This window comes from Streptomyces sp. NPDC054872 (assembly GCF_053610705.1).
The window spans coordinates 1-54,926 of record NZ_JBSGYY010000053.1 but is presented as its reverse complement, the minus strand read 5'-3'; the positions used below and the strand labels follow the sequence as shown (position 1 = coordinate 54,926).

General features: G+C 71.1%; 56 protein-coding genes and 1 pseudogene (1 of these 57 running past the window's edge). 24 read left to right on the top strand and 33 right to left on the bottom strand.

Translation table 11 applies throughout. The features are described 5' to 3' along the window. The 3 genes from ACWGIH_RS39730 to ACWGIH_RS39720 form a co-directional block, all read right to left on the bottom strand. On the bottom strand, positions 1 to 210 hold the 5' portion of the coding sequence (locus ACWGIH_RS39730) for a chaplin (protein ID WP_453450616.1). Its footprint begins 36 nt before the window's first position; only the first 210 of its 246 coding nucleotides appear in the window; it begins with the start codon at positions 208 to 210; its stop codon lies beyond the left edge, outside the window. A 171-nt stretch (positions 211 to 381) separates the two neighbouring features. Beyond that, the gene (locus ACWGIH_RS39725; RefSeq protein ID WP_453450617.1) at positions 382 to 1,044 is read right to left on the bottom strand and encodes a response regulator; all 663 of its coding nucleotides are present in this window, start codon (positions 1,042 to 1,044) and stop codon (positions 382 to 384) included. Next, positions 1,037 to 2,218, bottom strand: coding sequence for a GAF domain-containing sensor histidine kinase (locus tag ACWGIH_RS39720; RefSeq protein ID WP_453450618.1), 1,182 nt, complete (start codon positions 2,216 to 2,218; stop codon positions 1,037 to 1,039). The genes ACWGIH_RS39725 and ACWGIH_RS39720 overlap by 8 nt, the downstream gene beginning before the upstream one ends. 192 nt (positions 2,219 to 2,410) lie before the next feature. On the opposite strand from ACWGIH_RS39720, the pseudogene ACWGIH_RS39715 reads away from it, so the two are divergent. From ACWGIH_RS39715 to ACWGIH_RS39705, 3 genes and pseudogenes are all read left to right on the top strand, one after another. Continuing rightward, positions 2,411 to 3,126 (top strand): annotated as a pseudogene (locus ACWGIH_RS39715) (SDR family NAD(P)-dependent oxidoreductase). Next, positions 3,123 to 4,205 (top strand): S-adenosylmethionine:tRNA ribosyltransferase-isomerase, encoded by a 1,083-nt coding sequence (locus ACWGIH_RS39710; RefSeq protein ID WP_453450619.1) that lies wholly within the window; start codon positions 3,123 to 3,125, stop codon positions 4,203 to 4,205. Before ACWGIH_RS39715 ends, ACWGIH_RS39710 begins: the two are co-directional and overlap by 4 nt. A 294-nt stretch (positions 4,206 to 4,499) precedes the next feature. Then, positions 4,500 to 5,219, top strand: a complete 720-nt coding sequence (locus tag ACWGIH_RS39705; protein ID WP_453450620.1) for a transglycosylase SLT domain-containing protein — start codon at positions 4,500 to 4,502, stop codon at positions 5,217 to 5,219. Positions 5,220 to 5,322: 103 nt separating this feature from the next. Here ACWGIH_RS39705 and ACWGIH_RS39700 read toward each other — a convergent pair whose 3' ends face one another. Next, on the bottom strand, positions 5,323 to 7,923 hold the full coding sequence (locus ACWGIH_RS39700; protein WP_453450621.1) for an FHA domain-containing protein: 2,601 nt from the start codon (positions 7,921 to 7,923) through the stop codon (positions 5,323 to 5,325). Between the two features lie 264 nt (positions 7,924 to 8,187). Between ACWGIH_RS39700 and ACWGIH_RS39695 the strand changes: the two genes are divergently transcribed. Then, the gene (locus tag ACWGIH_RS39695) at positions 8,188 to 9,897 is read left to right on the top strand and encodes a streptophobe family protein (protein ID WP_453450622.1); all 1,710 of its coding nucleotides are present in this window, start codon (positions 8,188 to 8,190) and stop codon (positions 9,895 to 9,897) included. A 237-nt stretch (positions 9,898 to 10,134) separates the two neighbouring features. After that, the gene (serB, locus tag ACWGIH_RS39690) at positions 10,135 to 11,349 is read left to right on the top strand and encodes a phosphoserine phosphatase SerB (RefSeq protein ID WP_453450623.1); all 1,215 of its coding nucleotides are present in this window, start codon (positions 10,135 to 10,137) and stop codon (positions 11,347 to 11,349) included. A gap of 88 nt (positions 11,350 to 11,437) precedes the next feature. Here serB and ACWGIH_RS39685 read toward each other — a convergent pair whose 3' ends face one another. The 4 genes from ACWGIH_RS39685 to ACWGIH_RS39670 all read right to left on the bottom strand — a co-directional run bounded on the left by ACWGIH_RS39685 (position 11,438) and on the right by ACWGIH_RS39670 (position 13,941). Further along, positions 11,438 to 11,956 carry a SixA phosphatase family protein gene (locus ACWGIH_RS39685; RefSeq protein ID WP_453450624.1) on the bottom strand — a complete coding sequence of 173 codons (519 nt, stop codon included), beginning with the start codon at positions 11,954 to 11,956 and terminating at the stop codon, positions 11,438 to 11,440. Between the two features lie 88 nt (positions 11,957 to 12,044). Next, complete coding sequence (locus ACWGIH_RS39680) at positions 12,045 to 12,269, bottom strand: hypothetical protein (RefSeq protein ID WP_453450625.1); 225 nt, start codon at positions 12,267 to 12,269, stop codon at positions 12,045 to 12,047. A 168-nt stretch (positions 12,270 to 12,437) separates the two neighbouring features. Next, a complete protein-coding gene (locus ACWGIH_RS39675) occupies positions 12,438 to 12,554 on the bottom strand; it encodes an SGM_5486 family transporter-associated protein (protein WP_453450626.1) in 117 nt (38 codons plus the stop codon). An 82-nt stretch (positions 12,555 to 12,636) separates the two neighbouring features. Beyond that, on the bottom strand, positions 12,637 to 13,941 hold the full coding sequence (locus tag ACWGIH_RS39670) for a CynX/NimT family MFS transporter (RefSeq protein WP_453450627.1): 1,305 nt from the start codon (positions 13,939 to 13,941) through the stop codon (positions 12,637 to 12,639). Between the two features lie 135 nt (positions 13,942 to 14,076). On the opposite strand from ACWGIH_RS39670, the gene ACWGIH_RS39665 reads away from it, so the two are divergent. Continuing rightward, on the top strand, positions 14,077 to 14,769 hold the full coding sequence (locus ACWGIH_RS39665) for a FadR/GntR family transcriptional regulator (protein ID WP_453450628.1): 693 nt from the start codon (positions 14,077 to 14,079) through the stop codon (positions 14,767 to 14,769). Positions 14,770 to 14,825: 56 nt separating this feature from the next. On the opposite strand, the gene ACWGIH_RS39660 is transcribed toward ACWGIH_RS39665, so the two are convergent. From ACWGIH_RS39660 to fabG, 3 genes are all read right to left on the bottom strand, one after another. Next, the gene (locus ACWGIH_RS39660) at positions 14,826 to 15,161 is read right to left on the bottom strand and encodes a hypothetical protein (RefSeq protein ID WP_453450629.1); all 336 of its coding nucleotides are present in this window, start codon (positions 15,159 to 15,161) and stop codon (positions 14,826 to 14,828) included. Positions 15,162 to 15,304: 143 nt separating this feature from the next. After that, on the bottom strand, positions 15,305 to 16,066 hold the full coding sequence (gene fabI, locus ACWGIH_RS39655) for an enoyl-ACP reductase FabI (RefSeq protein WP_363207922.1): 762 nt from the start codon (positions 16,064 to 16,066) through the stop codon (positions 15,305 to 15,307). Positions 16,067 to 16,071: 5 nt separating this feature from the next. Further along, positions 16,072 to 16,791, bottom strand: coding sequence for a 3-oxoacyl-[acyl-carrier-protein] reductase (gene fabG, locus ACWGIH_RS39650; RefSeq protein WP_453450630.1), 720 nt, complete (start codon positions 16,789 to 16,791; stop codon positions 16,072 to 16,074). A 185-nt stretch (positions 16,792 to 16,976) separates the two neighbouring features. Here fabG and ACWGIH_RS39645 point away from each other — a divergent pair, with 185 nt between their 5' ends. The 3 genes from ACWGIH_RS39645 to tyrS all read left to right on the top strand — a co-directional run bounded on the left by ACWGIH_RS39645 (position 16,977) and on the right by tyrS (position 21,252). Then, positions 16,977 to 18,500, top strand: a complete 1,524-nt coding sequence (locus ACWGIH_RS39645) for a TldD/PmbA family protein (protein ID WP_453450631.1) — start codon at positions 16,977 to 16,979, stop codon at positions 18,498 to 18,500. Next, positions 18,497 to 19,891 (top strand): metallopeptidase TldD-related protein, encoded by a 1,395-nt coding sequence (locus ACWGIH_RS39640; protein WP_453450632.1) that lies wholly within the window; start codon positions 18,497 to 18,499, stop codon positions 19,889 to 19,891. Before ACWGIH_RS39645 ends, ACWGIH_RS39640 begins: the two co-directional genes overlap by 4 nt. Before the next feature lie 83 nt (positions 19,892 to 19,974). Then, a complete protein-coding gene (tyrS, locus tag ACWGIH_RS39635) occupies positions 19,975 to 21,252 on the top strand; it encodes a tyrosine--tRNA ligase (RefSeq protein WP_453450633.1) in 1,278 nt (425 codons plus the stop codon). Positions 21,253 to 21,327: 75 nt separating this feature from the next. On the opposite strand, the gene ACWGIH_RS39630 is transcribed toward tyrS, so the two are convergent. Then, a complete protein-coding gene (locus tag ACWGIH_RS39630; RefSeq protein WP_453450634.1) occupies positions 21,328 to 21,603 on the bottom strand; it encodes a GlsB/YeaQ/YmgE family stress response membrane protein in 276 nt (91 codons plus the stop codon). A 215-nt stretch (positions 21,604 to 21,818) separates the two neighbouring features. On the opposite strand from ACWGIH_RS39630, the gene ACWGIH_RS39625 reads away from it, so the two are divergent. Together ACWGIH_RS39625 and ACWGIH_RS39620 are read left to right on the top strand one after the other, a co-directional pair. After that, positions 21,819 to 22,208: a DUF3099 domain-containing protein gene (locus ACWGIH_RS39625; protein WP_453450635.1), complete on the top strand. Its 390-nt coding sequence runs from the start codon at positions 21,819 to 21,821 to the stop codon at positions 22,206 to 22,208. A gap of 189 nt (positions 22,209 to 22,397) precedes the next feature. Then, a complete protein-coding gene (locus ACWGIH_RS39620) occupies positions 22,398 to 22,613 on the top strand; it encodes a hypothetical protein (protein WP_453450636.1) in 216 nt (71 codons plus the stop codon). A gap of 6 nt (positions 22,614 to 22,619) precedes the next feature. On the opposite strand, the gene moaA is transcribed toward ACWGIH_RS39620, so the two are convergent. The 3 genes from moaA to ACWGIH_RS39605 all read right to left on the bottom strand — a co-directional run bounded on the left by moaA (position 22,620) and on the right by ACWGIH_RS39605 (position 25,805). Then, positions 22,620 to 23,627, bottom strand: a complete 1,008-nt coding sequence (moaA, locus tag ACWGIH_RS39615; protein ID WP_453450637.1) for a GTP 3',8-cyclase MoaA — start codon at positions 23,625 to 23,627, stop codon at positions 22,620 to 22,622. A 178-nt stretch (positions 23,628 to 23,805) separates the two neighbouring features. Further along, positions 23,806 to 25,440, bottom strand: coding sequence for a solute symporter family protein (locus ACWGIH_RS39610; RefSeq protein ID WP_453450639.1), 1,635 nt, complete (start codon positions 25,438 to 25,440; stop codon positions 23,806 to 23,808). Further along, positions 25,437 to 25,805 carry a DUF485 domain-containing protein gene (locus ACWGIH_RS39605; protein WP_453450641.1) on the bottom strand — a complete coding sequence of 123 codons (369 nt, stop codon included), beginning with the start codon at positions 25,803 to 25,805 and terminating at the stop codon, positions 25,437 to 25,439. Before ACWGIH_RS39605 ends, ACWGIH_RS39610 begins: the two co-directional genes overlap by 4 nt. A gap of 328 nt (positions 25,806 to 26,133) precedes the next feature. Here ACWGIH_RS39605 and ACWGIH_RS39600 point away from each other — a divergent pair, with 328 nt between their 5' ends. The 3 genes from ACWGIH_RS39600 to ACWGIH_RS39590 all read left to right on the top strand — a co-directional run bounded on the left by ACWGIH_RS39600 (position 26,134) and on the right by ACWGIH_RS39590 (position 30,487). Then, positions 26,134 to 27,669 carry a S8 family peptidase gene (locus tag ACWGIH_RS39600; RefSeq protein ID WP_453450642.1) on the top strand — a complete coding sequence of 512 codons (1,536 nt, stop codon included), beginning with the start codon at positions 26,134 to 26,136 and terminating at the stop codon, positions 27,667 to 27,669. Between the two features lie 14 nt (positions 27,670 to 27,683). Next, on the top strand, positions 27,684 to 29,267 hold the full coding sequence (locus tag ACWGIH_RS39595; protein WP_453450643.1) for a S8 family peptidase: 1,584 nt from the start codon (positions 27,684 to 27,686) through the stop codon (positions 29,265 to 29,267). A gap of 164 nt (positions 29,268 to 29,431) precedes the next feature. Further along, positions 29,432 to 30,487 carry a CopD family protein gene (locus tag ACWGIH_RS39590; protein WP_453450644.1) on the top strand — a complete coding sequence of 352 codons (1,056 nt, stop codon included), beginning with the start codon at positions 29,432 to 29,434 and terminating at the stop codon, positions 30,485 to 30,487. Here ACWGIH_RS39590 and ACWGIH_RS39585 read toward each other — a convergent pair. The 6 genes from ACWGIH_RS39585 to ACWGIH_RS39560 all read right to left on the bottom strand — a co-directional run bounded on the left by ACWGIH_RS39585 (position 30,417) and on the right by ACWGIH_RS39560 (position 36,452). Continuing rightward, positions 30,417 to 31,175, bottom strand: a complete 759-nt coding sequence (locus ACWGIH_RS39585) for a lysoplasmalogenase (RefSeq protein ID WP_453450645.1) — start codon at positions 31,173 to 31,175, stop codon at positions 30,417 to 30,419. The genes ACWGIH_RS39590 and ACWGIH_RS39585 overlap by 71 nt on opposite strands. Further along, complete coding sequence (locus ACWGIH_RS39580) at positions 31,172 to 32,068, bottom strand: sterol desaturase family protein (protein ID WP_453450646.1); 897 nt, start codon at positions 32,066 to 32,068, stop codon at positions 31,172 to 31,174. The genes ACWGIH_RS39585 and ACWGIH_RS39580 overlap by 4 nt, the downstream gene beginning before the upstream one ends. Before the next feature lie 156 nt (positions 32,069 to 32,224). Next, a complete protein-coding gene (locus ACWGIH_RS39575) occupies positions 32,225 to 33,463 on the bottom strand; it encodes an amidohydrolase family protein (protein WP_453450669.1) in 1,239 nt (412 codons plus the stop codon). Positions 33,464 to 33,474: 11 nt separating this feature from the next. Then, on the bottom strand, positions 33,475 to 34,758 hold the full coding sequence (locus ACWGIH_RS39570) for an amidohydrolase family protein (protein ID WP_453450647.1): 1,284 nt from the start codon (positions 34,756 to 34,758) through the stop codon (positions 33,475 to 33,477). Positions 34,759 to 34,768: 10 nt separating this feature from the next. Further along, complete coding sequence (locus ACWGIH_RS39565) at positions 34,769 to 35,653, bottom strand: SDR family NAD(P)-dependent oxidoreductase (protein ID WP_453450648.1); 885 nt, start codon at positions 35,651 to 35,653, stop codon at positions 34,769 to 34,771. Position 35,654: 1 nt separating this feature from the next. Continuing rightward, the gene (locus ACWGIH_RS39560) at positions 35,655 to 36,452 is read right to left on the bottom strand and encodes an acetoacetate decarboxylase family protein (RefSeq protein WP_453450649.1); all 798 of its coding nucleotides are present in this window, start codon (positions 36,450 to 36,452) and stop codon (positions 35,655 to 35,657) included. A gap of 71 nt (positions 36,453 to 36,523) precedes the next feature. Between ACWGIH_RS39560 and ACWGIH_RS39555 the strand changes: the two genes are divergently transcribed. The 5 genes from ACWGIH_RS39555 (at position 36,524) to ACWGIH_RS39535 (ending at position 40,242) form a co-directional block, all read left to right on the top strand. Beyond that, a complete protein-coding gene (locus ACWGIH_RS39555) occupies positions 36,524 to 37,192 on the top strand; it encodes a TetR/AcrR family transcriptional regulator (protein WP_453450651.1) in 669 nt (222 codons plus the stop codon). Between the two features lie 31 nt (positions 37,193 to 37,223). Continuing rightward, complete coding sequence (locus ACWGIH_RS39550; RefSeq protein ID WP_453450652.1) at positions 37,224 to 38,240, top strand: DEDDh family exonuclease; 1,017 nt, start codon at positions 37,224 to 37,226, stop codon at positions 38,238 to 38,240. 90 nt (positions 38,241 to 38,330) lie between these two features. Continuing rightward, entirely contained in the window at positions 38,331 to 38,564 is a 234-nt protein-coding gene (locus ACWGIH_RS39545; protein WP_249590727.1) for a hypothetical protein, read from the top strand. Between the two features lie 84 nt (positions 38,565 to 38,648). Further along, positions 38,649 to 39,437, top strand: coding sequence for an SURF1 family cytochrome oxidase biogenesis protein (locus tag ACWGIH_RS39540; protein WP_453450670.1), 789 nt, complete (start codon positions 38,649 to 38,651; stop codon positions 39,435 to 39,437). Between the two features lie 49 nt (positions 39,438 to 39,486). Next, complete coding sequence (locus tag ACWGIH_RS39535) at positions 39,487 to 40,242, top strand: SDR family oxidoreductase (RefSeq protein WP_453450653.1); 756 nt, start codon at positions 39,487 to 39,489, stop codon at positions 40,240 to 40,242. 63 nt (positions 40,243 to 40,305) lie between these two features. On the opposite strand, the gene amaP is transcribed toward ACWGIH_RS39535, so the two are convergent. From amaP to ACWGIH_RS39510, 5 genes are read right to left on the bottom strand one after another with little or no spacing between them, the layout of a single operon-like run. Continuing rightward, on the bottom strand, positions 40,306 to 40,884 hold the full coding sequence (gene amaP, locus ACWGIH_RS39530) for an alkaline shock response membrane anchor protein AmaP (protein ID WP_453450654.1): 579 nt from the start codon (positions 40,882 to 40,884) through the stop codon (positions 40,306 to 40,308). Positions 40,885 to 40,889: 5 nt separating this feature from the next. Next, a complete protein-coding gene (locus ACWGIH_RS39525; RefSeq protein ID WP_453450655.1) occupies positions 40,890 to 41,576 on the bottom strand; it encodes a DUF6286 domain-containing protein in 687 nt (228 codons plus the stop codon). Further along, positions 41,573 to 41,917, bottom strand: coding sequence for a hypothetical protein (locus ACWGIH_RS39520; RefSeq protein WP_453450656.1), 345 nt, complete (start codon positions 41,915 to 41,917; stop codon positions 41,573 to 41,575). Before ACWGIH_RS39520 ends, ACWGIH_RS39525 begins: the two co-directional genes overlap by 4 nt. A gap of 3 nt (positions 41,918 to 41,920) precedes the next feature. Continuing rightward, positions 41,921 to 42,109 (bottom strand): hypothetical protein, encoded by a 189-nt coding sequence (locus ACWGIH_RS39515; protein ID WP_249590721.1) that lies wholly within the window; start codon positions 42,107 to 42,109, stop codon positions 41,921 to 41,923. Between the two features lie 54 nt (positions 42,110 to 42,163). Then, positions 42,164 to 42,661, bottom strand: a complete 498-nt coding sequence (locus ACWGIH_RS39510) for an Asp23/Gls24 family envelope stress response protein (protein WP_453450657.1) — start codon at positions 42,659 to 42,661, stop codon at positions 42,164 to 42,166. A 93-nt stretch (positions 42,662 to 42,754) separates the two neighbouring features. On the opposite strand from ACWGIH_RS39510, the gene ACWGIH_RS39505 reads away from it, so the two are divergent. Then, complete coding sequence (locus ACWGIH_RS39505) at positions 42,755 to 43,495, top strand: nucleopolyhedrovirus P10 family protein (protein ID WP_453450658.1); 741 nt, start codon at positions 42,755 to 42,757, stop codon at positions 43,493 to 43,495. 102 nt (positions 43,496 to 43,597) lie between these two features. Here the strand turns inward: ACWGIH_RS39505 and ACWGIH_RS39500 are convergent, their stop codons facing one another. From ACWGIH_RS39500 to ACWGIH_RS39485, 4 genes are all read right to left on the bottom strand, one after another. Beyond that, positions 43,598 to 44,410 (bottom strand): enoyl-CoA hydratase/isomerase family protein, encoded by an 813-nt coding sequence (locus tag ACWGIH_RS39500; protein ID WP_453450659.1) that lies wholly within the window; start codon positions 44,408 to 44,410, stop codon positions 43,598 to 43,600. 134 nt (positions 44,411 to 44,544) lie between these two features. Beyond that, the gene (locus ACWGIH_RS39495; protein WP_249590717.1) at positions 44,545 to 44,766 is read right to left on the bottom strand and encodes a helix-turn-helix domain-containing protein; all 222 of its coding nucleotides are present in this window, start codon (positions 44,764 to 44,766) and stop codon (positions 44,545 to 44,547) included. A gap of 382 nt (positions 44,767 to 45,148) precedes the next feature. Continuing rightward, entirely contained in the window at positions 45,149 to 46,747 is a 1,599-nt protein-coding gene (locus ACWGIH_RS39490; protein ID WP_453450660.1) for an ABC-F family ATP-binding cassette domain-containing protein, read from the bottom strand. Positions 46,748 to 46,839: 92 nt separating this feature from the next. Then, positions 46,840 to 47,625 (bottom strand): hypothetical protein, encoded by a 786-nt coding sequence (locus ACWGIH_RS39485; RefSeq protein WP_453450661.1) that lies wholly within the window; start codon positions 47,623 to 47,625, stop codon positions 46,840 to 46,842. A 266-nt stretch (positions 47,626 to 47,891) separates the two neighbouring features. Between ACWGIH_RS39485 and ypfJ the strand changes: the two genes are divergently transcribed. Next, positions 47,892 to 48,782: a KPN_02809 family neutral zinc metallopeptidase gene (gene ypfJ / locus ACWGIH_RS39480; protein ID WP_453450662.1), complete on the top strand. Its 891-nt coding sequence runs from the start codon at positions 47,892 to 47,894 to the stop codon at positions 48,780 to 48,782. Between the two features lie 16 nt (positions 48,783 to 48,798). On the opposite strand, the gene ACWGIH_RS39475 is transcribed toward ypfJ, so the two are convergent. The 3 genes from ACWGIH_RS39475 to ACWGIH_RS39465 form a co-directional block, all read right to left on the bottom strand. Further along, positions 48,799 to 50,244 (bottom strand): hypothetical protein, encoded by a 1,446-nt coding sequence (locus ACWGIH_RS39475; protein WP_453450663.1) that lies wholly within the window; start codon positions 50,242 to 50,244, stop codon positions 48,799 to 48,801. 88 nt (positions 50,245 to 50,332) lie between these two features. Next, complete coding sequence (locus ACWGIH_RS39470) at positions 50,333 to 51,469, bottom strand: alpha/beta hydrolase (protein WP_453450664.1); 1,137 nt, start codon at positions 51,467 to 51,469, stop codon at positions 50,333 to 50,335. Positions 51,470 to 51,575: 106 nt separating this feature from the next. Then, positions 51,576 to 52,253, bottom strand: a complete 678-nt coding sequence (locus ACWGIH_RS39465) for a class II aldolase/adducin family protein (RefSeq protein WP_453450665.1) — start codon at positions 52,251 to 52,253, stop codon at positions 51,576 to 51,578. Between the two features lie 116 nt (positions 52,254 to 52,369). Between ACWGIH_RS39465 and ACWGIH_RS39460 the strand changes: the two genes are divergently transcribed. The 3 genes from ACWGIH_RS39460 (at position 52,370) to ACWGIH_RS39450 (ending at position 54,842) form a co-directional block, all read left to right on the top strand. After that, the gene (locus tag ACWGIH_RS39460; RefSeq protein ID WP_453450666.1) at positions 52,370 to 53,128 is read left to right on the top strand and encodes a lysozyme; all 759 of its coding nucleotides are present in this window, start codon (positions 52,370 to 52,372) and stop codon (positions 53,126 to 53,128) included. Between the two features lie 190 nt (positions 53,129 to 53,318). After that, positions 53,319 to 54,593, top strand: coding sequence for an anion permease (locus tag ACWGIH_RS39455; protein ID WP_453450667.1), 1,275 nt, complete (start codon positions 53,319 to 53,321; stop codon positions 54,591 to 54,593). A 12-nt stretch (positions 54,594 to 54,605) separates the two neighbouring features. Further along, complete coding sequence (locus ACWGIH_RS39450; RefSeq protein ID WP_453450668.1) at positions 54,606 to 54,842, top strand: hypothetical protein; 237 nt, start codon at positions 54,606 to 54,608, stop codon at positions 54,840 to 54,842. Positions 54,843 to 54,926 lie beyond the last annotated feature (84 nt).

Below are 54,926 nucleotides of genomic sequence, written 5' to 3'. Positions count from 1 at the left end.
GAGGGCGCCGATGACCGACACGGTGTTGCCCACGGCGTTCACGGGGATGTGCACCGGCGCCTGGACGAGGTTGCCCGAGCCGACGCCCGGCGACTTCACGGCCTTGCCGCCCGCGTGCGCACCGTCCGTGGCGGAGGCGAGACCGGCACCGGCGACGACGAGGCCACCCGCCACCATCGTGACAGCAGCGGCCTTCTTCAGGTTCTTCACTTCTGGACCCTCCCTAGCGATCACTGCGGCCAGCCGCCGCAGCACGCACTGAAGAACGGCCGGGCGGCGCGCAGGTTGCGCCATACGGGGGACATCTACACGACGGTATGAATCTCAGCCCGGAACGCGACGGTCCACATCGCCGGTTGACGCGGTACGCAGAAACGTTGATCAGCCGGTCACACCATGTCGTACGGCCCACAGAGCGGCCTGGGTGCGGTCGGCGAGGTCCAGCTTCATCAGGATGTTCGAGACATGGGTCTTGACGGTCTTCTCGGAGAGGACGAGGGCGCGCGCGATCTCGCGGTTCGAGCGGCCGTCGGCGATGAGCCCGAGGACCTCGCGCTCCCGCTCGGTGAGCGAACCGCCCCTCCCCTGCCCGGTGTTGGCCTCCTCCTGGGACAGCAGCGCCCCCGCCACCTCGGGCTGCAGCAGCACATGACCCGCGTGCACGGACCGGATGGCGCCCGCCAGGGCGTCCGGGTCGACGTCCTTGTAGACGTACCCGGCGGCGCCCGCGCGCAGGGCCGGCACGACCGTGCGCTGCTCGGTGAAGCTGGTGACGATGAGCACGCGCGCGGGGTTGGCCAGTTCGCGGAGCTTGCGCAGCGCCTCGACACCGTCCATGCCCGGCATCTTGACGTCCATGAGGACGACGTCCGGCTTCAACTTCTCGGCCTGCTCGACCCCTTCGGCACCGTCCGACGCCTCGCCCACGACCTCGATGTCGTCCTGCACCTCGAGGAACGTACGCAGACCGCGGCGGACCACCTGGTGGTCGTCGACCAGCAGCACCCGGATCCCCGTCTTCGTCTTGAACACGGCGTCAGCCACCGGGAACCTCCATCTCGATCGTCGTGCCCTTGCCGGGCTCCGATTCCACGGTCAGCCGTCCACCGACCCCGCCGGCCCTGTCCCGCATGGAGACCAGGCCCAAGTGCCGCCCCGCACGCCGGATCACGCGCGGATCGAAGCCACTGCCGTCGTCCATGACGCGCAGCACGGCTCCGGCGCCACGTCGCACCAGGGTCACGCAGACGCGCTCCGCGCCGGAGTGCCGCAAGGCATTGTGCAGCGCCTCCTGGGCGACGCGCAGCATCGCTTCCTCCTGGGCCGCGGGCAGCGCGCGGACGGCGCGGCTCTCGAAGGTGACCGCGGCGGAGTGCGCGCGGTCCAGGACCTGGGTGTGCGTGCGCAAGGTGGCCACCAGGCCGTCCTCGTCCAGGGCGGCGGGGCGCAACTCCACGACGGCGGCGCGCAGTTCGTCCGCCGCCTCGGCCGCGAGCACGGCCACCTGCTGGAGTTCGCCCTTGGCGCGCGAGGGGTCGCGGTCCACCAGGGCGGCCGCTGCCTGGGCGGTCAGGCGCAGCGAGAAGAGCTTCTGGCTGACGGCGTCGTGCAGTTCGTGGGCCAGGCGCGAGCGCTCCTCGGCGATGGTCAGCTCGCGGCTGCGCTCGTAGAGACGGGCGTTGGTGAGGGCGATCGCGGCATGTTGCGCGAGGATCGAAAGGAGCTCTTCGTCATCGGCGGTGAACCCGCAGCGGCCGTCCGGCTTCGCGGGCCTTCGGGAGTCCGGGGGGCACCCCTCGGAAGGTTGCAGCTTGTTGGCGAGGAAGAGCGCGCCGAGGGTCTCGTCCCCGTACCGGATCGGAAGGCCCAGGAAGTCGGACATGTCCGGGTGGGCGGACGGCCAGCCCTCGAAGCGCGGGTCCTCGCGCACGTCGGCGAGGCGCTCGGGCTCGGCCTTGTGCAGCATCGCGGCGAGGATGCCGTGCTGGCGGGGCAGCGGGCCGATGGCGCGCCACTGCTCGTCGCTGACGCCGTCGACGACGAACTGGGCGAACCCTCCGTGGTCGTCCGGAACGCCGAGCGCCGCGTACTCGGCGTCGAGCAGTTCACGGGCCGAGGCGACGATCGTCTTCAGGACGTCGCGCACCTCCAGTTGGCTGCTCATGGCGAGAAGCGCGGAGCTCACCGCGTTCAGGCCGGACCGGGGACCTTGACTCATGGCCTCACCGTACCGGCGGGGTGTGACAGCGCGTATCGGACCTGTGATGGCCGCCGCCTAGGGCTGTCGGCGTAGGCCCAAGGGCCCTGAGTTGTTGCGGCCCGCGCACGAGGCGCCGGGAGCGGCCCCGTTCCTACCGTGGGGTCATCCGCTGGAGAAGCGGCCGCAGGGTGACCCGAGGGGACGGATGTCATGCCGGTAGCGATCATCACGGGGGCTTCGAAGGGGCTGGGGCGCGCGCTGGCGGCGGCGCTCGCCGAGCGGGGCTGGGGTCTGGTGCTCGACGCGAGAACGGCCGCCGTGCTCGACGAGGCAGCCCGCGATCTGGCGGGGCGCGGCGCGCGCGTGGAGGCCGTCGCCGGGGATGTCACGGACGCCGGGCACCGTGCGGATCTGGTGGCCGCGGCGCACGGGCTCGGCGGTCTCGACCTGCTGGTGAACAACGCGAGCGCGCTGGGCGCGGAACCTCTCGTACGGCTCGAAGAGCTCACGCCCGACGGACTGCGGCTGGCCCTGGAGACCAACGTGGTGGCCGTGCTGGGGCTGATCCGCGAGGCACTGCCCCTGTTGCGGGCCTCGGGGTCGGGGCGGTGATCGATGTCAGCTCCGACGCGGCCGTCGAGGCGTACGAGACGTGGGGCGGGTACGGGGCGTCCAAGGCCGCTCTTGATCATCTGTCGGCGGTCCTCGCCGTGGAGGAGCCGGGGATCAGGGTGTGGGCGGTCGATCCCGGTGACATGCGGACCGACCTCTACCGGGCGGCCGTGCCGGTCGATGACGCCTCGGGGCGGCCGTCTCCCGACACGGTGGTGCCCGCCTTCCTGCGGCTGCTCGACGAGCGTCCGGCGAGCGGGCGGTACTCCGCTCCTTCCCTGCTGGACGCCCCTCCCTCTGTGGACGCCCGATGACGCTGGCCGTGCGGGTGCCCGACGAGCTGGCGGCGCGCGTCCCCGCCGAGCAGCGCGGTCCGGGGCTCGGCAGGGACGCGGTGCGGCTGCTCCTGTCGCGCGGGACGGAGGTCTCGCACCACGCGTTCGCCGACCTGCCCGAGCTGCTGCGGGCCGGGGACCTGCTGATCGTGAACACCTCACAGACACTGCCCGCCGCGGTCGACGGAACGGTCGGGCACGCGCGCGTGGTGGTGCACTTCTCGACGCGTGGTGACGACGGACGGTGGGCCGTCGAGCTGCGGGACCCGGACGGCCGGGGCACCACGCGTGCGCGGGTGGGCGGGCCCGCGGGTTCGGTCGTGCGGCTCCCCGGCGGCGTACGCCTGATCGTCGAGGAGCCGCTGGCTCCGGGAAGCGGCCGGTTGTGGTGGGCCCGGGTGCCGGCCGATGTGCCGTCGCTGCTGCGCCGGCACGGGCGCCCCATCCGCTACTCCTACACGGAGAGGGACCAGCCGCTCGCCGCGCACCAGACCGTCTTCGCGCTGCCGTCGGCCGACGGGGCGGGCAGTGCGGAGATGCCGAGTGCGGCCCGGCCGTTCACCGCGGACCTGGTGGCACGCCTGGTGAGCCGGGGTGTGCAGTTCGCGCCGGTCACGCTGCATACGGGGGTGGCGTCCCCCGAGGCGCACGAACCGCCGTATCCCGAGCTCTTCGAGGTGCCCGGGGCGTCGGCGCGGCTGATCAACGCCGCCGGGGCGGGCGGCGGGCGCGTCATCGCGGTCGGTACGACGGCCGTGCGCGCCGTCGAGTCGGCCGCGGGCCCCGACGGGGTGGTGCGGGCGGCGGCGGGCCGTACGGAGCTCGTGGTGACGTCCGAGCGGGGCGTGCGGGTGGTGGACGGGCTGCTCACGGGTCTGCACGAGCCGCAGGCCTCGCATCTGCTGATGCTGGAGGCGATCGCGGGCCGGGCCGCCGTGGACCGGGGTTATACGGAGGCCGTACGCCGTCTCTACCTGTGGCACGAGTTCGGCGACGTCCATCTCCTCCTTCCGGAGGAGTTTCCTCACGCAGAGAATTGCGACGGCAACTGCCGGTGAGGTTGTTACGTGTCCGATGTGAGCCCGCACATAGGACGTGCATCACGTACGAAGGTTCCTAGTGGAGAAGAACGTCCTTTATGCGCATGGGCAGCAATGCCATAAATGCGTACGACGCGCCCCCTGATCCACTATCCGGCTTCGTACGTCACTGCTTTGCCACAGAATTTTGCGGCCGCTAAGAATTGCATCCGTCGTTCGGCGCCGCGGTCTCGCACCGCGGCGTTTGTGCCGGAGAAACACATGTCCCCGCCGGCCAGAACGACCCCCGCGATTCGAAGAGGTCCATCAGCCATGTCCAAGCTCAGCACCCCTGGTCATAGTCGCCCCGCGCCGACCAAGACCCAGAAGATCTCGATCGCCGGTGTCGCCACGCTCGGCGCCGCCGCCCTCGCGTTCTCCCTCGTGCCGGGCAGCGCCGATGCCGGAACCGAGACCCGGAGCATCGAGGCCGCCCCGGTGGCCTTCAAGCAGAACGTCGACGCCCAGCAGGCCGTCGAGGCCGGTGTCATCAAGCAGCACACCGCCGTCGACAAGCAGGCCAAGGCCGCCGCCGCCGCGAAGGCGAAGGCCGAGGCCGACGCCGCCGCGAAGAAGAAGGCCGCCGCAGAAGCCGCGGCCAAGAAGAAGGCCGAGGACGAGCGCAAGGCCAAGGAAGCCGCGAGCCGTGCCGCCGCGCGCAAGCCGGTCTACGCCAACAACCTCGACGGCTGGATCCGCCAGTCCCTGGACATCATGAAGTCCAAGGGCATCCCCGGTTCCTACGAGGGCCTGCACCGCAACATCATCCGTGAGTCCGCGGGTGACCCGAACGCCAAGAACGGCTGGGACATCAACGCCATCAACGGCACCCCGTCCGTCGGCCTGCTCCAGGTCATCCAGCCGACGTTCGACGCGTACCACGTGGAGGGCACCTCCACGAACATCTACGACCCGGTCGCCAACATCACGGCCGCGGCCAACTACGCGGCCGACCGCTACGGCTCGATGGACAACGTGAACAGCGCCTACTGAGCCTGATCTCCTGATCAACGGACCTCTTCACCGAGGCTCTGCAGACGCCGAAGGGCGGCACCCCGCTGGGGGTGCCGCCCTTCTCGTCGTTCTCGCGGGCCCGCTACTTGCGCATGACCTCCGGCTCGTGGCGGCGAAGCAGCCGCGCGACCGCGAAGCCGCAGGCAATGCCGATCAGGAGCAGGATCGTGATGTTCATGCCCCACTGGCCGGCCGAGTGCTCCCACAGCGGGTCGAGGTCGCCCGGCTTCTTCGGGTCCCACGGCGGCATGAGGTGCGCGAGGTCCAGCGTGGCGCCCGCACCGGCGATGGCCCAGCGCGACGGCATCAGCCAGGCGAACTGCTCCAGGCCCGGCGATCCGTAGACCTGGAAGAGCACGCCGGTGAAGACGACCTGGACGATCGCGAACATCACCAGGAGCGGCATGGTCTTCTCGGCGGTCTTCACCAGCGAGGAGATGACCAGGCCGAACATCATCGAGGTGAAGCCCAGGGCGATGATCGTCAGGCAGATCTCGACGGCCGGGGGCAGGATCAGGCCCTCTTCCGGCATGTCGCGGGTCGCGAAGCCGATGCCGCAGATGATCACGCCCTGGAAGGCCGTGATCACGCCGAGGACGATGACCTTGGACATCAGGTACGCCGAACGGGAAAGGCCGGTGGCCCGCTCCCGTTCGTAGATGACCCGTTCCTTGATCAACTCACGGACGGAGTTGGCCGCGCCCGAGAAGCACATGCCGACCGCGAGGATCAGCATGATCGTTCCCGCGTCGCCGTTGAACTTCGCCGGCGGCTTGGGCGGGCCGAGCCCGAAGTCGGCCGGGATGACGACGCTGACGATGCCGAGGACCGCGGGCAGGATCACCATCAGGCCGAGGAAGCCCTTGTCGGAGGCGATCACCGAGGTGTAGCGGCGGATCAGGGTCCACAGCTGTGAGCCCCAGCCCTGCGGCTTGGGCGGCCTGATCGCCTGCGCCGGCGGCATGTGGACCGACTGCGCGGCCACGGCGTCGATGTCGGCGGCGTACATCTGGTAGTGCTGCGAGCCCTTCCAGCGGCCCGCCCAGTCGTAGTCGCGGTAGTTCTCGAACGCCGAGAAGACGTCCGCCCACGTCTGGTAGCCGAAGAAGTTGAGCGCTTCCTCCGGCGGACCGAAGTACGCGACCGAGCCGCCGGGCGCCATCACCAGGAGCTTGTCGCAGATCGCCAGCTCGGCGACCGAGTGCGTGACGACGAGGACCGTGCGGCCGTCGTCGGCGAGGCCGCGCAGGAGCTGCATGACGTCGCGGTCCATGCCCGGGTCGAGGCCGGAGGTCGGCTCGTCCAGGAAGATCAGCGACGGCTTGGTGAGCAGTTCGAGGGCCACCGACACGCGCTTGCGCTGGCCACCGGAGAGGGAGGTGACCTTCTTCTCCTTGTGGATGTCCAGCTTGAGCTCGCGCAGGACCTCGTCGATGCGCTGCTCGCGCTCCTGCTCGCTGGTGTCCGAGGGGAAGCGCAGCTTGGCGGCGTACTTGAGGGCCTTCTTGACGGTCAGTTCCTTGTGCAGGATGTCGTCCTGCGGGACCAGACCGATGCGCTGGCGCAGCTCGGCGAACTGCTTGTAGAGGTTCCGGTTGTCGTAGAGGACGTCACCCTTGTTGGCGGGCCGGTAGCCGGTGAGCGCCTTGAGCAGGGTGGACTTTCCGGAGCCCGAGGGGCCGATGACCGCGATGAGCGACTTCTCCGGGACGCCGAAGGAGACGTCCTTGAGGATGTCCTTGCCGCCGTCGACCGTCACCGTGAGGTGGCGGGCGGAGAAGGAGATCTCACCGGTGTCGACGAACTCCTCGAGCCGGTCGCCGACGAGCCGGAACGTCGAGTGGCCGACGCTGACGATGTCGTTCGGACCGATGAGGGCCGTGCCCGACTTCGCGACCGGCTGACCGTTGATGTACGTGCCGTTGTGCGAGCCGAGGTCATGGATCTCGAAGCGGCCGTCCGGAGTGGCCGTGAACTCGGCGTGGTGCCGCGAGACCTGGAGGTCGGAGACGACCAGTTCGTTCTCCAGGGCGCGGCCGATGCGCATCTTGCGGCCGAGCGAGAGCTGGTGGAACGTCGTCGGGCTGCGGTCCCCGTAGACCGGCGGGGCCCCCGCGACACCGCCGGAACCCGCGCCGGGACCCTGCTGCTGCGGGACCTGAGGCTGCTGGTGTTGAGCCTGCTGCTGGGGCTGCGGCCAGCCCTGCTGCTGCGGCGCCTGCTGCTGCGGCGCCTGGTACTGCGGCGCCTGCTGCTTGGACACCTGGGCGGCCCAGCCGGGCCCACCCTGCTGCTGCGCGTGGTGCTGCGGTGCCTGGTGCTGCGGCGCCTGATGGGCCGGTGCCTGCTGGGCGGCCTGCTGCGGTGCGGACACGGCGGCAGCGCCCGAGGCGCTGCCGGACACATTCAGCCGCGGACCGTCGGTCGCGTTGCCGAGGTTCACGGCCGAGCCGGGGCCGATTTCCATCTGGTGGATCCGCTGGCCCTGCACAAAGGTGCCATTGGTGCTGCCGTGGTCCTCGATGACCCAACTGCGGCCGCTCCAGCTGATCGTGGCGTGACGCCAGGACACCCTGGCGTCGTCAAGCGCGAGATCCCCCTGCGGATCACGTCCGAGGGTGTACGACCTGGATGGATCGAGCGTCCAGGTCCTTCCATTCAATTCCAGTACGAGTTCCGGCACTCCAGCCCCACTGAGTTGTCCCCCGAGCTAGCCCCCGTCATGGGGAGTCTAGGGATGTCGAACATCGGGAGGAACTATTTCAGGCGGAGGCCTCTGACCGAAAGTCGGGCCTTGTGAAGACTGCGTACGGGCCTGCGCGACCGCCCCGTTGACGGGGCAGAAACCGCCCCGGAGAGTAGTAACCGCCCATGAGTGCATACGGATCATGAGCATTGCGCACATCTCGTACCAATCGGGCGGTGCCGTGCGAGGCGGGGGGTCCAGATGGAGACCGGCGGGAAGCGGGCCGAAGGCCGGGGCGTGCGGTGGGGCGATGTGCTGCTCTCCGCGATTGCCGCCGTGAGCTGGGCTCTTGTCGGGATGGCCGGTACGGCTGCGCTCGGTCTGCATCTCCTCGGCGCGGACTCGGTGGGGTCTCTGGGGCCGATGACGGCTGCCGTGGTGGCTCTCGGCGCGGGTGGCTCGGTCACCCCGTCCGGTGACGTGTCGGCGTTCGGACTCGACGGCGCCGAGGCGACCACCGCGATCGACATCGCGCCGCTTGGTGTCGGGCTCGCGGGAGCGGTCCTCCTTGCGTATTTTTTCCTACGCTCCTTGCGCGGGGCGGGAGTTGTGATCACTCCGGCGGAACTGGCCGCGCGCGCGGGTGCGGTGATCGTCCTCTTTCTCGCGATGCTCGGGGGGCTCGCGTGGGCGGGTCACGACATCATCACGATCGACGGCGAGCAGCTGGGGATCGACAAGGGCATCGAGGAGGGGGTCGACCAGCTCCCCGATGACATCACGGACAAACTGCCCGACGGGCTCGGTGACATCGGCGGTCTGCTGCCCGACCGGCTCGGCGATCTCGCACAGGCGAAGGCATCCGTCGGTTTCACCGTGGACACGGGGCTGACCCTGCTCGGGGGCGCGGTGTGGGTGATCGGTGTCCTGGTGATCGCGCTGCTCGCCTCGCGCCGCACGCCGCTGCCGCGCGGTTGGGACGCCCTGCACCGCGTGGTGCGGCCCGCCGCGTCGGCGCTGGTCGCGGTGGCGCTCGTGGCGGTGCTGGCCGGGCTCGCGGCGGCGCTGTACGCGATGATCGGCGACGCCAACCCCAAGCGGATCGCGGGCGCCGCGCTGCTCGGGGCGCCGAACGGGGTGTGGCTCGGGGTGCCTGTCGGGCTCCTCGTGCCGTGGGACGGCGAGGCGACGGGCGAGCTGGCGAAGCTCCTGCCGGATCCGCTGGACGACCTGCTTGCGGGTTCGGGCGCGGCGGGGAACGAGGCGGTGACGCTGGGGCGGCTCGCGGAACTCGACAGCAGGGTCTGGCTCCTCGGGGTCGCTGCGGCGCTGATGATCCTGTTCGCGGGTGTGCTCACCGCGGTGCGCACTCCTTATCTACGTGGTGAGACGGGCGCCCTGCGGTTCGCCGGGCAGTGCGCGGTGCGGCTCGCCGTCCTGACGGCGCTCGCGCTGCCGTTGTTGGTGTGGCTGACGGGGGTGTCCGCGGACGCCTCGCTGTCCGTCCTCGGCTTCGACGCGTTCGGGGCGGGCATCGAGCTGCACGGACAGCTGGGGATGGCGTTCCTGCTTGGTGCGGCGTGGGGTGCCGGTGCGGGGGCGGTGGGGGCGTTGCTCGCGGTGGCCAGTGGGGCCGCGGGGGGCAGGGTTGCGCCGCTCGCCCTCGCGGGGGAGGCGCCTGGGGTGGCGCCGGCAACGGTGCAGGCGTCGACGGGGGCCGGCACGCCGGGGCCGGAGGCTGCCGGGCCGTACAGTCCCGGCGCGCCCTTCCGGCCCTCGAACCCCGACACCAACCCGTACCTTCGGCCGCCGCGTGATGTGTCCGGGACGCCGACGGTCATCGGACCGGTCGTTCCGCCCCCGCAGTCGAAGCCACGGCCCCGCACCTCGGGCAACGGCGACTGGCCGCCACCTCCCCCACCTCCACCGCCACCTCCACCGCCGGGGCCCCGGGGCGGCCGGGGGCGGTGAGCCCCTGTCGCCTCCCGGTTCCACCGGCTCCCCCACCGCCTCGCTCACATCCGCCGCCGGGGCCTCGGGGCGGCCGGGGCGGTGAGCCCCCTGGGCCTCGCGGTTCCGCCGCCTCCCGGCGGTGTCTCCCCCCGCTCGATCACCCCGCGCTGAACGGCCGCTCCGAGCGCACACGCGTGTCCGCCAAGCGGACCGGCGGCACGGCCCCGCGGGGTGCCGGATACCGTGGGCCTCACCATGAGCGCTTCGCAGCCCCCGCAGCCCGCCGATGTCCCCACGCTCCTCGTCAAGATCTTCGGCAAGGACCGTCCCGGAATCACCGCAGGCCTCTTCGACACCCTCGCCGCCTACTCCGTCGACGTCGTCGACATCGAGCAGGTCGTCACCCGTGGCCGCATAGTGCTGTGCGCGCTCGTGACCGAGCCGCCGGCCGGCCTGGAGGGCGACCTGCGGTCCACCGTCCACAGCTGGGCCGACTCCCTGAAGATGCAGGCCGAGATCATCTCTGGCATCGGTGACAACCGCCCGCGTGGCCTCGGCCGCTCCCATGTCACCGTGCTCGGTCACCCCCTGACCGCCGAGTCGACCGCCTCCATCGCCGCCAGCATCACGGCGACCGGCGGCAACATCGACCGCATCTTCCGGCTCGCCAAGTACCCCGTCACTGCCGTGGAGTTCGCCGTCTCCGGCACGGAGACCGAGCCGCTGCGCACCGCCCTCGCCCTGGAGGCCGCGAAGCTCGGCGTGGACGTGGCCGTCGTCGCCGCGGGCCTGCACCGCCGCGCCCAGCGGCTCATCGTGATGGACGTGGACTCGACCCTCATCCAGGACGAGGTGATCGAGCTCTTCGCGGCGCACGCGGGCTGCGAGGACAAGGTCGCCGAGGTGACCGAGGCCGCGATGCGCGGCGAACTGGACTTCGAGCAGTCCCTGCACGCCCGCGTGGAGCTCCTCGCCGGGCTCGACGCCTCGGTCGTCGACAAGGTCCGTGCCGAGGTACGCCTCACCCCCGGCGCCCGCACCCTCATCCGCACGCTGAAGCGCCTCGGGTACCAAGTGGGCGTCGTCTCGGGCGGGTTCACCCAGGTGACCGATGATCTGAAGGAACGTCTCGGCCTCGACTTCGCCCAGGCCAACACCCTGGAGATCGTCGACGGCAAGCTCACCGGCAAGGTGACCGGAGAGATCGTGGACCGAGCGGGCAAGGCCAGGCTCCTTCGCCGCTTCGCCGACGAGGCCGGGGTCCCGCTGGAGCAGACCGTCGCGATCGGCGACGGCGCCAATGACCTCGACATGCTGAACGCGGCCGGGCTCGGTGTCGCCTTCAACGCCAAGCCCGTCGTCCGGGAGGCCGCGCACACCGCGGTGAACGTCCCCTTCCTCGACACCGTCCTCTACCTCCTCGGTGTCACCCGCGAAGAGGTCGAGGCGGCGGACACGCACACCGACTGAGGTCACCGGCGCCCGCTTCGTCGCGCCTTGCACCGATGGCCCCCGTACCGCTGCGGTACGGGGGCCATCGGTGTAGGTGCGTCCGGGGTCAGTCGGAGGGGGCCCAGTAGTCGGTGAGGGTGCCGACGCCCGGCTCCAGGGCCTTCCATGAGCCGGAGTACGTCAGGACGGCGAAGGCCGCGGTCGGGAAGCCGCGACGGTCCATGCGCGTACGGGAGTCGCCCTCGGCCTTGCCCGCGAGGATGTCGGCGAGCCCCTGCACTCCGGGGTTGTGGCCGATCAGTACGACGTTCTGTACGTCGTCCGGGGTTTCGTTGAGCACGGCGATCAGCTCGCCCGGAGAGGCTTCGTACAGCCGCTCCTCGTAGACGGTCTTGGGCCTGTGCGGCAGCTCATGGACGGCGAGCTTCCATGTCTCGCGGGTCCTGGCGGCGGTCGAGCAGAGGGCCAGGTCGAAGGGGATGCCGCTGTCGGCGAGCTTGCGCCCGGCGACGGGGGCATCCTTGCGGCCGCGCTCAGCGAGGGGCCGCTCATGGTCGGTCACCTGCGGCCAGTCGGCCTTCGCATGCCGGAAGAGGATAATCCTGCGGGGTTCTGCGACGCTCATGCGTCCCAGCTTCGCATGAAACCTGCCAGCGGGCGCAGGGAGTTGGTGTGCTCCCCCGCGACGGGTGACGGCGTCCGGCCGGGGCAGGTCAAGGGGCCGTGCCGAACACGGCCTCCCGAATGCGTTCGAGGACGTGGGTGACCACCGGCTCGCCGCTCGCCGCGTGTGCGTCGGCGGGGTTCAGTATCAGCAGGAGCAGGGCCGCGAAGGCGATGGCGGGGAGGGCGATGGCCCACCACGGAAGCTGGATCTCGACGCTCGCGGAATCCTTCGGGGCTCCCGGGTGGCGCCGAGTGTGCGAACGGGCCGACATGCCGCCTCCGTGGTCTTCGAGTCCTGCGCGCCGCGTCCTCGCGGCCACATCTCGAAGGTACGGATCCGGCGACCCTCGGCACATCCGGTGATCCACCCACTTGACCCTGACACTGGCCCCCTAGGGGACGGTGGTGCTAACCCCACCATCGGCCCCGCCGGGGTCAGTTCACGGCGAGGCGATGGAGGCGATGATCCCGATGATCACGGTGATGCCCAGCATCGCGCCGAGCACGAGGAGCAGCTTCTTCTGGCCGTTCTGGGGGTTCGGGTCGAGCACTGGCATGGGGAGAGTGTCGCACCCTTTGTCCGAGGAGTCGCCGCCGGGGGTCCGAGGAGTCCCCGCCGGGGGTCCGGCGCCGCCAAGGTCAGGCAGCCGCCGCGACCTCGTCCTCGACCGTGCGGTTGCGGCCCGCCAGGATGCCCACCACGATCTGCGGCACCATCAGGCCCGCCATGAGCGCGATCGGCAGGCCCCAGCCGCCGCTGTGCTGGTAGAGAACGCCCACCAGGAGCGGTCCCGGGATAGAGATCAGATACCCCGTGCTCTGCGCGAACGCCGAGAGCTTGGCGACGCCCACACTGCTCTTGGCCCGCATGCCGACCATCGTGAGGGCCAGCGGGAAGGCGCAGTTGGAGATGCCGAGCAGCAGGGCCCACGCCCAGGCGCCGCTCTCGGGGGCGAGGTAGAGGCCCGCGTATCCGGCGAGACCGCAGGCGCCGAGCACGACCACCACGGGGCCCTGGTTCGGCAGCCGGGTGGCGACCCGCGGGATGACGAAGGCCAGCGGGACGCCCATCGCCATGGTGACGGCGAGAAGCACGCCGGCCTCCCCCGCCGGAACCCCCGCGTCACGGAAGATCTGCGGCATCCAGCCCATGGTGATGTACGCGGCGGTGGCCTGGAGCCCGAAGAAGCAGGCCAGCGCCCATGCCGTACGGCTGCGTGTGATGCGCAGTCCCGCGTCCTCCTTGCGCACCTCGGAGCTGACGTGCTCCGGGGCGGCCGACGCGGTACGGCGGTCCCGCACGAGGGGCACCCACGGCACGACGGCGACGACGGCGAGCGCCGCCCACACCACGAGTCCGTTCTGCCAACTGCCGCCCAGCGCATCGGTCATGGGCACGGTGACGGCCGCGGCCAGCGAGGTGCCGAGGGCGAGCGCCATCGAGTAGAGCCCGGTCATCGAGCCGACCCGGTCGGGGAACCAGCGCTTCACGATCACCGGCATCAGGACGTTGCTGACCGCGATGCCCATGAGGGCGAGCGCGCTCGCGGCGAGGAAACCGACGGTGCCGCCGAGGAAGGGGCGGATCGCCAGACCCGTGGCGATGGCGACCATGCCCGCGCAGACCACGGCGCTGGGGCCGAACCGGCGGGCGAGCCGCGGTGCCATCACTCCGAAGACCGCGAAGCAGAGCGGCGGGACGGAGGTGAGAAGACCGGCGAGCGTGCCGCTCATGCCGAGCCCGTCACGCACCTCTTCGAGGAGGGAGCCGAGGCTGGTGATGGCCGGGCGGAGGTTGAGGGCGGCCAGGACGATGCCGACCATGACGAGACGCGTCGCCCACGCGCGCGTGGGGGGCTGTTTCTCAGCTGCCCCGTTGGCCGCGCCGGTGCGTATGGGTGTCGTCGGGGTCGGTGTCATCGTCGGGGTTTCCTCACTAGCCATGGGGCCATCATAGAATCATGGGATGATTGGCTGTCCAATCCGCTCGCGTCACCTCACCCAGAACCGCTCGCGTCACATCACCCGTAACCTCGTCCCGCACGGCCCCGTCCGTCATCCCGCGCACGAAGGAACGTCATGCCGCTGACCACCCCTCACCGATCGGCGCTCTCCGAGCAGGTCATCGCCGAGCTGCGCAACCAGATCTCCACGGGCGAGTGGCCGGTCGGCTCCCGCATCCCCACCGAGCCCGAGCTGGTCGAGCAACTGGGCGTGGCGCGCAACACCGTCCGGGAGGCGGTGCGCGCCCTCGCGCACAACGGCCTGCTCGACATCCGCCAGGGCTCGGGCACCTACGTGGTCGCGACCAGCGAACTGGCCGGCGTCATGCAGCGCAGGTTCGCCGAGACGGACCCGCGGCACATCGCGGAGCTGCGCAGCACGCTGGAGTCGAGCGCGGCGAAGCTGGCCGCGCAGCGGCGCACGGAGCGCGACCTCAAGCAGCTCGACGCCCTCCTGGAGCGTCGCGAGGAGGCCTGGGCCTCGGGCGACGCCGAAGCCTTCGTGGCGGCCGACGCGACCTTCCACCTGGCCGTCGTGGCCGCCTCGCACAACGACGCGATGACGGCGATGTACGCCGACCTCGGTGAGGTGATGGTGGACTGGCTGCGCGAGGACATCGGCGAGGAGCTGACCCCCGAGAGCCACATGGACCACGCCCGGCTCGTCGACGCGATCCGCGAGAACGACGCGGAGGCGGCGGCCAAGGAAGCGGCCGGCTACCCCTTCATGTGCCGCAGGGAACTGTTCGACGACCCCGCACGCCCCTGACCCCCTCGGCCCTGGCTCCCTCGCCGCCGAGTCCCTCGCCCCTGGCCGTCACTTCCCTACTTCCCGTGGCTGACCCAGACGGCCCGGATCTCCTTCCAGCACCGCCCCGTGAGCCGCACGGTCTGCGCGGGCCCCACCTCGACGGTCACGCCGTCGCTGTCGATGTCCCACCACTGCTCGCACTCCACGTGCAGCCGGACCCGGTCGGTCTCGGGGTACGGGTTGTGGCAGTGCACGACCGCCTCCGAGCCCTCGACGCTGGTGCGGCACTCCGAGCCGAAGGGCCGCGGTTCGGCGGCCTCCACACGCGCGCGTGGAGGCTTCGCTCCTCCGACGGCATGCGAGGCGGCGCCGTACGACAGGGCGATCAGCAGGGTGAGAGCGGCGAGCACCGCAGGAGGTGACGGGCGCACACTTCAGGGTGCGCGACCCTGCCCCGACCTCGCCTGGTCAGTGGGCCGAACGGGCGACGCCCCGCCTCCCGCGCGGTGCGGGGGACGAGGCGTCAGGAACGTACGGAATGCCTGGTCGGACGTCAGGCGCCCATCATGTGCACGCCGCCGTCGACGTGGATGATCTCGCCGGTCGTCTTCGGGAAGAAGTCCGAGAGCAGCGCGACGATGCCGCGGCCCGCGGGCTCGGGGTCGGCCATGTCCCAGTCCAGCGGGGAACGGGTGTTCCACACATCGGCAAGGTCGGCGAAGCCCGGGATGGACTTGGCGGCCATGGAGCCGATCGGACCCGCCGAGATCATGTTGCAGCGGATGTTCTCCTTGCCCAGGTCGCGGGCGAGGTAACGGCTGGTGGCCTCGAGGGCGGCCTTGGCCGGGCCCATCCAGTCGTACTTCGGCCAGGCGAACTGCGCGTCGAAGGTCAGCCCCACGACGGAGCCGCCGTTCGGCATCAGGGGACGGCACGCCATGGTGAGCGACTTCAGGGAGAACGCCGAGACGTGCATCGCCGTCGCGACGTCCTCGAAGGTCGCCTCGAGGAAGTTGAAGGCACCCTGCGGGGCGAAGCCGATGGAGTGCACGATGCCGTCGAGGCCGCCGAGCTCGTCCTTGACCAGGCCCGCGAGCCGGTCGAGGTGCTCCTGGTTGGTCACGTCGAGCTCGATGACCTTGGCCGGCTTGGGCAGCTTCTTGGCGATGCGCTCGGTGAGCGTGGGGCGCGGGAAGGCGGTGAGGATGATCTCGGCGCCCTGCTCCTGCGCGACCTTGGCCGCGTGGAACGCGATGGAGGACTCCATCAGGACGCCGGTGATCAAAATCTTCTTGCCGTCGAGAATTCCGCTCATGGTGATCAGTGACCCATGCCCAATCCGCCGTCAACGGGGATGACGGCTCCAGTGATGTACGACGCGTCGTCCGAGGCGAGGAACTTCACCGCGGCGGCGATCTCCTCGGGCTGCGCGTAACGGCCGAGCGGCACCTGCGCCATGATGTTCGACCGCTGCTCGTCGGTCAGCGCCTTGGTCATGTCGGTGTCGACGAAACCGGGCGCCACGACGTTGAAAGTGAGGTTGCGCGACCCGAGCTCACGGGCGAGCGAGCGCGCGAAGCCGACCAGTCCCGCCTTGGAGGCGGCGTAGTTCGCCTGCCCCGGGCCGCCCATCAGGCCGACGACCGAGGAGATCAGCACGACGCGGCCCTTCTTGGCGCGCAGCATGCCGCGGTTGGCGCGCTTCACGACACGGAAGGTGCCGGTGAGGTTGGTGTCGAGGACGGACGTGAAGTCCTCCTCGGACATCCGCATGAGGAGCTGGTCCTTGGTGATCCCGGCGTTGGCCACCAGGATCTCCACCGGACCGTGCTTCTCCTCGATCTCCTTGTAGGCCTGCTCCACCTGCTCGGCGTCGGTGATGTCGCACTTGACGGCGAGGACTCCGAGCTCCGTGAGGGCCTGGGGCGGTTCACCCGAGCGGTAGGTGATCGCGATCTTGTCGCCGGCGTCGGCGAAGACGCGGGCGATGGCGAGGCCGATGCCCCGGTTTCCTCCGGTGACGAGAACCGAGCGGCTCAACGGATCACCCTTTCGATAGCGGTCTGGTACCTCGAAAACCTATCGGTACCGTGCTCCATACGGAGAATCGACGACCGACAGTGGCTTACCGGACTCACTGTCGGGTCCCTACAGAAATCTCTGGCCGCCGAGCCCTCACGCGCGACATGATCTGAGCGACCGGTGCCGACAGCAGGGAGATACCCGTGCCTCATTCCATCGATGAAGCCTTCACGGCGCTGCCGCTCAGGGCCCTCGCCGACGCGGCGCTCGCCCGCGCGCGTGCCCTGGGCGCCGACCACGCGGACTTCCGCCTCGAGCGGGTGCGCAGCGCGTCCTGGCGGCTCAAGGACGCCAGGCCGTCCGGCACGTCGGACACCACGGACCTGGGCTACGCGGTCCGTGTCGTGCACGGCGGCACCTGGGGGTTCGCCTCGGGCGTGGATCTGACGATGGACGCGGCGGCGAAGGTCGCGTCCCAGGCCGTGGCGATGGCCAAGCTCTCGGCGAAGGTCATCAAGGCCGCGGGGTCGGACGAGCGTGTGGAGCTCGCGAGTGAGCCCGTGCACGCCGACAAGACCTGGGTGTCGGCGTACGAGATCGACCCCTTCTCCGTGCCGGACGAGGAGAAGAGCGGGCTGCTCGCCGAGTGGAGCTCGCGGCTGCTCGCCGCCGACGGCGTCTCGCACGTCGACGCCTCGCTGCTCACCGTGCACGAGAACAAGTTCTACGCGGACACGGCGGGGACGGTGACCACGCAGCAGCGGGTCCGCCTTCACCCGCAGCTCACCGCGGTCGCGGTCGACGGGACGAGCGGCGAGTTCGACTCGATGCGGACCATCGCGCCGCCGGTCGGGCGCGGCTGGGAGTACCTCACCGGCACCGGCTGGGACTGGGACGCCGAGCTCGCGCGCATCCCGGAGCACCTCGCCGAGAAGATGCGGGCGCCGAGCGTGGAGGCCGGCTCGTACGACCTGGTGGTGGACCCCTCGAACCTCTGGCTGACGATCCACGAGTCCATCGGCCACGCCACGGAGCTGGACCGCGCGCTCGGCTACGAAGCCGCGTACGCGGGGACGTCGTTCGCCACCTTCGACCAGCTCGGCAAGCTCGCGTACGGCTCGTCGCTCATGAACGTGACGGGTGACAGGACGGCCGAGCACGGCCTCGCGACCATCGGGTACGACGACGAGGGCGTGGCCGGGCAGTCCTGGGACCTGGTCAAGGACGGCACCCTGGTCGGCTACCAACTGGACCGGCGCATCACGAAACTCACCGGTTTCGAGCGGTCCAACGGCTGCGCGTACGCGGACTCCCCCGGCCATGTGCCGGTGCAGCGCATGGCGAACGTGTCGCTCCAGCCGGATCCGGGCGGGCTCGGCACGGAGGATCTGATCGCAGGCGTGGACCGGGGCATCTACGTGGTGGGTGACCGTTCCTGGTCAATTGATATGCAAAGGTACAACTTCCAGTTCACCGGACAGCGCTTCTACCGCATCGAGAACGGCCGCATCACCGGACAGCTCCGTGATGTCGCGTACCAGGCGACCACCACCGACTTCTGGGGTTCGATGGCCGCGGTCGGCGGCCCGCAGACCTATGTGCTCGGCGGCGCCTTCAACTGCGGCAAGGCCCAGCCGGGCCAGGTCGCGGCGGTCTCCCACGGCTGCCCCTCGGCCCTGTTCCGAGGCGTGAACATACTGAACACCACGCAGGAGGCCGGTCGATGAGCCGCAGCGTCACCAAGCCGCACGAGATCGTCGAGCGTGCCCTCGAACTGTCCACCGCCGACGGCTGCGTCGTCATCGCCGACGAGCGCTCGACCGCGAACCTGCGCTGGGCGGGCAACGCCCTGACCACGAACGGCGTCACCCGCGGCCGCACGCTCACCGTCATAGCGACCGTCGACGGCCAGGAAGGCACCGCGTCCGGCGTCGTCTCACGCTCGGCGGTGACCGCCGCCGATCTTGAGCCCCTGGTCCGCGCCGCCGAGCACGCCGCGCGCGGGGCGGGCCCCGCCGAGGACGCGCAGCCGCTGGTGTCCGGGGGCAAGGAGTCCGCTGACTTCAGGGACGCACCCGGCGAGACGTCATCGGCGGTCTTCACGGAGTTCGCCCCGGCGCTCGGCGAGGCGTTCGCGACGGCCCGGGCAGGCGGACGCGAGCTGTACGGCTTCGCGAACCACGAGCTCGTGTCGAGCTACCTGGGGACGTCGACAGGCCTGCGTCTACGGCACGACCAGCCCAACGGCACCCTGGAGCTCAACGCGAAGTCCCCCGACCGCACGAAGTCGGCGTGGGCGGGGCGTGCGACGCGGGACTTCAAGGACGTCGACCCGGCGGCCCTCGACGCGGAGCTCGCCAAGCGGCTTGGATGGGCCCAGCGGCGCGTCGACCTGCCCGCGGGGCGGTACGAGACGCTGCTCCCGCCGACCGCCGTCGCCGACCTGCTGATCTACCAGCTGTGGTCGGCGTCGGCCAGGGACGCGGCCGAGGGCCGGACGGTCTTCTCCAGGCCCGGCGGCGGGACCCGCGTCGGCGACCGGCTGGCCGAGCTGCCCCTGACGCTGCGCAGCGACCCGAACGAGCCGGGCCTGGAGTCCGCGCCGTTCGTGCTGGCGCACGCCTCGGGCGGCGACTCCTCCGTCTTCGACAACGGGCTTCCGCTGGCCGCCACCGAGTGGGTGCGCGCGGGCGAGCTGGCGCATCTGACCAGCACCCGGCACAGCGCGGGCCTGACCGGCCTTCCGGTGGCGCCCGCCATAGACAACCTCATCCTCGACGGCGGCACCGACCGCTCCCTGGAGGAGATGGTCGCGGACACCGAGCGCGGGCTGCTCCTGACCTGCCTCTGGTACATCCGTGAGGTCGACCCGGCCACCCTGCTGCTCACCGGGCTCACCCGGGACGGCGTCTACCTCGTGGAGAACGGCGAGGTCGTGGGCGAGGTGAACAACTTCCGCTTCAACGAGTCGCCGGTGGACCTGCTCTCGCGGGCCTCCGAGGCCGGGCGTACGGAGAAGACGCTGCCCAGGGAGTGGGGCGACTGGTTCACCCGGGCCGCGATGCCCGCCCTGCGCATCCCCGACTTCAACATGAGCTCGGTCAGCCAAGGCGTGTGACGCCCATAGACTGGCCGGTGCCAGCCGGTACCGGCCAGAAAGCCCTACGACCGGCCAGAAACCTTTCAAGGAGACACAAGACCGTGACGGACATCGTCGACGAGCTGAAGTGGCGGGGACTTTTCGCCCTGTCCACGGACGAAGATGCACTGCGTAAGGCGCTCGCGGACGGCCCCGTCACGTTCTATTGCGGCTTCGACCCGACCGCGGCCAGCCTCCACGTCGGGCACCTGGTGCAGGTCCTCACCGTCCGCAGGCTCCAGCAGGCGGGCCACCGCCCGCTGGCGCTCGTCGGCGGCGCCACGGGCCAGATCGGTGACCCGCGACCGACCGCCGAGCGCACCCTGAACGACCCGGAGACGGTCGCGAACTGGGTGTCCCGGCTGCGCTCGCAGATCGAGCCGTTCCTGTCCTTCGAGGGCGAGAACGCCGCGGTCATGGTCAACAACCTGGACTGGACCGCGGGCATGTCCGCGATCGAGTTCCTGCGGGACATCGGCAAGCACTTCCGCGTGAACAAGATGCTGACCAAGGACTCCGTGGCCCGCCGCCTGGAGTCCCAGGAGGGCATCTCGTACACGGAGTTCAGCTACCAGCTGCTCCAGGGCATGGACTTCCTCGAGCTCTACCGGCGCTACGGCTGCTCGCTGCAGCAGGGCGGATCCGACCAGTGGGGCAACCTCACGGCCGGCATCGACCTGATCCACCGCCTGGAGCCGGACGCGACGGTGCACGCGATCGCGACGCCGCTGATGGTCAAGGCGGACGGCACCAAGTTCGGCAAGACCGAGGGTGGCGCCGTCTGGCTCGACCCGCAGATGACGACGCCGTACGCGTTCTACCAGTTCTGGCTGAACGTGGACGACCGGGACGTCTCGACGTACATGCGCATCCTCAGCTTCAAGTCCCGCGAGGAACTCGAGGAGATCGAGAAGCTCACCGAGGAGCGCCCGCAGGCCCGTGCGGCCCAGCGTGCGCTCGCCGAGGAGCTGACGACCCTGGTGCACGGCGCCGACCAGTGCGCCGCGGTCATCGCCGCCTCCAAGGCCCTGTTCGGCCAGGGTGAGCTCGGCGACCTCGACGAGGCGACGCTGAGCGCGGCCCTCTCGGAGCTGCCGCGTGTCCAGGTCGCCGAGCTGGGCCCGGTGGTGGACCTCCTCGCGGAGGTCGGCCTGGTGGCGAGCAAGTCCGCGGCCCGCCGCACGGTCAAGGAGGGCGGTGCCTACGTGAACAACGCGAAGGTCGCCTCCGAGGACGCCGTGCCGTCCCGCGACGAGCTTCTGCACGGGCGCTGGCTCGTGCTGCGCCGAGGCAAGAAGAACCTGGCGGCCGTCGAGGTCACTGCGGGCGCCGCGAGCTGACCCGCGTTCCCGTATGCGCACGAGAGGGGCCGGCCCGTGGCGACCGGCCCCTCTCGCATGGAGCGTTCTCGCAGGTCAGGCGCGTCGCCTGTTGCCCTTGATCGCCTTGTACGCCATGTCTCCGACGCCCACGACGACGAGTGCCGCCACGAGCTGCAGGGCATGCCGACCCCAGTCGATGCCCTTGGTGTCATCGATGCCGAACGCCGAGGCAAGCGAGTTGCCGATGATCGCGCCGATGATGCCGAAGATCGTGGTCAACCAGAGCGGACTGTGCTGCTTCCCGGGCAGGATCGCCTTGGCGATCAGCCCCAGCACGAATCCCACGACGATGGCCCACAACCAGCTCATAGCTGCCTCCTCATTCGGCTCAACATGAGCATTACGGCAAGTCTCGACCGATCCTCCATACGGCGCATGTCGGGCACCCCCATACGTGGCATGGCGCAGACAGGACACCGAGAAGAGGCCTGCCCCGGTCTCGAAGGCTGCGCAGCCGCGGCGTAACGTGGACCGGGTCCGGGCCGGGGAGCGCCCGGCTTCTTGTGAGCAGGCGGTGGAATGTGATGCGGAAGCAGAGCGGCACCCAGGTCTTCCGGATCACAGGGGCCCGGCAGGGACTCGCGGACGACGTGCGGGGCAGGCAGCGGCGGTACGTGATCTCGATGTCGATCCGTACGCTTTCGGTCATTGCCGCGGCGGTGCTGTGGAACGTCGAGCGGCATGTCGCCCTCGTCGCACTGGTGCTCGGCATCCTCCTTCCGTACATCTCCGTCGTGATCGCCAACGCGGGGCGGGAGAACATCCCTTCGCTGCCGTCGACCTTCATACCGGCACCGTCCCGGCCGATCCTCGCGCCGCCGCCCCCGCGCGACGCGTCCGCGGAACCCGTCCCGGAAGCCGGCGCGGGCCCCGTGCAGGGCGAGCCCAACGCTCCGTCAGGCCCTCAGAACTGACCGTCGACGTTGCGCCAAGCTCAAGAAAAGCTCAGATCAATCATGTGGTTCCGGTGCCAGGCACCGGGTCCCCCGTGACATACTTCGTACGCGCTCCGCATCCCCCGTCGGAGCGACAGACCGACGCCGGGCAGCTCCCCCCGTGGCTGCTCGGCGTCGCCTTGTTTTGAACGCACTTGGACGTTATTCGTGAGCGACGAAACACCGATCTGTTCCGCCAAGGGCTGCCGCGCCGCCGCCGTGTGGGTGCTGGCGTGGAACAACCCGAAGATCCACACCCCGGAGCGCCGCAAGACGTGGCTCGCCTGTGAGGAACACCGCGAGCACCTCTCTCAATTCCTGGGGGTACGCGGCATGTTGAAGGACGTCGTGCCGCTCGCCGACTGGGAAGCCCCGGAGAGCTAGCGCGCGCTAGCCGCCGATCGCCGACATCGGGCGGTCGGGCTGCAGGAACGCCGGGTCGTCGAGGCCCGAGCCCGCCTTCTTGCCCCACATCGCGAGCTTCCATATGCGCGCGATCGCTTCGTCCGAGCCGCTCTCGCTGTCCTCCTCGTTCGCCCGCAGAGCCGCCCTGAGGTCGGTCTCCTCGGTGGCGAACAGGCAGGTGCGGACCTGGCCGTCGGCCGTGAGCCGGGTGCGGTCGCAGGCCGAGCAGAACGGGCGGGTGACGGAGGCGATGACACCGACGCGATGCGGACCGCCGTCCACGACCCAGCGCTCGGCCGGCGCGGAGCCCCGCTCGCCGGAGCCCTCTTCCGTGAGCTCGAAGCGCGTACGCAGCGACTGCAGGATGTCACCGGCAGTGATCATTCCGTCGCGCTTCCAGCCGTGCTGGGCGTCCAGGGGCATCTGCTCGATGAACCGCAGTTCGTAGTCGTTCTCGACGGCCCAGGCGAGGAGGTCGGGGGCCTCGTCGTCGTTCAGGCCGGGCATCAGGACCGTGTTGACCTTGACCGGGGTCAGGCCGGCGTCACGGGCCGCCTCGAGGCCTTCCAGGACGTCCTTGTGACGGTCACGGCGGGTGAGGGTCTTGAAGACGTCGGGCCGCAGGGTGTCCAGGGAGACGTTCACCCGGTCGAGGCCCGCGGCCTTGAGGGCGGCGGCGGTGCGCTTGAGGCCGATGCCGTTCGTCGTCAGGGACATCTTGGGGCGTGGCTCCAACTGGGCGCAGCGCTCGATGATGCCGACGAGGCCCGGGCGCAGGAGCGGCTCGCCGCCGGTGAAGCGGATCTCGGTGATGCCGAGCTGCGTCACGGCGATCCGGATGAGCCGGACGATCTCGTCGTCGCTGAGGAGCTCGGACTTGGACAGCCACTGCAGTCCCTCTTCGGGCATGCAGTAGGTGCACCGCAGATTGCACTTGTCGGTCAGCGAAACCCGCAGATCGGTGGCCACTCGGCCATAGGTGTCGATGAGCACGTGGGCCCCCTCCCTGATCCTGTTCAGCCGTTCGGTTCAGTACCACGAGCCTACGTGACGGGACTGACATCGTCGGGGGCCCGATCCCACGAGGAGCGGCGCGGCCGCGTCGTAGAGATCTACCAACGATCTACGACGCGGCCGCTGACGTGCGTGTTTCAGGCGGAAGCCGGGCGGATCAGTGGGCTCCGGTTCCCGTGAGGGACCGTACCTCCAGCTCCGCGTACTTGCCCTTGTCCGGCTCCTCCTTCGACAGGATCGTGCCGAGCCAGCCGAGCAGGAAGCCCAGCGGGATGGAGATCAGGCCCGGGTTCTCCAGCGGGAAGAGGTCGAAGTTGGCGTCGGGGAACATCGAGGTGGGCTTGCCCGACACGACCGGCGAGAACAGCACCAGGCCGACGGCCGCGATCAGACCGCCGTAGATGGACCAGAGCGCGCCCTGCGTGGTGAACCGCTTCCAGAAGAGGCTGTAGAGGATCGTCGGCAGGTTCGCCGAGGCCGCGACGGCGAAGGCGAGGGCGACCAGGCCCGCCACGTTGAGGTCGCGGGCCAGGGCGCCGAGGGCGATGGAGACGATGCCGATGAGGACGGTCGACCAGCGAGCGGCCTTCATCTCCTCCTTCTCGGTGGCCTTGCCCTTCTTGATGACGTTGGCGTAGATGTCGTGCGCGAACGAGGACGACGAGGCCAGCGTGAGACCCGCGACGACCGCGAGGATCGTGGCGAAGGCGACCGCGGAGATCACGGCGAGCAGGAGCGCGCCGCCGGTGGAGTCGCCACCGCCGCCGATCTCCAGGGCGGCGAGGGGCGCCGCGGTGTTGCCCGCCTTGTTCGAGGCGATGATGTCGCCGGGCTTGAGCAGGGCGGCGGCGCCGAAGCCGAGGACGATCGTCATCAGGTAGAAGGAGCCGATGATGCCGATCGCCCAGTTCACGGACTTACGCGCGGCCTTGGAGGTCGGCACCGTGTAGAAGCGGATCAGGATGTGCGGCAGTCCCGCCGTGCCGAGCACCAGGGCGATGCCGAGCGAGAGGAAGTCCAGCTTCGATGTGCCGCTCGCGCCGTACTTGAGGCCGGGCTCCAGGAAGGCCGAGCCCTTGCCGCTGTTGGAGGCGGCGGTGCCGAGCAGGTCGGAGACGTTGAAGTTGAACTTCAGCAGGATCAGGAAGGTGATCAGGATGGTGCCCGCGATGAGCAGCACGGCCTTGACCATCTGCACCCAGGTGGTGCCCTTCATGCCGCCGATGGTGACGTAGACGATCATCAGGACGCCGACGAGGGCGACGATCAGGATCTTGCCCGCGTCACTCGTGATGCCGAGCAGCAGCGAGACCAGGACACCGGCGCCCGCCATCTGCGCGAGCAGGTAGAAGATCGAGACGACGATCGTGGAGGTGCCCGCCGCGGTGCGCACCGGACGCTGGCGCATGCGATAGGCGAGGACGTCGCCCATCGTGTACCGGCCGGAGTTGCGCAGCGGCTCGGCGACCAGGAGGAGCGCCACGAGCCAGGCGACCAGGAAGCCGATGGAGTAGAGGAAGCCGTCGTACCCGAAGAGGGCGATGGCGCCCGCGATGCCGAGGAAGGACGCGGCGGACATGTAGTCGCCGGAGATCGCCAGACCGTTCTGGAAGCCGGTGAACTGGCGGCCGCCCGCGTAGAAGTCGGAGGCGCTCTTGGTCTGGCGCCCCGCCCAGACGGTGATGAAGAGGGTCGCGACGACGAAGGCCGCGAAGAGGCTGATGATCAGCGCCCGGTGCTCGGAGGCGTCGGACGTCGCCGCCAGGACAGTGGTGTTCAGCGCGGGGCTCATGCGCCGGCCTCCAGACGGGACTTGATGGCCTCGGCCTTGGGGTCGAGCTTCGCGTTGGCGTGGCGCGAGTAGAACCAGGCGATGAGGAACGTGGTCAGAAACTGTGCGAGGCCGAGGATCAGGGCCACGTTGATGTTGCCGAAGACCTTGGTGCCCATGAAGTCGCCCGCGTAGTTGGAGAGCAGGACGTACGCGAGGTACCAGACGATGAAGGCGATGGTCAGCGGGAAGGCGAACGAGCGGTGCGCCTTGCGGAGTTCACCGAACTCGGCACTCGCTTGCTCCTGGAGGAATTCTTCCGTGGACGGCGCGTATGGGGCGGGGGCTGCTCCGTCCTTGGACGGAGGGGATGCTTCGGGGGCCACGGAGTCTTCTCCTCGTGGTGCGGGTGCGGTGGGGACGGACAGCTGATCCATTGACTCTCTTCGATCCAGCAGTGACGCGGATCACGTGAGCCACGGATGGCGATGCTAAGGCCACGGGACGTGATCCGACAGGGGTCGATGTTGCTTCCGTTACCTGTTCAACGTCTCGACGGCGCGCGCGGCGCGGTGTGCCGGATCGTTTTCTTCTGGAATCCATTGCTGGCCTGGGAGTTCGGGGGATAGCTTCACCCTGCACAGCCCGTCATGTACCTGCCCGATCACTTGTCGTGTTCGGGCAGTTCACGTATCCGGATGATGTGGAGATCCCATGGCTCATCTGCGTTCCAGACGTCGCATCGCGCTCACCGTGCCCCTCGGCATCGCGCTCGCGGCGTCGGTCGGCTTCGCTCCCGGTGTCGCGACCGCGGCCCCCGACGCCCCCACCACCGCGTCCGCGAAGGCCGAGGCCCCGAAGCTCGCCTACGTCGTCAACACCCGCACGGACTCCAAGACGATCGCGTACGTCAAGAGGGCGATCGCCAAGGCGGACGGCACCGTCGTCGTCGCCTACCCGAAGATCGGCGTGATCGTCGCGCACTCGGCCAACCCCGACTTCGGCAAGCAGCTGCGCAAGGTCAAGGGCGTCCAGTCCGCGGGCGCGACCCGCACCTCGCCCCTGACGGCGGCGGGCACCACGGAGGAGGGCGCCCCGACCCTCCTGTCGAAGTCCGACGCCAAGGCGCTCAAGGCGCAGGCAGCCGGTTCGGCCGCCGAGCCCCTCGAGGCCGACCAGTGGGACCTGCGCGCGATAGGCGCCGACAAGGCAGCCAAGATCAACCCGGGCAGCAAGAAGGTCACCGTGGGCGTCATCGACACCGGAGTCGACGACACCCACCCGGACCTCGCGCCCAACTTCTCGGCCTCGCAGTCGGCGAGCTGTGTCGGCGGCAAGGCGGACACCTCGGCCGGCGCCTGGCGCCCGGAGAAGCCCGACCACTACCACGGCACGCACGTCGCCGGCGAGATAGCCGCCGCCCGCAACGACGTGGGCGTCGCGGGCGTCGCCCCCGGCGTGAAGGTCGCCGGGATCAAGGTGGCCGACCCGGTCAGCGAGCTGTTCTACCCGGAGAGCGTCGTCTGCGCGTTCGTGTTCGCCGCCGACCAGGGCATCGAGATCACGAACAACAGCTACTACGTGGACCCGTGGCTCTACAACTGCATGGACGACCCGGACCAGCGGGCCATCGTCGACGCGGTCAACCGCGCCCAGCTGTACGCCCAGAAGAAGGGCACCCTGAACCTCGCCTCGGCGGGCAACTCCAACCACGACCTCGCCGCCGACGAGATCCTGGACGACTCCAGCCCGGACGACTCGACGCCGGTGCCGCGCACCATCGACCCCTCCGAGTGCTTCGACCTCCCGACGCAGCTGCCGGGTGTGGTCACGGTCAGCGCGACGGGCGTTCAGAACCTCAAGTCGTACTACTCGACGTACGGCAAGGGCGTCATCGACATCGCGGCCCCCGGCGGCGACAGGTACCAGATCCCGGCCGACACCCCGTCGAAGAACGGCCGCATCCTCTCCACGATGCCGGGCAACCAGTACGGCTGGCTGCAGGGCACCTCGATGGCGTCGCCGCACGCCGCGGGCGTGGCCGCGCTCCTGAAGTCGACGCACCCCAAGGCGAGCCCCGCCGAGATCCAGCGGCTTCTCAAGAAGCAGGCCGACAACCCGGGTTGCCCGACGGCCCCGTACGACCCGGACGGTGACGGCAAGGTCGACGCGGTCTGCGAGGGCGGCAAGAACAAGAACGGCTTCTACGGCAGCGGGATCGTCGACGCGCTCGACGCCGTGAAGAAGTGAGGGGCCCGCACTCCATGACCGCACCCTTCACGCGCTCCCGCCGCGTGCTCGCACTCCCGCTCGGCATGGCGGTGGCCTCGGCCGTCGCCTTCCTGCCGGGCACGGCATCGGCGCAGCCCGACGCCGCGGCCCGCCCCGGCACCCCGGTGTCGTCGGCCGTGTCCGCCCTGGGCGCGCTCACCGACGGCACGTCGATGAGCTACGTCGTCAACGTCCGCGCCGGGCACGGCGGTTCACCGTCCGCCAAGACGTCGGCGTACGTGAAGAGGGCCATCGGCAAGGCGGGCGGCACCGTCGTCATCGCGTACGACAGGATCGGCGTGATCGTCGTCCACTCGTCGAACGCGGACTTCGCCAAGGAGATCCGCGGGGCGAAGGGCGTCGCGTCGGCGGGAGCCACTCGTACGGCTCCGCTGTCCGCGCAGTCCGACGACGCCCTCGAGGCCGACCGGCCCCTGACCGCCGCCGAGGCGGAGCAGGCGGCCGGGCAGGCGGGCGCGGGCCAGGACGAGCTCGAGCCGCTCCAGTGGGATCTGCCCGCCATCAAGGCGGACAAGGCCCACAAGGAGTCGCTCGGCAGCTCCAGGGTCACCGTCGGCGTCCTGGACTCCGGAGTGGACGACACGCACCCGGACATCGCGCCGAACTTCGACGCGAAGGCGTCCGCGAGCTGTCTGGGCGGCGTGCCCGTGCAGAAGGACAGCGCGTGGCGTCCGGTGAGCGGGGAGAGCGACCACGGCATGCACGTGGCGGGCACCATCGCCGCCGCGAAGAACGGCACCGGCGTCACCGGTGTCGCTCCGGGCGTGAAGGTGGCGAGCCTGAAGGTGGCCGAGCCGGCGACCGGCATGTACTACACGGAGGCCGTGGTCTGCGGCTTCATGTGGGCGGCCGATCACGGCGTCGACGTCACCAACTCCAGCTACTACACCGACCCGTGGCTGTTCAACTGCACGACGGACGACGACCAGAAGGCCCTGGTCGACGCCGTCGGGCGGGCCACCCGGTACGCGGAGCGCAAGGGCGCGGTGAACGTCGCGGCGGCCGGCAACGCCGAGACGGACCTCGCGCAGGACGAGATCGTCGACGACTCCAGCCCGGACGACACGACGCCCACGGAGCGCACCATCAAGACGGCGGACTGCCTCGACCTGCCGTCGCAGCTTCCTGGTGTCGTGACCGTCTCGGCCACGGGCGCGAAGGGCATCAAGTCCTCGTACTCGAACTACGGCAAGGGCGTCATCGACATCGCGGCGCCGGGCGGTGACTCGACGAGGTTCCAGACGCCGGACGCGCCGGCCACGGACGGCCGCATCCTGTCGACGCTGCCGGGCGGCAAGTTCGGCTACAAGGCGGGTACGTCGATGGCGTCACCGCACGCCGCGGGCGTGGCCGCGCTCGTCAAGTCGGCCCACCCGCACGCGTCGTCGGCGAAGGTCAAGGCGCTGCTCTACGGCGAGGCCGACGCCATGAAGTGCACCGATCCGTACGACATCGACGGCGACGGCAAGGTCGACGCGGTGTGCGCGGGCGGCAAGAACAAGAACGGCTTCTACGGCGTGGGCATGATCGACGCCTTGGACGCCGTGCGGAAGTAGCGGGTTCGCGAGGCGAACCGGGCCGGGCGGTCGTGTACCGCCCGGCCCTTCGTGTGCGCGCCCGTGACCGGAGCGCCCGCGTGGTTCCGGTGGGGCGGAACGGGGCTCCGCCAGTTGTTTGCCAGGACTTGCCCGTCAAGGGTGCACCTGGTGAAGATCATGTGGTGAGCTCCATACAACCGTCCGCCGACCCCGGTGGCGAGGTCCCGGCCGACGCGGCAGCCGCCGCGTCCCGCGCCTCGCACCGCGCACCGCGCCGCCCGTCGGCGAGGCATGCCGTCGCCGTGCTGATCCTGGTGGCCGTCGCCGCCGTGGTCCCGCTGCTCGGCCCGTCGGCGGCACTGCGCGGCACCGGGGAGGCCGAGGCGCCCGGCACGGCCGGGATCACGTTCCTGCGGACGGTCATGTTCGCCGCGCTCTGCGTGCAGTTGGGCGAGGTGTACGCGATCCGGCTCGCGCGCCGGGTGCCGGGGGCGCCGCTGGACCGTGAGCCGCGCAGCTGGGCGGCGTACGCGGCGGGCGGGGGCCTCGTGGCCGCGCTCGGGCTTGCTTCGGTGGTGGCCACCGGCAATCTGGTCCCGCACCAGCTCTCCGACATGGACATCGGCGGCCTCTACGCGACGCGGGACGGCAGGCTCGCGCTCCTGGAGGTCAACGCCTTCGTCGTGGCGCTGCTCTGCTCGCGCTCGCGCCGCCCCTCCACCGCCGCGCTGCCGCTGGCCGCGGTGATCGTCGCGGAGGCGCTGCGGGCCCATCCCCCGGTGGAGGACACCGCGCTCATCGGCACCGGCCTGACCCTGGTGCATCTGACCTGCGGGGTGCTGTGGGCGGGTGGCCTGCTGCAGGTGCTGCGGATGCTGCGGCTGTGGCGGACGTTCGCCCCGGAGGCGGGCGCGGCGGTGCTGGGGCTCTACGCGCGCGTGGCGGCCGTTCTCCTCGCCGCGATCACGGTGACGGGGGTGTACAGCACGCTGCGCCGGATGCCGCCGGGCACGGTCGTCGACCAACTGACGGAGACGGCCTACGGGCGCACGCTGCTCGCCAAGGTGCTCCTCGTGGCGGCCGTGGCCGTCCTGGCGCTGCTCGCGCGCCGGCGGCTGCGCAGGGCGCCCGATCCGGTCTCGGCGTACTCCCCCGCGCGCTGGGAGGTCATCCTGCTCGGGGTCGTGGTGGCGGTGTCGGCTCTGCTGACCGCGTTGCCGCTGCCGATTCGCTGGTGAGCCGCTGGGGCTGCTGAGGCGTTCCGGGCCGGTGAGGCTGCTGGTGCTGCGCTGCCAGTACGCCGCGGACCAGCAGGAACTGGGCGGCGATGTAGGTGAGCATGATCCAGAAGTCGGGGCGCGGGGCCTGCGGCCACTCGGCGACGCCGGTCGCGATGAGGGTGTCCGACAGGAGGAACAGCGCGCCGCCGGCCGCCGCGGTGAGGCCCAGCCTCGTGGCGCCGAACGCCATCGCGGTGAGCAGGAGGCTGTAGCCCGCCACCGGGCCGCGCATGTCCGGCGGGAGGTCCGGCCAGAGGAGCGCGACCGTGACGACGAGGGCGGTGGCGTACCCGGCCACCAGCCAGCCGCCACGCGCGCGTGGCGTGCCGTGGCGCTTGAAGAGGGCGAGGTAGCAGACGTGGCCTGCCGCGAAGGAGCCCATGCCCGCCAGGAACGCGGGGTCCGCGTCGAAGAGCAGGAGGGTGTCGCCTCCCCAGCCGAAGAGGAGGGCCGCGGTCAGCAGGCGTGGGCCCTTGACCGTGAGTACGTATGCGGCCAGGAGCGGCATCAGCAGGGGCTTGAAGACCATGTGCCCGGTGTCGGAGCTCGCCAGAAGCGCGGTGAGGTCGCCCGCCGCCGCCAGGGCGAACGCGGCCAGGAGCGGCTTCGCCGCCGACTGCTTGCCCGCCGCGGGGCCAGGGCTCATGCCGCGCTCTCCGTCACCGGCTCCGTCGCGGTCTCCTGGGCGGCCCGCGGCTGCACGGATTCCCGCGGTTGCCAGCCAGGGCCCCGGAACAGCCGTCCGCCCCGCTCGCGCCAACTGGTGGCCTTCCTGAGGTCCCTGGCGATCGCCACGTACTCGTGCGTGGCCACCCGCAGCGGGTTGTACGTGGTGATGTTCTTCGTGAGGCCGTAGACGGGGCGGTCCGTCTCCGCGACCCAGGAGCCGAACATCCGGTCCCAGATGATCAGGATGCCGCCGAAGTTACGGTCCAGATAGCCGCCCTGCGAGGCGTGGTGGACGCGGTGGTGGGAGGGCGTGTTGAAGACGAACTCGAAGGGACGCGGCAGCTTCCCGATGCGTTCGGTGTGGATCCAGAACTGGTAGACGAGGTTCGCCGACGAGCAGAACGCGAGCGCCGCGGGATGGACGCCGAGAGCGATCAGCGGGAGGTAGAACGGCCACACCGTCAGGCTCGTCCAGGGCTGGCGCAGCGCCGTCGTGAGGTTGAACTTGCGGCTGGAGTGGTGCACGACGTGGCAGGCCCACAGGATGCGGATCACGTGGTGTCCGCGGTGCGACCAGTAGTAGAAGAAGTCCTGCGCGAGCAGCATCAGCGGGATCGTCCACCACAGCACGGGAATGTGCAGCGGCGTCAGCGCGTACACCGCCGTGTAGATCGCCACGATGGGGATCTTCCACAAGAGGTCGAAGGCGAGGCTGCCGAGCCCCATGGTCACGGAGGTGGCGGCGTCCTTCGTCTCGTATCCGGCTTCGTCCTCGTCGGGATGGATGCGGTGGCTGACGATCTCCACGACGGTGAGCAGCACGAAGGCAGGTATGGACCACAGCACGACATCGGGCAGGTTCGGCGGCATGCGTGCACCGTAAGGGCCCCCGGTCGACCGCCGCTAGACGTAGTTACCGACAAGTATTACCCGCGGTAAAGAAGTGGATGTTGGTGATCCCCGCCAAAAGCGGACGCTCAGATGCCGCGCCTCGTCAAGCGCTTCGTCGGGGAGCACCCCCACCCGTCACCAGACGCGTACCGACCCTCCCGGAGCGAACACCGGGCTGGTCGCGCCCGCGGGTGTCTCCTTGAGAGGTTCGTCGAGTTCCTGGACGGTCGGTCCGACCTTCGCCGCGATCGCGTCGAGCAGTTCCAGGTCGAAGCCGTACACACGAGCCGCGTTGCCGCCGACCATGGCGGCTATCTCGTCCTTGGGAAGACCCGCGTAGGCGATGCGCAGACCCTCGCGCGAGAAGGGGTGCGTGCCCTCGTCGTGCGGGTAGTCGCTGCCCCACATGATCTTGTCGAGGCCGATCCGGTCCCGCATCCGCGCCTCGTGCGGACGCATGAAGCTCGCGCCGACGAAGCAGTTGTCGCGCCAGACCTCGGACGGACCCTTGCCCATCGAGTCGGCGAGACCCGCGCCGAACTTCGACTCGGCCGTCCCGGAGCCGTCCTTCCTCGACGCCGCCGCGACCAGACGCCCGTGGTAGTAGTCCAGCATGTCGAGGACGCCCGGAATCCATCCCGAGCCCTGCTCGGTGAGCACAAGCCGCAGGCCGGGATGGCGGCGGAAGGCGCCGCCGAACACCAGGTGCCACAGCGCCCGGTGCGAGAACCACGTCGTCTCGACCATGAAGACGGCCCGGGCGGCCGGCTCCTCGCCGAGGGGCGGGGAGGCCGACCCCGCATGGTGGTTGACCGGCACGCCGCGCTCGGCGCAGGCCGCCCAGATCGGGTCGTACACCGCCGAGTAGAGCTCCGCGAGCCCGCTGCCCGGCGGTGTGCCGGGCAGCAGGAGGCCGCCGTGCAGGCCCGCGTCGGCCGCCCAGTGGATCTCCTCGACCGCCGCGTCCACGTCGTTGAGGAGGATCTGGAAGACCCCCGCCCTGCGCCCCGGAGCCGCCGCGCAGAAGTCGGCGAGCCAGCGGTTGTGGGCCCGCAGGCCCGCCCAGCGCTGCTCGAACTCCTCGCGGGTCGGGGCCGGGGCCATCAGCGAGGCCGAGGGGAAGAAGGGCGGGATGGTGTTCGGAAAGACGACCTCGGCGACGATGCCGTCCTCTTCCAGCTCGGCGACACGGCGGGCCGAGTTCCAGTTGCGGTCGGCGGTGTCGGCGAGCAGGTCCTCGTACGGATTGACGTACGTGGCCGCCCACGCGTCGAACGCGTCGTGATGGCGCGACTCCAGGTAGGGCCGGTAGTCGAGGAGATCGGCGCCCGCGTGGCAGTCGGCCGAGATGACGGTGTAGCGCTCTTCGGTCATGCGCTGCCGGCTCATGTGTCCGCCCCCAGTACCGGGAAGTCGTGGTCGGTCAGCCAGTGGCGGCCCACGTCGCGCGAGCGCGCCCAGGAGGACTCGACAGCTCCCTGGTCGGCGTCCTGGCCGAGGTCGGCCGGGGTCGGGCCGATGCGGCGTGCCAGCGGTGCGAGCCGCTCCGTGTCGAAGCCGAAGACCTCGGCGGCCGCCAGACCCAGCATCCTGCGGGTCTCCTGCACGGGGATGTCGTGGAAGGTTTTGCGCAGCCACGCGCGCGTGTCGGGCCAGGTCCCCTCGGGGTGCGGGAAGTCGCTGCCCCAGAGGATGTTGTCGACGCCGATCTCGTAGCGCTGGGCGAGTTCGCGGCGCTTGGTGTTGGTCGCGCAGATGAAGATCTGCCGGTCCAGGTACTCGTGCGGGGGCCGCTTGAGCTCCGCGAACGGGGAGAGTTTCTTTCCGCCGTGGGCGCCAAGGTAGAGGCGGTCCATGAACCACAGGAGGTTCGGCAGCCACCAGCAGCCGGACTCCGCGACGCCGAACTTCAGCCCCGGATGGCGCTCGAAGACACCCGACCAGAGCATGAACCACAGCGGCCGCGCGGGCCACCAGGTCACCTCGGAGACGTAGATCCCCAGGTGGTCGCCGTACTCGTGCCGGGGCGCCGCCCCGGAGTGGGTCATCACCGGCATCGCGCACTCGGCCGCCGCCGCCCACACGGGGTCGTAACGCCGGTCGTGGTAGGGCGCCTTGTCGACCCACATGGAGGGGATCATCAGCGCGCCGAGCCCGGACTCCTTGGCCCGGTGGACCTCGGCGACGACCCGGTCGACCTCACCGGTGACGGGCAACAGGGCGACCCCGCAGTGCCGTTCGGGGTGCTCGGACACGAAGTCGGCCAGCCAGCGGTTGTGCGCCTGCGCCCCCGCCATGCCGAGCTCCGGGTCCTGGTCCCCCGAGAGCCCGAGGCCCACCCCGAAGGGCGCCGCCGTCTGACTGTCCACGGCGTCCGCGTCGGGGAAGACCACCTCGGCGGCCACCCCGTCGCCGTCGAGCTCCTTGAGGCGCTGCGCGGTCTCCCAGCCGCCGCGCAGGCCCTCCTCGTTCTCCTGGAACCACTTGGCGGCGAACGCGTCGTTGCGGATGCCGAGCCGCGTCGCCTCCTCGCGGCGGGCGTCGCGCTCCCCCAGGAACGTGTCGAAGTCCCGGTGGAATCGGCTGTCGAGATAGGGCCGGTACTCCTCGGTGGGGAGCCCGGCGTGGCAGTCGGAGGAGATGATCAGGTAGGGATCCTGGTCGGTCATCACGTGCCCTTCAGTCCAGAATGAAGCTCTCCAGATACGCCGGGTTCGCGCGGTCCAGCATCGACCGCGACCTCGCCTTGATCTGCCGGTCGCTGTGCTCGCTCTCCGGGAGCAGCCAGAAGCGGTCGGCCGCTATCCCCTCCGCCACGAAGTCCGCCACCTGCTCGACGGGCGTGAACTCGACCTCCTGGCCCGCGTCCTTCATGGCGGACTCCCACTGGTCGAGGGAGCGGTAAGGGGTCTTGCGGGGGCGGGACTTGGCGTACCGGTCGGGGCGGTTGCGGTGCGACTCCCAGAGCCCCGTGCGCAGCATGTGCGGCCCCGGGAAGAGCACGGAGGCGCCCACGCGCGCGTGCTCGGCCCTCAGGTGCGCGTACAGGGACTCCGTCATCGTCACGACGGCGGCCTTGGTGACCGCGTACACGGACGCCGTCGGCAGCGGCGCGATGCCGCCGTCGCCGGACGAGGTGTTGACGACATGGCCCGGCTCACCGCCCGCGATCATCCGGGGCACGAAGGCCTGGATGCCGTGGAAGACGCCCCACACATTGACCTCGAAGGCCCACTTCCAGTCGTTCGGCTCGTGCTCCCACATGCGGCCCTCGGCCCCCGAGCCGACCCCCGCGTTGTTGCACAGCACATGGACGGCGCCGAACCTCTCGTACGCCGCTTCGGCGAGCGCGAAGACCTCTTCGCGCGAGCCGACGTCGACCACGCGCGCGTGCACGCTCGCCCCGTCCTCGCGCAGCCCGGCGGCGGCCTTCTCCAAGGGGCCCTCCTCGACGTCCGCGAGGACCACCTTCATGCCGCCCGCCGCGAACCGCCGCGCCATCCCGAGGCCGATGCCGCTCGCCGCGCCCGTGACGACGGCGACCTGCCCTTCGAGCAGTTCCATCTCAGACGCTCCCCTCGGGCGGGCCGTCGAGGATCTGCTGCGGGTCGTCGTAGCGCTGGTGGATGTAGGGCAGCAGTGCCTGCGCGCTGACGCGCTCGGCCACCCGCCCCTTCTGGTCCGTGGTCTTCTCGCCGATGGTGATCTCGACGACCCGTCGTACGGGCAGGTCGGCGACCGGGTCGTACATCGACTCGCGCAGGACGACGTCCCCGGTGACGCCCTCCAGCTTGCGGACCTTCTCGTTGCGCACGCAGTGCACGAGCACCGGATCCGCGTCGAAGCCCGAACCGTCCACCGCGGGAAGGAACTTGAAGTAGAAGTCCGTCTTCCTGGCCGGTTCCGGAAGCGGCAGGGCGCCGCTGACCGCGCCGCGCACCTCCACGAAGGCGATGCCGTGCCGGGCCAGCGAGGCACGCACGACCAGGCCGTCGCGCTCCACCTCGACCTCGCCCAGCTTCTTCGGCTCCCCGAAGACCTCGCGCCCGCCGATCAGGGCCCGCTCGTGGGTCATCGGCATGACGAGGGGATACCAGCCGGCCACCCCGTCGTGCTCGGCGGCGACGGCCACCGAACCCGCGCCGAGCGGATATCCGGGCAGGTCGACCTTGCTGATGTTGGCCCGCACCAGCGGCCGGTCCGTGGGCTTCAGCGGCGGCGGCAGAACAGCCGCCACGGCGCCCGGATCGCTCTCCCAGACGGCCACCACACCCGTGGACCAGATGTCGGGCAGCTTCGAACTCGCGCTGCGCGCCGCGACGATCTCCGCCTCGGTGCGCGCTCCATACCGTACGCGTGCCATGTCGTACCACCCTTCGTCAGGACTACAAGAGGTCTTGCGGGCGGTTCTGTAACACAGTTACAACAGGAGGCGTGAAGAGTGAAGAGACGCGTGCGCATCCGGACCGGGAACGCGGACATCTCGACCGGGAACAGGTCCTCGCCGCCGCCGCGGCGCTCGTCAAGCGGCACGGTCCGCAGACCCTGACGATGCGCAGGCTCGCCGCCGAGCTCGGCACGGCCGTCACCTCGATCTACTGGCACGTCGGCAACCGCGAGTCGCTCCTGGACGCCCTCGTCGAGCGCACCCTCGCCGACCTCGGCGCGATCCACCCCACCGGCCGCACCCCCGACCGGCGCATCGTCTCCGTCGCGCGCGCCCTGCGCCGCCGGCTGCGCGACCACCCGCACCTCATCGCGATGGTGCACGAACGCGGCCTCACCGAGCGGATGTTCCTGCCCGCCCAGCAGGCCCTGGTCCACGAAGTGCACGCGGCGGGCCTGCGCGGCGCCCGTGCCGCCGACGCCGTACGCGCCGTCCAGGTCCACGTCGTCGGCCACCTCCTGGTCGAGCGCAACCGCGAACGCGCCCCCGTGCAGCGCCCCGGCGAGGAGGAACTGTGGAGCGCGCAGACGGCCGAACAGGACCCGGCACTCGCCCGCGCGCTCGCCCGACCCGCCGACCACGAGGCGCTGTTCACCCTGTCGGTCAAGGCACTGGTGTCCGGACTTCTGGACGAGGGAAACAGCCCAGGGACCTGACTGTCAGTCGTGGCCCGTATCCTCATGGACCATGCTCGAAGACCAGACGACCGCAGCGTCCGCAGCCACCTGGCCGGCCGCGTACCCAACGGGGTACGCGGTCGTCGACGTCGAGACCACCGGTCTCGCCCGCGACGACCGCATAGTGTCGGCTGCCGTCTACCGCGTGGACGCCCGCGGCGAGGTGGAGGACCACTGGTACACGCTGGTCAATCCCCAGCGTGACCCCGGACCCGTGTGGATCCACGGCCTCACCACCGCCCTCCTCGCGGACGCGCCGCTCTTCAAGGACATCGCCGAGGAGTTCGCGTCGCGCCTGGCCGACCGCGTCCTGGTCGCGCACAACGCCGTCTTCGACTGGTCGATGATCGCCAGGGAGTACGCACGCGCCGAGCTCACCGCACCCGTGCGCCAGCGCTTGTGCACGATCGCCCTCTCCAAGGAGCTGCGGCTCCCGCTGCCCAACCACAAGCTGGAGTCGCTCGCCGCGCACTTCGGGGTCGAGCAGCGCCAGGCGCACAACGCCCTCGACGACGCGCGCGTGCTCGCCGAGGCCTTCCGTCCCAGCCTCAAGGCCGCGGCCACCGGCGGGGTGCGGCTGCCGCTCCTGGAGTGCCGTCCGCTCACCGAGTGGTCCGACGGCGCGCCCCGGATCGTCCGTCAGCCGTCCGGTCCCGGCTCGGCGGGCGCGGGGGGCTCGTCGTACTCCTCGTACGGTCCGTCGAGTTGGCGTCCCTCGCGCAAGCGGCCCGCCTGCCCGTACCCCAACCCAGGTCGGTACGAACCGGGCAAACAACTCCAACAGGGCATGCGTGTCGCGTTCTCCGGCGACACCTCCGTCGAGCGCGACCTCCTTGAGGACCGCGCGGTCGAGGCCGGGCTGCACATCGCGACGAGCGTGTCCCGCCTGACCAGCCTGCTCGTCACGAACGACCCGGACTCGGGCACCTCCAAGACCGTGAAGGCACGGTCCTTCGGGACCCCCGTCATCGACGAGGCCGCGTTCGGCCAGCTCCTCCAGGACGTCGCCCCGGCGGCGGAGGGCTGAGCCGCCCGCGGGCGTCAGACGGGTGAATTGTCGGCCCGGCGCCCGCCTGCTTGCTCGCATGCGGGCGCCTCGCGTCCCACCCTGTGGCGCATGGCACGTTGCGAGGTCTGCGGAAACGACTACGGCATGTCGTTCGAGGTGCACGCGCAAGGCGCGGTGCACGTCTTCGACTGCTTCTCCTGCGCCATTCACCGCATGGCGCCCATCTGTGAGCACTGCCGCTGCCGGATCATCGGCCAGGGCGTGGAGGTCGAGGGGCAGTGGTACTGCGGTGCGCACTGCTCCCGGGCGGAGGGGCAGGTGGGCATCGTCGACAGGGTGTGACCCGGGCTCCCGCGGCCGGCCCCGGCTCCCGTTCCGGAGTACCCCACCCCCGTGCACCCCACGACCGAGTTGTACCGTCGTGGGGTGTACCGCTTCCTGTTGTCCCGGCAGTGGGTGATCCTCACCCTCATCGGCCTCGTTCTCATCCCCACGATGATCGAGCTGGGCTTCTGGCAGTTGCACCGCCACGAGCACCGCGTCGCGCAGAACGCGGAGATCTCCAAGGCCCTGGACGCCGATCCGGTACCGGCCGAGCGGCTGACCTCGCCCGGCCACTCCGTCGCGGACTCCGAGCGCTACCGCCGGGTGACCGCGCGCGGCACGTACGACACGAAGGACGAGGTCGTCGTGCGGCGCCGCACGAACGCCGACGAGGAGATCGGGTTCCACGTCCTGACCCCGTTCGTCCTCGACGACGGCAAGGTCCTCCTCGTCAACCGCGGATGGATCCCGGCGAACGGACCACAGACCGCGTTCCCCAAGATCCCCGCCGCGCCCAGGGGCGAGATCACCGTCACCGGCCGCCTGATGGCCGACGAGACGTCCGCGCAGAGCGGCATCAAGGACGTCCAGGGCCTGCCGGACCGTCAGATCATGCTGATCAGCAGCGGCCAGCAGGCGCACAGCCTCGGCAAGGAAGTGCTCGGCGGCTACGTCGAACTGACCTCGCCCGAGCCCGCCGACGGCTCCCCGCAGCTGATCGGCGAGCCGGAGCACGGCGACATCGGCCCGCACATGGCGTACGCCGTCCAGTGGTGGCTGTTCTGTTCGGGCGTGCCCATCGGCTGGGTGGTCCTGGTCCGCAGGGAGGTGCGGGACCGCAGGGCCGCCGCACAGGCTCCGGCGCCGGAGGCCACCCCCGCCGGGGTGTAGCACCCCCCTCGGCGCAGACATCGCTGTCACGAGGCGGCAGGATAGGGCCATGGATCTTGGACTGAAGGACCGCGTCTACGTCATCACCGGCGCCACCCGGGGCCTGGGCAACGCCGCCGCGCGTGCGCTGGTCGCGGACGGCGCGAAGGTACTGATCACCGGCCGGGACGAGAAGACCGTCGCCGAGGCCGCGACCGAGCTCGGCGACAACGCGCGGGGCGTCGCGGCGGACAACGCCGATCCGGCCGTCGCGGCACGGCTGATCGCCGCCGCTCGTGAGCACTTCGGCCGCTTCGACGGTGTGCTGATCAGTGTGGGCGGGCCCGCGCCCGGTTTCGCCGCCGACAACACGGACGAGCAGTGGGAGTCGGCCTTCGAGTCCGTGTTCCTCGGGGCGGTACGGCTGGCACGTTCCGCGGCGGCGGAGCTCGGCGAGGGGGGCGTCATCGGCTTCGTCCTTTCCGCCTCCGTGCACGAGCCGATCCCGGGGCTCACCATCTCCAACGGGCTGCGGCCCGGCCTCGCGGGCTTCGCGAAGTCACTCTCGGACGAGCTCGGCCCCCGGGGCATCCGCGTCGTGGGGCTGCTCCCGTCCCGCATCGACACGGACCGGGTGCGGCAGCTCGACGGGCTCTCCGCGGACCCCGAGGCCACGCGGGCGGGCCACGAGTCCCGGATTCCGCTGCGCCGGTACGGGACTCCCGAGGAGTTCGGGCGGACCGCGGCGTTCTTCCTCTCGCCCGCGGCCTCCTACCTGACGGGCGTCATGCTGCCGGTGGACGGCGGGGCACGGCACGGCTTCTAGCCGCCGCGGCCCCTCCTGTACGGGGCCTGTACGAGGCCCGCGCGAGGCCTCGTACAGGAGCCGTCAACTGACCCGCTCGGCCCGGTGCTTCACTGCCCGCAGCTGCACCACCGCGGGCAGCCGGGCCAGTCCCGCCGAATCCCTCGCGTGCGTCAGCGCCTCCGCGGAGAGCCGGCGCAGCGCCTCACCGGGCGTCGCATGGGGCTCAAGAGTCAGCGACACCCGCGCCTCCGGGGCGTTGCGGCGGCCCGTCAGGAAGACCCCGGCCCGCTGCACACCCTCCAGCGACTCCGCCTCCCCCACGAGCACGCCCTCCAGGGCCCGTCCCCGCAGCAGCGCGCCCTCGCCGTCCCCGGTCTCCACGAGCACCTCGGCCAGCCTCCGCCGCCGCAGCTGCGCCACCAGCCACCACAGGGCGAGCAGCAGGAGGACCGCCAGCACGGCGATCACCGTGGGCCAGAACCAGCCCTCGTCCCGCCACCGCGACCGGTCCGCGTCGCTCAACAGGACGTCACGCTTCCCGTCGTGGACCCACCAGGACGGCGGCGACGCCCCGAGCCCGATCGCGAGGACCGAGCCGCCCCCGACCAAGAGCACCAGGCCGATGAGGCCGAGCACCACACGGTTGACCGTCTTCAGCATCGCGCTCAGCCCTTCCTGCCCGGCCGTGCCACCCGGACGGTGAGCGCGGGGCCGCGGGCGAGGCCCAGGTCCCGGATGCCGTCGGCCAGCGTGGCGTCCAAGTCGCTTCGTACGTCGTCGAGTTCACGGAAGTGCGAGACCGCGTGGACGTCCACCTTCGAGCGTGTCATGCGGACCCGCACCGACTGCACCCCTGAGACGTCCATCGCCCGGTCCCGCAGCACCATCGCGGCGGCGCCCCGGTGCAGTCCCGCCCGTACGTCCGCGTCCCCGCGCCGCATGGCGAGGATCGCCCGGAGCCCGGGGGTCGCGGCGAGCACGAGCAGCCAGAGCCCGGCGGCCGCGGCGACTCCCGCGCCGATGAGGACCGCCGTGTCGTCCAGGGGCCGCTCGCCGAGTTCGCGGGAGAGGTCGCGCCGCCAGCCCATGGCCGAGTGCCCGGCCCGGACCGCCGCGACGTCGTACAGCAAGAGCCCCGCGCCGCCGAGGATCAGCAGGGCGAGGACGGCGGCGGGCACCCGCCGCGGTGACCAGAAGCGGGTCGCCTTCGTCTCCTCGGCCAGGGTGGGCGGCGGGTCGTAGGCCGCCGCGGAGGCCGACTGGTCGAGTTCGCTCTCGGCGCGTTCGACGACGGGCAGCGGCTGCGTGCCGCCACCACCGCCGGGACCCTGTGGCCCCTGGGCCTCGCTCATCGCGTCCTCCCCTGCGTCGCGGCGCGCACGTGTGCCGAGTGCAGCCGCTCGACCTGGACCGCGACCTCGGGCACTTCCATCCCCGCCAACGCCTTTACCCGCTGGGTGACTTGGCGACGCACCGCGCCGCACTGCCCGCCGATGTCCGAGGGATAGTCCAGCTCGACGCTGACCCGGACGCGGGCGACGTCATGGCGCACGGTGACGGTCGCGTGCGGCGCCGAGCAGTCCGTGGGCAACTCCGTCAGCGCCTCGCGTGCCGCCTGCGCCGCGATCTTCGCGACGACCCGGTCGGCGATCCGGGTCGCGCCACGCTCCCCGGGCCCGACCTGTGCCGCCACCGCTCACCGCCGCCGGTCGTCGCCACGGGTACGGAAGAAGTCGCCGAGCTCCAGGTCCCCCTCGAGGAACCGGCCCGCGACAAACCCTATGGCGCCCAACGCGGCCACCAGCAAGAACGCCCCGAACCCGCCGAAGTACCCGGCGAAGCCGAGCGCCATTCCGGCCACCATGCCGATCACGGCCATGCTCATCGTGCGCTCCTTAGCAAGACGCGTCTTGGGTGGGGCAGGTCCCGTACGGGGATGTCACTGAAGGCGGCCTTGCGGCTCATCGTCTTCCTCGTCCGGGAGCTTCACATCGCTCACCGCGATGTTGACCTCGACGACCTCGAGGCCGGTCATGCGCTCGACGGCCCCGATGACGTTCTCCCGCACATCGCGCGCGACGTCCGCGATCGACACCCCGTACTCGACGACGATCTCCAGGTCGAGTGCCGTCTGCACCTCACCGACCTCGGCCTTCACGCCGCGCGAGACGGACTTGGAGCCCGAACCGCCGGGCACCCGGTCGCGTACGGCCCCGAAGGTCCTGGCGAGTCCGCCGCCCATCGCGTGCACGCCGTCGACGTCGCGGGCGGCCAGCCCGGCGATCTTCTCGACGACGCCGTCCGCGATGGTGGTGCGCCCCCGGGTGGCGGGGTCGCCGCCGCCCCTCTTGGTCGTGCCGCTCTTCCCCGCCGCCTCGTCGGTGGACTCCTTCGTGAGGCTTCCCTGAGGCAGGTTCCGCTGTCCGGTGTCGGTCATCGCCGTCCGTCCCTTTCGAAAGGGGATCTACTCCTTCGCCCACACTAAGTGCGGTTACGTCCTCGCGCGCCAGGGATGGGGCAGGCTGGGGCAATGACGGGTGACGGATGGACCGAGGCGGTACGGCGGCAGCTCGGCCTGGGGCGGGTTCTCCCCCTGGGCGGACCGGGTGACGGCTCCTGGCTGACCGAGGCGTGCGCGGACGGAGTACTGCGCCACGCGGCGGAGCGGGTGAGCGGCGTACGTCTCGGCGCTCTGCGGCTGGCGCTCGCCGATCCGTCGCGGGCGGCCGCCCCGGCCGTACCGGCGCCTCCGAGCGCGCTGCCGCCGGGGCCGCTGCGGATCACGGCGGAGTTCGCGGCCGAGCCGAGCGAGCCGCTTCCCGCGGCGGCGGACCGGCTCCGGACGGCGCTGTTCACGGCGGCCGGTGAGCGGCTCGGCCTGGTGGTCGCGGAGGTGGACCTCGGCGTGACGACGCTGCTCGACGCGGGGCAGCCCCCCGTGGAGGTGTCGGCCGAGTCGGAAAAGACGCCGCCGGACGGGGCCCGACCGGCCCCCGGGAGTGGCGACGAGGCACGGGTGGCGAGCACCGCCCTCGACGTGCCGGGCGTACGGCGGCTGACCGGCGCACTCGGCGGTTTCGGCCGCGCGGTCCACCTCGCCGAGTCCCCGGCGGCGGACGCCGCTCTGCCGCGTCGCCACGCGCGCGTGGAGCTGGCCACGGACCGCGAACACCGCGCCCTCGACGTGGCGCTCGCGGTCCGTACGGCGGTCGGTGCCGCGCTGCCGGACCACCCGTCGGTGGCGGTCCTGATCACGGCGGTCGAGGAGTGAGCTGCGGTCGGGAGCGCCGCGCAGGGGCGCGGGGAACTGCGCGACCAGCCACGACGGCGCCGCTGACAAGAGACGGCACCCGCGTCCCGACCAGCGGAGCGCCTACTCGCCGAGCCCCGCCAGATCCCGCAGGCGACGGCCCTGCGCGGCACGCTCGGCGGTGCGCTGCTCCTCGTACGTACGGCCGGCGGCGCCCTGCAGGAGGGCCTTGGTCTCGATGACGGCGTCGCGCGGCGCGGTGAGCAGCGCGGCCGCCAGGTCGCTCACGGACGCGTCGAGCTGGTCGGCGGGCACGACGAGGTTGGCCAGGCCCACGCGCTCGGCCTCGGGGGCATGGACGAACCGCCCGGTGGCGCAGATCTCCAGCGCGCGGGCGTAGCCGACAAGCCCCACGAGGGGGTGTGTGCCGGTGAGGTCGGGCACCAGGCCCAGGCTGGTCTCGCGCATGGCGAACTGCACGTCGTCCGCGGCGATCCGCAGGTCGCAGGCGAGTGCGAGCTGGAAGCCCGCACCGATGGCATGCCCCTGGACGGCGGCGATGGACACGATGTCACTGCGCCGCCACCAGGTGAACGCCTCCTGGTATTCGGCGATCGTCGCGTCGAGGACGCCGTCGTCACCGCGCGCCAGATCGATGAAGGACGGCTCACCGTCGAAGCCCTCGGGCGTGAACGCCTGTCGGTCGAGGCCCGCGGAGAAGGACTTGCCCTCACCGCGGAGCACGACGACACGGACGCTGCCCGGCAACATCCGGCCTGCCTCGGCCAACGCCCTCCACAGCGCGGGAGATTGGGCGTTGCGCTTGGCCGGGTTGGCCAGCGTCACCGTGGCGACGGCCTCGTCGACAGTCAGGCGTACGCCGTCCTTGTCGAGTACCGGTGCGGATCCGCCGAGTTCACTGCCGGGCGAAACCATGGGAGCCTCCGATGGTGGTGTGCAGTCGGTGCGGACGCGCGGACGCGCCCGTAAGTGACTGCACAGTAACCACCCGACCGATCAGGCGATCGACCGGGTGGCCACCGTCGAAGCCGGTGAACCGCCCGCAGCCGTCAGCCGGCTGCGGCCTTCTTGCCTCGCGTCGCCCCGCCGCGTCCCCGCAGCGTGACGCCGGACTCGCTGAGCATGCGGTGCACGAAACCGTACGAACGGCCCGTCTCCTCAGCCAACGCCCGGATGCTCGCACCGCTGTCGTACTTCTTCTTCAGGTCTGCCGCGAGCTTGTCACGCGCGGCGCCGGTTACCCGGCTGCCCTTCTTCAGAGTCTCGGCCACCCGTGCCTCCTCATAGGAAGTGCGCTCTGGACTTCTCATGATCACCCCTCCCGGGCTTCCTGGCCACCCATTCGGCAAGGTCCGTACGACGAGGTTTCCCGTCGGAGAAGGCGACACCACGAGCGGAATTAACGATTCCGCGTAGGGAATTCCGTGCCGCCGAATGGGTTGTGGAACGAAGTGCCAGGTCAGCGCGGTGGCGGGCGAGAGCCTTGTCCGACGCCCCGACCGCCGCGGAAATCCGTGTATCCCACACTTCGGTACGAGGAGACCTCACACAGATGAAGGATCACGGCTCGGCCGAATGATCCATACGCTGTGGATCAGTTATTCGATCAACCAAGGTGGACGAATCGGCGGCAGGGTCCGCCGCCCGCCCGGATCAGGCGAGCGCGACCAGATCCGCGTAATCCTGGCCCCACAGGTCCTCGACGCCGTCGGGCAGCAGGATGATCCGCTCCGGCTGGAGCGCCTCCACCGCGCCCTCGTCGTGCGTGACGAGGACGACCGCGCCCTTGTAGGTGCGAAGGGCGCCGAGGATCTCCTCGCGGCTCGCCGGGTCGAGGTTGTTCGTGGGCTCGTCGAGGAGCAGCACGTTGGCGGAGGAGACCACCAGGGTGGCGAGCGCCAGGCGGGTCTTCTCGCCGCCGGACAGGACGCCCGCGGGCTTGTCGACGTCGTCGCCGGAGAAGAGGAACGACCCGAGCGTCTTGCGCACCGCCACGAGGTCGAGGTCGGGAGCGGCCGAGCGCATGTTCTCCAGGACCGTGCGCTCGGGGTCGAGGGTCTCGTGCTCCTGGGCGTAGTAGCCGAGCTTGAGGCCGTGGCCCTCGATGACCTGGCCGGTGTCGGGCTTCTCGGCGCCGCCGAGGAGCCGCAGGAGCGTGGTCTTGCCCGCGCCGTTGAGGCCGAGGATGACCACGCGTGAGCCCTTGTCGATGGCGAGGTCGACGTCCGTGAAGATCTCGAGGGAGCCGTACGACTTCGACAGTCCCTCGGCCATCAGCGGAGTCTTGCCGCAGGGCGAGGGGTCGGGGAAGCGCAGCTTGGCGACCTTGTCGCTCTGGCGCACCTCGTCGAGGCCCGCGAGGAGCTTGTCGGCGCGCTTGGCCATGTTCTGCGCGGCGACGGTCTTGGTGGCCTTGGCGCGCATCTTGTCGGCCTGCGAGTGGAGCTGGCTGGCCTTCTTCTCGGCGTTCTGGCGCTCGCGCTTGCGGCGCTTCTCGTCGGACTCGCGCTGCTGCTGGTAGAGCCGCCAGCCCATGTTGTAGACGTCGATCTGGGCGCGGTTGGCGTCCAGGTAGAAGACCTTGTTGACGACCGTCTCGACCAGGTCGACGTCGTGGGAGATCACGATGAAGCCGCCGCGGTAGGACTTGAGGTAGTCCCGCAGCCAGACGATGGAGTCGGCGTCGAGGTGGTTCGTCGGCTCGTCGAGGAGCAGGGTGTCGGCGTCCGAGAAGAGGATGCGGGCCAGCTCCACGCGGCGGCGCTGACCACCGGAGAGCGTGTGGAGCGGCTGGCCGAGCACGCGGTCGGGGAGGCTGAGCGCGGCGGCGATGGTCGAGGCCTCGGCCTCGGCGGCGTACCCGCCCTTGGTGAGGAACTCCGTCTCCTGGCGCTCGTACTGCTTCATCGCCTTGTCGCGCGTTCCGCCCGAGCCGGTGGCGATGCGCTGTTCGTTCTCGCGCATCTTGCGGATCAGGGTGTCGAGGCCGCGGGCGGAGAGGATGCGGTCGCGGGCGAGCACGTCCAGGTCGCCGGTGCGGGGGTCCTGCGGGAGGTAGCCGACCTCTCCGGAGCGGCTGATCGTGCCGCCGGCCGGGATGCCCTCACCGGCGAGGCACTTGGTGAGCGTGGTCTTGCCCGCTCCATTGCGTCCCACCAGGCCGATGCGGTCGCCCTTGGCGATACGGAAGGTGGCGTTCTCGATGAGGATGCGGGCGCCGGCGCGCAGCTCGATGCCGGAAGCGGTGATCACGGACAGACTCCTGGGCAGGGGGGATGGACGGCGGAAAGGAGGAAGGCGATCACGCCGTCTGATGCACGAGGAGAATGGCCATGCGGCCAATTCTAACGGGGCGGTGCAAGCTCTTTTCCTGCCCGGGTCGGTACGTCGCCGGTGGCGCCGCCCGGCAGCTCGTTGCCCAGGGGAGTGCGCCGGGGCACGATCCGGCCGAGGTCGTCCACGGCGATCAGCTGCGAGGTCCATGGTGTCGCGGCGTCGTCGCAGGGCTGGGCGACCATCAGGGCCTTGCCTCGGCGCACGGAGCGGGCGGGCTCGAAGGCGCAGCCGCCGTGCGCGGGCAGCACCCAGCGCAGGTCGCCGTCGGCACTGCGGTAGGCGGCGATGCGCTGCGGGGTGACGACGGCGAGCATGCGGCCGCGGGGGTCGAGCGGCTGGAGGACTCCGGCGGCGCCCCGGGCGGCGGGAGAGCGCAGCCAGGAGGCGCTGCCGGGGATGGCTCGGTGCCAGCGGACGGCGCTGCCGTCGGTGCGTGCGGTGTCGGTGACCATGCCGTCGCTCCAGAGTGCGACGGCGTGCCCGGGGACGGGAAGCAGCGCGAGCGGACGTTCCCCCTCACGGCGGTAGGTCCAGCGGGGATGCCCGGTCGCGGGGTCGTACGCCTGGACGGCGGGGCCCCTGGTGCGGAGCTCGGGGGCCGGTGCGCCGCCGTCCACGCGCGCGTGGACGGTGAGGTGGTCTCCGTAGGGGGCAGGTCGCGAGTGGTGGGCCGCGGTGATGAGCGGCAGGGCCAGCAGGCCGAGGGCCACCGGGAGGGCGAGACGGGAGCCGCGCCGGGCGGGGGCCGGTCTCACGGGGCCGGATCCGGACACCTCGAACGGCACTGCGGACACGAACGCCCCCCTCTTCGGCACATCTGCCGCTCTTCGGCACATCCGCCGGTACCTCTGCCCATGGGACAGGCGCAGAGCGTAGCGGCGGCGTCGCCGTGCGGCCCGGGGCGACGGCCGCGACACGGCGCGCCGCGCGGCGAGGGTCCCCCGTTCGGACCTCCGTCCGGCGCCGCGCGACGTGGGGCGTACCAGGATGAAGACGCCGGCATCTCGGCACAGGGCGGCGCGACGCCGTCCCGGATGCGAGGCGGAGGGTGGTGCGGCCCATGCAGTTCGACGACGACGCCGATCTGGACACGTCCGAGGTACAGGATGTGCGGGGCAGCCGGGTCCCCGGCGGCAAGGCGACGATCGGCGGCGGCGTCGCGGGCCTGATCGCGCTGCTCCTCGGGCTGTTCTTCGGGGTCGGCCCCGACCAGCTCGGCCTCTCGTCCGGCGAGGAGGAGCCCGCGGCCACCTCCTCGTCCCTCGCCCAGGTGCAGCAGAGCTGCCGTACGGGACAGGACGCGAACACCAAGGACGACTGCCGCATGGTCGCCGTGGTCAACAGCGTCCAGGACTACTGGCGCCCCGAGTTCCAGCGCAGGCAGGGGACCTACTCCCAGGCGCCGACCGTCCTCTACACCAGCCGGGTGGGCACGGCCTGTGGCGCCGCGTCGTCGGCGGTCGGCCCCTTCTACTGCCCCGGTGACCGGAAGGTCTATCTGGACCTGGGCTTCTTCGACGAGCTGCGGACCAAGTTCGGCTCGAGCGGCGGCCCGTTCGCGCAGGCGTACGTCGTGGCGCACGAGTACGGGCACCACGTGCAGAACCTGATGGGGACGCTGCAGCGCTCCCAGGACGGGCGTACGGGTCAGAACAGCAACGCCGTCAAGGTGGAACTGCAGGCCGACTGCTACGCGGGGGTCTGGGCGCGGCACGCGACCCGCACCCCCGACGACAGGACGGGCAAGCCGCTGATCACCAGCCTCACCGACGCGGACATCCGCGAGGGCCTGGACGCGGCGGCCGCCGTGGGCGACGACCGCATCCAGGAGAAGTTCCAGGGCCGGGTCACCCCCGAGTCCTGGACGCACGGCTCGGCCGAGCAGCGCCAGCAGTGGTTCTACCAGGGCTACCGGACCGGCGACATGGCGCAGTGCAACACCTTCAGGTGAGCCCCGCGCCCGGGTCTCAGACGCCGCCGGTGTGCACCTGGAAGGCCGCCCTGCGCACGGCCTTGGCGAGCGCGGGGTCGGGGTGGGCGGCGGCCAGCGCGACCAGGACCTGGACCGTGCGGGGGTGGCCGATGCGGCGCACCTCGTCCAGGAGCGCGGGCACCGTGGGCTGCACCGCGGACTCCAGGTGGCGTACGAGGAGGTGGCTCTCCCCGTGGTCGGCGACGGCCGCGGCGGTGTCGACCCACAGCCACGTCGACTCGTCCCGCGTCAGGACGAGGTGGACGTCCTCGGGATCGGCGCCCTCCTGCTCGGCGAGCCAGATCAGGGCGTAGGGCCGCAGCGGGGTCTCGTCCACGACGGCCCGCACCTCCGCCTCGGCCGGGGCGCCGACCACCCGCAGGGCCTCGAAGGCGAGGCCGCGCAGGAGGGCGTCCTCGCCGCGGGCCGCGTCCAGGAGCTCGGTGACGGCGCTGCCGACGGGCCGGGCCGCGAGCCAGGCGCGGTACTCGGAGCGGGCCGCGTTCGGGCGCAGCCGTGCGCAGCCGCGGAGCATGTCATCGGCGGACTGCTCGATGTTCCCGGCCGGGCTCTGCGCGGCCACGCAGATCTGCTCCAGCTTGACCCAGACCGCCCAGCTGCCGAGCGGTGTCAGAGTGGCCTGTCCTTCGGCGTACGTCAGCGCGCCGACGGCGGCCAGGCCGCGCAGCGCCCAGTCCAGGAGGGTGGCCAGGGCCGGGGTCTCGGCCGGGTCGACCGGCTCGGGCTGCGGGCCGTAGGGGATCTCGCAGCGTTCCGTGCGCAGTTCGGTCACGCGCTGGTCGAGGAGGTCCAGGAGCTGCGTCACGGGCACGGGGCCCGCGGAGAGCTGCAGCAGGGTGAGGAGCTGCGGCATGGCCTCGACGGTCTCGGCCACGGTGGCGGGCGCAAGTTCGCGCGATGCCGCGTGCGTGAGCGACCAGGCGTCGAAGAGGGCGACCCAGCCGCGCAGCACCGCGGCGTCGTCACGGTCCCAGGCACGCAGCCGCCAGCCGGGGCGCGCGCTGTCGCCGTGCACCTCGATGAGGCCGGCGAGCCGTGCGGTGTCCCAGTCGGCGCGGACCTGATCCGGGGTCAGCGCCAGCTCGGCGGCGGCGCGTTCGGCGGTGGCGGTGGAGAGGGTGCCTTTGCCGTCGGGCGTCGGTCCGACGCGGCTCGGCCCCGGGCGCAGGGACGCGTCGGCCCAGCGCGCGACCCGTACGGCGTCGGCGAGGCGCTTGCGTGCCATCCGGGCCAGCTCGCCGGGGGCGGGCGTGCCCTCGGGTGGCCGGGGCGCGGGACGGCGCGCGCGCTGCTGCGTCACTGCGCCGGAGGCGGTCAGGGGGCGCGCTGTGCCGCGCTCCACCCCCGCTCGCCTCTCGGCCCTGGGGGACTGAGCGCGGACGAGTCGGAGCCTTGAGTCGCGCGGGATACGGGACGTCACGGGAGCAGTCTTCCTGTTGACGGTCCGAAAACCCAAACGGAATGCTTGCGCAAGGCTCCGGAGCGCTGCGTCGGAGGGCTTTCGCGCGCTACATGAGGGGCGTGAGGAAGCGCCGCAGCGCCTCCTCATAGCCCGCGGGGTCGGCGTTCCACATGGCGCCGTGGGGCGCATCCGGAACGGTGTGGAGAGTAACCAGATCCGGTCGCCTCCCGGCCAGTTGACGGGAGAGCCCCCAGGGGGCGATCACGTCGTCGGGGCCGTGGAAGAGGAGCGTGGGGACCTTGAGCACCTCGGGGTCGGCGGCCTCCAGGATGCGGTCGCCGCGCAGGCCCGTGCGGCCCTGGGCGGCGCGCACCGCGAGCGGCAGGAGGGGGCCCGGCGTGCGGCGGGCCGCGGCGAGCGCCCGCAGAGTGGTCTCCCAGTTCAGCACCGGGGAGTCGAGGACGAGTCCGCTGATGCGGTCGCGCAGGGCGGAGTACGCGGCGGCGTGCAGGGCCATGGCGCCGCCGGTGGACCAGCCGTGCAGGATGACGTTCCGGGCGCCGTTGCGCACGGCGTAGCGGATGGCGGCGTCCAGGTCGCGCCACTCGGTCTCGCCGAGGTGCCCGAGGCCGTCCGGGGAGCGGGGTGCGCCGAGGTCGCCACGGTAGGCGAGGTCGAGCACCGGGAACTGCTGGTGGTGCAGGAAGTCCATGACGACCATGGGGTGCTCGCGGGTGGTGCCGAGGCCGTGCACGGTGATCACCCAGGTGTCCCGGATGCCCGGCACGAACCAGGCGGGCAGGCCGCCGAGTTCGCCGGGGATGTCGACGTCCGCGTGGTCGATGTCCAGGGCGGCGTGCGGGTCGCCGATGTGGACCTGCGGGGTGAGCCAGACCTTGTCGCCGGGGTCCAGGGAGCCGTGCGTGACGCGCTCGAGGCGGCGTACGACGGTGTCCGCCGCGTGCGGCGCCGCGTCCAGGACGGGGCCGATCACGGCATGGCTGCCGTTGCCGCTGAGGCCGTACGTGCCCGGGCGCAGGCTCGCGAGGGCGCGGGTCAGGGTGATCTGCCCGGCGGCCGTGGAGTGGACCGTGAGGCGGGGCTCGGTCGGCAGCGGCCGGCCGGCCGGTGCCTTCAGGGCCGCGTTGCTGGCGAACCGGCCCGCGGCGACGGCGGCTGCGCCGCCCATGAGGGCGGTGGTGACGGCGGTGACGGCCGCTGCCGTCGCTTTGGCTTGGCGCACCTGCCCAGTGTCCGGCCCTGGCCCGCCTTGGGCCAGTGGGCGGCGCCCGCGGGGTGATGTCACTTCATCCGTCGCGCCGCGGGCGGCGCCCCCCCGGTGCGTGGCGTCACCGTTGGCCGTAGCCCCGCAGTCGGTCCTCCACTTCCCTCAGCTGTCCCGTGGACAGGAGGGTCGGGGCGTGGCCCGGGACGGAGCTTGCCGTGAGCCAGAGGCGGGACATCCACTCGAGCTGTGCCGTGCGGTCGTACGCCTGATCCAGGGTGTCTCCGTAGGTGAGGGTCCCGTGGTTCTGCAGCAGGCAGCCCGTGCGCTCCCTGAGGGCCCGGAGCATGTTCTCGGCCAACTCGTCCGAGCCGTACGGGGCGTACCGGGCGACGCGGACCGGGCCGCCGAGGGCGGCGGTCATGTAGTGGATGGGCGGGAGCTCCGGGACCAGGGTGGAGACGGCCGTGGCGTGCACCGCGTGGGTGTGGACGACGGCTCCGGCGTCCGTGGTGCGGTAGACGGCGAGGTGCATGGGCAGTTCGCTGGTCGGGGCGAGGTCACCGAAGAGCTGGTTGCCGTCCGTGTCGACACCGACGGCGTCCCGCGGGGTCAGGCGGTCGTACGGCACGCCGCTCGGGGTGACCAGGATCGTGTCGCCCACGCGCACCGAGACATTGCCCGACGTGCCGACCACCAGGCCGTCCGTCACCGTTCTGCGGGCCGCCGCCACCAGCTCGTCCCACGCCCGCTCCCTCGCGTCCCGCCGGTCCTCGCCCCGCTCGTCCCGCTGCTGCGTCATGCCGTGATCCTGCCAGCAGGCGGGGCCGACACGGGCCGGCCACGGTCGACCGATGGCCGACGATCTTCCACTAGCCTCTGGGTGATTTGTCCCGCACGTCGCCATCCGGGGGAAATATGGCTCGCGACCACGCACCGTCCCGCGCCCACGCTCCGTCCCGTCGTCGCGCCCACGTCATTGCGGCGGCCGTGACGGCTCTGGCCCTCGGGAGCGCCGCCTTCGCCGAGATTCCGGTTTCCGCCGCGGGAAAGCCGCGGGGGCACGACGTCTCCTCGCACCAGAAGAACGTCGACTGGCAAAAGGCCAGGAGCAAGGGCGCGCAGTTCGTCTACGTGAAGGCCACCGAGTCCCACACGTACCGCAGCCCCTACTTCCGGCAGCAGTACGACGGCTCCCGCGACGCTGGCATCCTCCGTGGCGCGTACCACTTCGCCGTGCCGGACAAGTCGTCGGGCAGGAAGCAGGCCGCGTACTTCATGAGCCACGGAGGGCGCTGGCGGGCGGACGGCCGGACGCTGCCGCCCGCGCTCGACATCGAACACAATCCGTACGGCTCGCGGAAGTGCTACGGCCTCGGCAAGGCCGCCATGGTCGACTGGATCAGGGCCTTCAGCGGCGAGGTGAAACGGCAGATCGGCCGGCGCCCGGTGATCTACACGACCACCAAGTGGTGGAACGCCTGCACGGGCGGCAGCCGGGCCTTCGGATCGGATCACGCGCTCTGGCTGGCGCGCTGGTCGTCGACGCCGGGGGCGCTGCCCGAGGGCTGGTCGTACCTGACCATCTGGCAGCACGACAACGCCGGCGCGCTGCCGGGTGATCAGAATCTCTTCAACGGCTCGGTGAACCAGTTGAAGAGCTTCGCCCGTGGGTAGCCGGGTACCTCGGGAGGCCCTGATTCCGGGCCTCCGGGCGCCTCTGCGGGCGATCTTCGCCAGGGCTCCGGAAGAACCGGAGCGGCCGTGGCCGCATTGGGTCACCACACGGCCCGACCCAGTTCACTTTCCGTTCACCCTGCTTGCCTACGTTCCACTTGCCACTGACGTCCAACAGAAGCCTGGGTAAATGGAACACATCACGCTTCTCCTCGGGATCGTGATCGTTACCGCTCTCGTGTTCGACTTCACGAACGGTTTCCACGACACGGCCAACGCGATGGCTACCACCATCTCGACTGGCGCTCTCAAGCCCAAGACGGCGGTGGCCATGTCCGCCGTGCTGAATCTCGTCGGCGCTTTCCTCTCCGTCGAGGTCGCCAAGACGATCTCCGGCGGAATCGTCAACGAGGACGGACTGAAGACAGAGGTGATCTTCGCGGCGCTCGTCGGCGCGATCCTCTGGAATCTGTTGACCTGGCTGGTGGGCCTGCCCTCCAGTTCCTCCCACGCGCTCTTCGGCGGCCTCATCGGCGCCGCGGTCATGTCGATGGGCTGGTCGTCGATCGACGGCGGCACCGTCGTCACCAAGATCCTGCTCCCCGCGATCGCCGCGCCCCTGGTGGCCGGTCTCGCCGCGACGCTGGCCACGCGCCTGACGTACCGCATCGGGCGCAACACCGAGACCAGGGCCACCGCCAAGGGTTACCGCGTGGGCCAGATCGCCTCCGCGGGCCTCGTCTCGCTGGCCCACGGCACGAACGACGCGCAGAAGACCATGGGCATCATCACGCTCGCCCTGGTCACCGGCGGTGTCCTGAACCCGGGCGCCAACCCCCCGATGTGGGTCATCGTCTCGGCCGGTGTCGCCATCGCGCTCGGCACCTACCTCGGCGGCTGGCGCATCATCCGCACCATGGGCAAGGGCCTCACCGACCTCCAGCCGCAGCAGGGCTTCGCCGCCCAGACCAGCGCCGCGACGGTCATCCTCGCCTCCTCGCACCTGGGCTTCTCGCTCTCCACCACCCAGTCCTGCTCCGGCGCCGTGATGGGCGCGGGCCTCGGCCGCAAGGGCGGCGTCGTCCGCTGGTCCACGGCGACCCGCATGTTCATCGCCTGGGGCCTCACGCTGCCGGCCGCCGGTCTGGTCGGCGCGGGCGCGGAGTTCCTCACCAAGCAGGGCCCCTGGGGCGTCGCGGTGACCGCCGCGCTGCTGGTGGCCGGCTCGGCCGTGATCTGGGTGCTGTCCCGGCGCAACGCCGTCGACCACACGAACGTCGCCGACGACGAGATCGGCGGCTCCTCCGCCGACGAGCCCGCCGGCGTCGTGACCACCGCGATCGCCGCCGTCACCCCGCCGCCCACCGGCTCGGCGGTGACGACCCCCGACGTCGACCTCGTCAAGGCCACCATCGCGGCCCCGACCGGCACCGTGGCGGACCCCGCCCGGCCCGCCACGGTGTAAGGACAAGTCAGCATGGACATCGACTGGGCAGCTCTCGGCTCCGTCTTCGGAGTCAGCCTCGCGGTGACGGTGGCCCTGGTGGGCCTGTTCACCCTCGGCATCGTCGGCCTCTCCAAGCACGAGGCGGCCACGTCCGGCGCCTCTTCGGCCGCGGGCGGTGGTGCCGCGGCGGCACGCACCGGCGCGTACATGTGCTTCGCGCTCTGCGCGGCGGCCGTGGCGTACGGGATCTATCTGATCGTCGCCTGACGACCGGAGTCTTCGGTGGGGTGCGGGACGCGGGGGGGGGCCCGCCCCCCCCCGGCGGGGTGGGGGAGCGCCCCCGCGACCCCC

Coding starts and splice junctions, on each gene's coding strand:
- ACWGIH_RS39720 (WP_453450618.1), bottom strand. CDS start 2,218: ATGAGTCAAGGTCCCCGGTCCGGCCTGAACGCGGTGAGCTCCGCGCTT.
- ACWGIH_RS39710 (WP_453450619.1), top strand. CDS start 3,123: ATGACGCTGGCCGTGCGGGTGCCCGACGAGCTGGCGGCGCGCGTCCCC.
- ACWGIH_RS39705 (WP_453450620.1), top strand. CDS start 4,500: ATGTCCAAGCTCAGCACCCCTGGTCATAGTCGCCCCGCGCCGACCAAG.
- ACWGIH_RS39695 (WP_453450622.1), top strand. CDS start 8,188: ATGGAGACCGGCGGGAAGCGGGCCGAAGGCCGGGGCGTGCGGTGGGGC.
- serB (WP_453450623.1), top strand. CDS start 10,135: ATGAGCGCTTCGCAGCCCCCGCAGCCCGCCGATGTCCCCACGCTCCTC.
- ACWGIH_RS39685 (WP_453450624.1), bottom strand. CDS start 11,956: ATGAGCGTCGCAGAACCCCGCAGGATTATCCTCTTCCGGCATGCGAAG.
- ACWGIH_RS39680 (WP_453450625.1), bottom strand. CDS start 12,269: ATGTCGGCCCGTTCGCACACTCGGCGCCACCCGGGAGCCCCGAAGGAT.
- ACWGIH_RS39675 (WP_453450626.1), bottom strand. CDS start 12,554: ATGCCAGTGCTCGACCCGAACCCCCAGAACGGCCAGAAGAAGCTGCTC.
- ACWGIH_RS39670 (WP_453450627.1), bottom strand. CDS start 13,941: ATGGCTAGTGAGGAAACCCCGACGATGACACCGACCCCGACGACACCC.
- ACWGIH_RS39665 (WP_453450628.1), top strand. CDS start 14,077: ATGCCGCTGACCACCCCTCACCGATCGGCGCTCTCCGAGCAGGTCATC.
- fabI (WP_363207922.1), bottom strand. CDS start 16,066: ATGAGCGGAATTCTCGACGGCAAGAAGATTTTGATCACCGGCGTCCTG.
- ACWGIH_RS39640 (WP_453450632.1), top strand. CDS start 18,497: ATGAGCCGCAGCGTCACCAAGCCGCACGAGATCGTCGAGCGTGCCCTC.
- ACWGIH_RS39630 (WP_453450634.1), bottom strand. CDS start 21,603: ATGAGCTGGTTGTGGGCCATCGTCGTGGGATTCGTGCTGGGGCTGATC.
- ACWGIH_RS39625 (WP_453450635.1), top strand. CDS start 21,819: ATGCGGAAGCAGAGCGGCACCCAGGTCTTCCGGATCACAGGGGCCCGG.
- ACWGIH_RS39610 (WP_453450639.1), bottom strand. CDS start 25,440: ATGAGCCCCGCGCTGAACACCACTGTCCTGGCGGCGACGTCCGACGCC.
- ACWGIH_RS39600 (WP_453450642.1), top strand. CDS start 26,134: ATGGCTCATCTGCGTTCCAGACGTCGCATCGCGCTCACCGTGCCCCTC.
- ACWGIH_RS39595 (WP_453450643.1), top strand. CDS start 27,684: ATGACCGCACCCTTCACGCGCTCCCGCCGCGTGCTCGCACTCCCGCTC.
- ACWGIH_RS39585 (WP_453450645.1), bottom strand. CDS start 31,175: ATGAGCCCTGGCCCCGCGGCGGGCAAGCAGTCGGCGGCGAAGCCGCTC.
- ACWGIH_RS39580 (WP_453450646.1), bottom strand. CDS start 32,068: ATGCCGCCGAACCTGCCCGATGTCGTGCTGTGGTCCATACCTGCCTTC.
- ACWGIH_RS39575 (WP_453450669.1), bottom strand. CDS start 33,463: ATGACCGAAGAGCGCTACACCGTCATCTCGGCCGACTGCCACGCGGGC.
- ACWGIH_RS39570 (WP_453450647.1), bottom strand. CDS start 34,758: ATGACCGACCAGGATCCCTACCTGATCATCTCCTCCGACTGCCACGCC.
- ACWGIH_RS39565 (WP_453450648.1), bottom strand. CDS start 35,653: ATGGAACTGCTCGAAGGGCAGGTCGCCGTCGTCACGGGCGCGGCGAGC.
- ACWGIH_RS39560 (WP_453450649.1), bottom strand. CDS start 36,452: ATGGCACGCGTACGGTATGGAGCGCGCACCGAGGCGGAGATCGTCGCG.
- ACWGIH_RS39550 (WP_453450652.1), top strand. CDS start 37,224: ATGCTCGAAGACCAGACGACCGCAGCGTCCGCAGCCACCTGGCCGGCC.
- ACWGIH_RS39545 (WP_249590727.1), top strand. CDS start 38,331: ATGGCACGTTGCGAGGTCTGCGGAAACGACTACGGCATGTCGTTCGAG.
- ACWGIH_RS39535 (WP_453450653.1), top strand. CDS start 39,487: ATGGATCTTGGACTGAAGGACCGCGTCTACGTCATCACCGGCGCCACC.
- amaP (WP_453450654.1), bottom strand. CDS start 40,884: ATGCTGAAGACGGTCAACCGTGTGGTGCTCGGCCTCATCGGCCTGGTG.
- ACWGIH_RS39525 (WP_453450655.1), bottom strand. CDS start 41,576: ATGAGCGAGGCCCAGGGGCCACAGGGTCCCGGCGGTGGTGGCGGCACG.
- ACWGIH_RS39515 (WP_249590721.1), bottom strand. CDS start 42,109: ATGAGCATGGCCGTGATCGGCATGGTGGCCGGAATGGCGCTCGGCTTC.
- ACWGIH_RS39510 (WP_453450657.1), bottom strand. CDS start 42,661: ATGACCGACACCGGACAGCGGAACCTGCCTCAGGGAAGCCTCACGAAG.
- ACWGIH_RS39505 (WP_453450658.1), top strand. CDS start 42,755: ATGACGGGTGACGGATGGACCGAGGCGGTACGGCGGCAGCTCGGCCTG.
- ACWGIH_RS39500 (WP_453450659.1), bottom strand. CDS start 44,410: ATGGTTTCGCCCGGCAGTGAACTCGGCGGATCCGCACCGGTACTCGAC.
- ypfJ (WP_453450662.1), top strand. CDS start 47,892: ATGCAGTTCGACGACGACGCCGATCTGGACACGTCCGAGGTACAGGAT.
- ACWGIH_RS39465 (WP_453450665.1), bottom strand. CDS start 52,253: ATGACGCAGCAGCGGGACGAGCGGGGCGAGGACCGGCGGGACGCGAGG.
- ACWGIH_RS39460 (WP_453450666.1), top strand. CDS start 52,370: ATGGCTCGCGACCACGCACCGTCCCGCGCCCACGCTCCGTCCCGTCGT.
- ACWGIH_RS39455 (WP_453450667.1), top strand. CDS start 53,319: ATGGAACACATCACGCTTCTCCTCGGGATCGTGATCGTTACCGCTCTC.
- ACWGIH_RS39450 (WP_453450668.1), top strand. CDS start 54,606: ATGGACATCGACTGGGCAGCTCTCGGCTCCGTCTTCGGAGTCAGCCTC.